The 57,124-nt window shown below is 70.9% G+C and carries 49 protein-coding genes; 17 read left to right on the forward strand and 32 right to left on the reverse strand.

The annotated features are described in order from the left end of the window. Positions 1 to 392: 392 nt before the first annotated feature. Positions 393 to 1,595, forward strand: a complete 1,203-nt coding sequence (locus ACFTXQ_RS28575) for an amino acid deaminase/aldolase (protein ID WP_382645874.1) — start codon at positions 393 to 395, stop codon at positions 1,593 to 1,595. Here the strand turns inward: ACFTXQ_RS28575 and ACFTXQ_RS28580 are convergent. From ACFTXQ_RS28580 to ACFTXQ_RS28595, 4 genes are all read right to left on the reverse strand, one after another. Continuing rightward, a complete protein-coding gene (locus tag ACFTXQ_RS28580) occupies positions 1,592 to 2,899 on the reverse strand; it encodes a haloacid dehalogenase-like hydrolase (RefSeq protein ID WP_382645877.1) in 1,308 nt (435 codons plus the stop codon). The genes ACFTXQ_RS28575 and ACFTXQ_RS28580 overlap by 4 nt on opposite strands. Before the next feature lie 94 nt (positions 2,900 to 2,993). Continuing rightward, on the reverse strand, positions 2,994 to 3,779 hold the full coding sequence (locus ACFTXQ_RS28585) for a 3-oxoacyl-ACP reductase (protein WP_382645880.1): 786 nt from the start codon (positions 3,777 to 3,779) through the stop codon (positions 2,994 to 2,996). Between the two features lie 6 nt (positions 3,780 to 3,785). Then, positions 3,786 to 5,150, reverse strand: a complete 1,365-nt coding sequence (locus tag ACFTXQ_RS28590; RefSeq protein ID WP_382645883.1) for an aldehyde dehydrogenase family protein — start codon at positions 5,148 to 5,150, stop codon at positions 3,786 to 3,788. A gap of 35 nt (positions 5,151 to 5,185) precedes the next feature. Then, the gene (locus ACFTXQ_RS28595) at positions 5,186 to 6,550 is read right to left on the reverse strand and encodes a glutamine synthetase family protein (RefSeq protein ID WP_382645886.1); all 1,365 of its coding nucleotides are present in this window, start codon (positions 6,548 to 6,550) and stop codon (positions 5,186 to 5,188) included. 77 nt (positions 6,551 to 6,627) lie between these two features. Here ACFTXQ_RS28595 and ACFTXQ_RS28600 point away from each other — a divergent pair, with 77 nt between their 5' ends. From ACFTXQ_RS28600 to ACFTXQ_RS28610, 3 genes are all read left to right on the forward strand, one after another. Further along, the gene (locus ACFTXQ_RS28600; protein ID WP_382645889.1) at positions 6,628 to 7,374 is read left to right on the forward strand and encodes a FadR/GntR family transcriptional regulator; all 747 of its coding nucleotides are present in this window, start codon (positions 6,628 to 6,630) and stop codon (positions 7,372 to 7,374) included. Positions 7,375 to 7,495: 121 nt separating this feature from the next. Then, positions 7,496 to 8,971: an ethanolamine permease gene (gene eat, locus ACFTXQ_RS28605; protein ID WP_382645891.1), complete on the forward strand. Its 1,476-nt coding sequence runs from the start codon at positions 7,496 to 7,498 to the stop codon at positions 8,969 to 8,971. Positions 8,972 to 9,015: 44 nt separating this feature from the next. Continuing rightward, on the forward strand, positions 9,016 to 9,717 hold the full coding sequence (locus tag ACFTXQ_RS28610) for a gamma-glutamyl-gamma-aminobutyrate hydrolase family protein (protein ID WP_382645894.1): 702 nt from the start codon (positions 9,016 to 9,018) through the stop codon (positions 9,715 to 9,717). 841 nt (positions 9,718 to 10,558) lie between these two features. Here the strand turns inward: ACFTXQ_RS28610 and ACFTXQ_RS28615 are convergent. After that, positions 10,559 to 11,482: a LysR family transcriptional regulator gene (locus ACFTXQ_RS28615; protein ID WP_382645897.1), complete on the reverse strand. Its 924-nt coding sequence runs from the start codon at positions 11,480 to 11,482 to the stop codon at positions 10,559 to 10,561. 223 nt (positions 11,483 to 11,705) lie between these two features. Here ACFTXQ_RS28615 and ACFTXQ_RS28620 point away from each other — a divergent pair, with 223 nt between their 5' ends. Beyond that, positions 11,706 to 12,719 carry a TDT family transporter gene (locus ACFTXQ_RS28620; protein WP_382646004.1) on the forward strand — a complete coding sequence of 338 codons (1,014 nt, stop codon included), beginning with the start codon at positions 11,706 to 11,708 and terminating at the stop codon, positions 12,717 to 12,719. Positions 12,720 to 12,732: 13 nt separating this feature from the next. Here the strand turns inward: ACFTXQ_RS28620 and ACFTXQ_RS28625 are convergent, their stop codons facing one another. Further along, on the reverse strand, positions 12,733 to 13,455 hold the full coding sequence (locus ACFTXQ_RS28625; protein WP_382645899.1) for a helical backbone metal receptor: 723 nt from the start codon (positions 13,453 to 13,455) through the stop codon (positions 12,733 to 12,735). Positions 13,456 to 13,460: 5 nt separating this feature from the next. Then, a complete protein-coding gene (locus ACFTXQ_RS28630) occupies positions 13,461 to 14,069 on the reverse strand; it encodes a helix-turn-helix domain-containing protein (RefSeq protein WP_382645902.1) in 609 nt (202 codons plus the stop codon). Between the two features lie 169 nt (positions 14,070 to 14,238). Here ACFTXQ_RS28630 and ACFTXQ_RS28635 point away from each other — a divergent pair, with 169 nt between their 5' ends. From ACFTXQ_RS28635 to ACFTXQ_RS28650, 4 genes are all read left to right on the forward strand, one after another. Continuing rightward, entirely contained in the window at positions 14,239 to 15,144 is a 906-nt protein-coding gene (locus ACFTXQ_RS28635; protein ID WP_382646006.1) for a 5'-3' exonuclease H3TH domain-containing protein, read from the forward strand. Positions 15,145 to 15,193: 49 nt separating this feature from the next. Continuing rightward, complete coding sequence (locus tag ACFTXQ_RS28640; RefSeq protein WP_382645905.1) at positions 15,194 to 16,033, forward strand: siderophore-interacting protein; 840 nt, start codon at positions 15,194 to 15,196, stop codon at positions 16,031 to 16,033. Positions 16,034 to 16,220: 187 nt separating this feature from the next. Next, entirely contained in the window at positions 16,221 to 17,756 is a 1,536-nt protein-coding gene (locus tag ACFTXQ_RS28645) for a serine hydrolase (RefSeq protein ID WP_382645908.1), read from the forward strand. Positions 17,757 to 17,774: 18 nt separating this feature from the next. Then, a complete protein-coding gene (locus tag ACFTXQ_RS28650) occupies positions 17,775 to 18,743 on the forward strand; it encodes an RluA family pseudouridine synthase (RefSeq protein ID WP_382645911.1) in 969 nt (322 codons plus the stop codon). 15 nt (positions 18,744 to 18,758) lie between these two features. On the opposite strand, the gene ACFTXQ_RS28655 is transcribed toward ACFTXQ_RS28650, so the two are convergent. The 12 genes from ACFTXQ_RS28655 to ACFTXQ_RS28710 form a co-directional block, all read right to left on the reverse strand. Beyond that, positions 18,759 to 19,412 carry a helix-turn-helix domain-containing protein gene (locus ACFTXQ_RS28655; protein ID WP_382645914.1) on the reverse strand — a complete coding sequence of 218 codons (654 nt, stop codon included), beginning with the start codon at positions 19,410 to 19,412 and terminating at the stop codon, positions 18,759 to 18,761. Between the two features lie 91 nt (positions 19,413 to 19,503). Continuing rightward, on the reverse strand, positions 19,504 to 22,347 hold the full coding sequence (locus tag ACFTXQ_RS28660; RefSeq protein WP_382645916.1) for a DEAD/DEAH box helicase: 2,844 nt from the start codon (positions 22,345 to 22,347) through the stop codon (positions 19,504 to 19,506). Between the two features lie 145 nt (positions 22,348 to 22,492). Beyond that, positions 22,493 to 23,458 (reverse strand): twin-arginine translocase subunit TatC, encoded by a 966-nt coding sequence (gene tatC, locus ACFTXQ_RS28665; protein ID WP_382645919.1) that lies wholly within the window; start codon positions 23,456 to 23,458, stop codon positions 22,493 to 22,495. A gap of 47 nt (positions 23,459 to 23,505) precedes the next feature. After that, a complete protein-coding gene (tatA, locus tag ACFTXQ_RS28670) occupies positions 23,506 to 23,802 on the reverse strand; it encodes a Sec-independent protein translocase subunit TatA (protein ID WP_382645922.1) in 297 nt (98 codons plus the stop codon). A 149-nt stretch (positions 23,803 to 23,951) separates the two neighbouring features. Further along, on the reverse strand, positions 23,952 to 24,152 hold the full coding sequence (locus ACFTXQ_RS28675; protein ID WP_382645925.1) for a hypothetical protein: 201 nt from the start codon (positions 24,150 to 24,152) through the stop codon (positions 23,952 to 23,954). Positions 24,153 to 24,178: 26 nt separating this feature from the next. Beyond that, positions 24,179 to 24,490 carry a hypothetical protein gene (locus ACFTXQ_RS28680; protein WP_382645928.1) on the reverse strand — a complete coding sequence of 104 codons (312 nt, stop codon included), beginning with the start codon at positions 24,488 to 24,490 and terminating at the stop codon, positions 24,179 to 24,181. A 15-nt stretch (positions 24,491 to 24,505) separates the two neighbouring features. After that, positions 24,506 to 25,474, reverse strand: coding sequence for a helix-turn-helix transcriptional regulator (locus ACFTXQ_RS28685; protein WP_382645931.1), 969 nt, complete (start codon positions 25,472 to 25,474; stop codon positions 24,506 to 24,508). Positions 25,475 to 25,583: 109 nt separating this feature from the next. Then, positions 25,584 to 26,540 (reverse strand): helix-turn-helix transcriptional regulator, encoded by a 957-nt coding sequence (locus tag ACFTXQ_RS28690; protein WP_382645934.1) that lies wholly within the window; start codon positions 26,538 to 26,540, stop codon positions 25,584 to 25,586. A gap of 123 nt (positions 26,541 to 26,663) precedes the next feature. Beyond that, on the reverse strand, positions 26,664 to 27,059 hold the full coding sequence (locus ACFTXQ_RS28695) for an FKBP-type peptidyl-prolyl cis-trans isomerase (RefSeq protein WP_382645937.1): 396 nt from the start codon (positions 27,057 to 27,059) through the stop codon (positions 26,664 to 26,666). Positions 27,060 to 27,090: 31 nt separating this feature from the next. Then, a complete protein-coding gene (locus ACFTXQ_RS28700) occupies positions 27,091 to 28,032 on the reverse strand; it encodes an FKBP-type peptidyl-prolyl cis-trans isomerase (protein ID WP_382645940.1) in 942 nt (313 codons plus the stop codon). 129 nt (positions 28,033 to 28,161) lie between these two features. Continuing rightward, positions 28,162 to 29,523 carry a Pup--protein ligase gene (pafA, locus tag ACFTXQ_RS28705; protein ID WP_382645943.1) on the reverse strand — a complete coding sequence of 454 codons (1,362 nt, stop codon included), beginning with the start codon at positions 29,521 to 29,523 and terminating at the stop codon, positions 28,162 to 28,164. Between the two features lie 104 nt (positions 29,524 to 29,627). Then, positions 29,628 to 30,902, reverse strand: coding sequence for an MFS transporter (locus ACFTXQ_RS28710; protein WP_382645945.1), 1,275 nt, complete (start codon positions 30,900 to 30,902; stop codon positions 29,628 to 29,630). Between the two features lie 135 nt (positions 30,903 to 31,037). Here ACFTXQ_RS28710 and ACFTXQ_RS28715 point away from each other — a divergent pair, with 135 nt between their 5' ends. Further along, positions 31,038 to 32,036 (forward strand): LacI family DNA-binding transcriptional regulator, encoded by a 999-nt coding sequence (locus tag ACFTXQ_RS28715; RefSeq protein WP_382645948.1) that lies wholly within the window; start codon positions 31,038 to 31,040, stop codon positions 32,034 to 32,036. Positions 32,037 to 32,100: 64 nt separating this feature from the next. On the opposite strand, the gene prcA is transcribed toward ACFTXQ_RS28715, so the two are convergent. The 6 genes from prcA to arc all read right to left on the reverse strand — a co-directional run bounded on the left by prcA (position 32,101) and on the right by arc (position 38,265). Continuing rightward, complete coding sequence (gene prcA, locus ACFTXQ_RS28720) at positions 32,101 to 32,865, reverse strand: proteasome subunit alpha (RefSeq protein ID WP_382645951.1); 765 nt, start codon at positions 32,863 to 32,865, stop codon at positions 32,101 to 32,103. Between the two features lie 40 nt (positions 32,866 to 32,905). Then, positions 32,906 to 33,745, reverse strand: coding sequence for a proteasome subunit beta (gene prcB / locus ACFTXQ_RS28725; protein WP_382645953.1), 840 nt, complete (start codon positions 33,743 to 33,745; stop codon positions 32,906 to 32,908). Beyond that, positions 33,697 to 34,296 (reverse strand): endonuclease VII domain-containing protein, encoded by a 600-nt coding sequence (locus tag ACFTXQ_RS28730; protein ID WP_382645956.1) that lies wholly within the window; start codon positions 34,294 to 34,296, stop codon positions 33,697 to 33,699. Before ACFTXQ_RS28730 ends, prcB begins: the two co-directional genes overlap by 49 nt. Positions 34,297 to 34,333: 37 nt before the next feature. Then, positions 34,334 to 34,546: a ubiquitin-like protein Pup gene (locus tag ACFTXQ_RS28735; protein WP_030294332.1), complete on the reverse strand. Its 213-nt coding sequence runs from the start codon at positions 34,544 to 34,546 to the stop codon at positions 34,334 to 34,336. Between the two features lie 174 nt (positions 34,547 to 34,720). After that, entirely contained in the window at positions 34,721 to 36,232 is a 1,512-nt protein-coding gene (gene dop / locus ACFTXQ_RS28740; protein ID WP_382645959.1) for a depupylase/deamidase Dop, read from the reverse strand. Between the two features lie 266 nt (positions 36,233 to 36,498). Continuing rightward, positions 36,499 to 38,265: a proteasome ATPase gene (gene arc / locus ACFTXQ_RS28745; protein ID WP_382645962.1), complete on the reverse strand. Its 1,767-nt coding sequence runs from the start codon at positions 38,263 to 38,265 to the stop codon at positions 36,499 to 36,501. 264 nt (positions 38,266 to 38,529) lie between these two features. Between arc and ACFTXQ_RS28750 the strand changes: the two genes are divergently transcribed. Continuing rightward, complete coding sequence (locus ACFTXQ_RS28750) at positions 38,530 to 38,850, forward strand: ferredoxin (RefSeq protein ID WP_382645965.1); 321 nt, start codon at positions 38,530 to 38,532, stop codon at positions 38,848 to 38,850. Between the two features lie 4 nt (positions 38,851 to 38,854). Here the strand turns inward: ACFTXQ_RS28750 and ACFTXQ_RS28755 are convergent, their stop codons facing one another. The 3 genes from ACFTXQ_RS28755 to ACFTXQ_RS28765 form a co-directional block, all read right to left on the reverse strand. After that, a complete protein-coding gene (locus ACFTXQ_RS28755) occupies positions 38,855 to 39,454 on the reverse strand; it encodes a hypothetical protein (protein ID WP_382645968.1) in 600 nt (199 codons plus the stop codon). Positions 39,455 to 39,642: 188 nt separating this feature from the next. Further along, entirely contained in the window at positions 39,643 to 40,539 is an 897-nt protein-coding gene (locus ACFTXQ_RS28760; RefSeq protein ID WP_042814566.1) for a tRNA (adenine-N1)-methyltransferase, read from the reverse strand. A gap of 18 nt (positions 40,540 to 40,557) precedes the next feature. Then, the gene (locus ACFTXQ_RS28765) at positions 40,558 to 42,006 is read right to left on the reverse strand and encodes a site-2 protease family protein (RefSeq protein WP_382645971.1); all 1,449 of its coding nucleotides are present in this window, start codon (positions 42,004 to 42,006) and stop codon (positions 40,558 to 40,560) included. Here ACFTXQ_RS28765 and ACFTXQ_RS28770 point away from each other — a divergent pair. Beyond that, positions 41,915 to 42,799, forward strand: a complete 885-nt coding sequence (locus tag ACFTXQ_RS28770; RefSeq protein ID WP_382645973.1) for a RecB family exonuclease — start codon at positions 41,915 to 41,917, stop codon at positions 42,797 to 42,799. The genes ACFTXQ_RS28765 and ACFTXQ_RS28770 overlap by 92 nt on opposite strands. Positions 42,800 to 42,863: 64 nt before the next feature. Beyond that, positions 42,864 to 43,535 (forward strand): response regulator, encoded by a 672-nt coding sequence (locus ACFTXQ_RS28775; protein WP_382645976.1) that lies wholly within the window; start codon positions 42,864 to 42,866, stop codon positions 43,533 to 43,535. Between the two features lie 72 nt (positions 43,536 to 43,607). On the opposite strand, the gene ACFTXQ_RS28780 is transcribed toward ACFTXQ_RS28775, so the two are convergent. From ACFTXQ_RS28780 to metH, 4 genes are all read right to left on the reverse strand, one after another. After that, the gene (locus ACFTXQ_RS28780) at positions 43,608 to 45,191 is read right to left on the reverse strand and encodes an ABC transporter substrate-binding protein (protein WP_382645979.1); all 1,584 of its coding nucleotides are present in this window, start codon (positions 45,189 to 45,191) and stop codon (positions 43,608 to 43,610) included. A gap of 71 nt (positions 45,192 to 45,262) precedes the next feature. Further along, complete coding sequence (locus tag ACFTXQ_RS28785) at positions 45,263 to 46,867, reverse strand: ABC transporter substrate-binding protein (protein ID WP_382645982.1); 1,605 nt, start codon at positions 46,865 to 46,867, stop codon at positions 45,263 to 45,265. 481 nt (positions 46,868 to 47,348) lie between these two features. Next, entirely contained in the window at positions 47,349 to 48,050 is a 702-nt protein-coding gene (locus tag ACFTXQ_RS28790; protein WP_382645984.1) for an HAD family hydrolase, read from the reverse strand. A gap of 112 nt (positions 48,051 to 48,162) precedes the next feature. Then, complete coding sequence (gene metH / locus ACFTXQ_RS28795; protein WP_382645987.1) at positions 48,163 to 51,675, reverse strand: methionine synthase; 3,513 nt, start codon at positions 51,673 to 51,675, stop codon at positions 48,163 to 48,165. Positions 51,676 to 51,926: 251 nt separating this feature from the next. Here metH and ACFTXQ_RS28800 point away from each other — a divergent pair, with 251 nt between their 5' ends. From ACFTXQ_RS28800 to ACFTXQ_RS28815, 4 genes are all read left to right on the forward strand, one after another. Further along, positions 51,927 to 52,694, forward strand: a complete 768-nt coding sequence (locus ACFTXQ_RS28800) for an IclR family transcriptional regulator (protein WP_382645990.1) — start codon at positions 51,927 to 51,929, stop codon at positions 52,692 to 52,694. 335 nt (positions 52,695 to 53,029) lie between these two features. Beyond that, the gene (locus ACFTXQ_RS28805) at positions 53,030 to 53,812 is read left to right on the forward strand and encodes an MIP/aquaporin family protein (RefSeq protein ID WP_382645993.1); all 783 of its coding nucleotides are present in this window, start codon (positions 53,030 to 53,032) and stop codon (positions 53,810 to 53,812) included. Positions 53,813 to 53,889: 77 nt separating this feature from the next. Continuing rightward, positions 53,890 to 55,416, forward strand: coding sequence for a glycerol kinase GlpK (glpK, locus tag ACFTXQ_RS28810; protein ID WP_382645995.1), 1,527 nt, complete (start codon positions 53,890 to 53,892; stop codon positions 55,414 to 55,416). Between the two features lie 41 nt (positions 55,417 to 55,457). Continuing rightward, the gene (locus ACFTXQ_RS28815) at positions 55,458 to 57,065 is read left to right on the forward strand and encodes an FAD-dependent oxidoreductase (RefSeq protein ID WP_382645998.1); all 1,608 of its coding nucleotides are present in this window, start codon (positions 55,458 to 55,460) and stop codon (positions 57,063 to 57,065) included. Positions 57,066 to 57,124: the final 59 nt, after the last annotated feature.

The raw sequence follows: 57,124 nt of genomic DNA on the forward strand, positions 1-57,124 counted from the left end.
GGCACACATCCAGCCTCGCCCGGCAAACTCCAGCCGCGCCGGGCACGTTCAGCCTCGCCGGCGTTTGAGGCGCGGGGTCCGGGGCAGAGCCCCGATCTTTGACCCGCACGGGTCCAGGCACGCCAGGCACATCCAGCCCCTCCGGCGATTGAGGAGCGGGGCGCGGGGCAGAGCCCCGGATCCTTGAGCCGCACCTGGCCAGGCACGCCAGGCACAATCCAGCCTCGCCGGCGTTTGAGGCGCGGGGCGCGGGGCGGAGCGCCGGTTTTTGGCCCGCACCTGGCCGGGTACGCCAGGCACATTCAGCCTCGCCGGCGATTGGGGCGCGGGGCGGAGCCCCGGTGGGGGGCGGGGGCCTACCCATCGGTAGAGCGGTCTGGCAAGCTCCCGCCATGAACTCCCCCGCCGCCGACCGCGCCCGCTACGACCGGGCGACCGCGCACCTGGACGCGCCGCTGGCCATCGTGGATCTCGACGCCTTCGACGCCAATGCCGATGACCTCGTGCGCCGGGCCGGCGGGAAGCCGGTGCGTGTCGCCAGCAAGTCCGTCCGGTGCCGCGCGCTCCTCGAACGGGTCCTCGCGCGGCCCGGGTTCGCCGGGATCATGTCGTACACCCTCGCCGAGTCGCTGTGGTTGGCCCGCTCCGGGTTCGAGGACGTGCTGCTCGCCTATCCCTCCGCCGACCGCGCCGGATTCGCCGAGCTGGCGGGCGACCCCAAGCTGGCCGCCGCCGTCACCGTCATGGTGGACGACGTGGCGCAGCTGGAGCTCATCGACCGGTCGCGGGACGGCGGGACCCAGGAGATCCGTGTTTGTTTGGAACTGGACACCGCGCTGCAGTTGTTCGGCGGCCGGGTGCGCATAGGGGCGCGGCGCTCGCCCTTGCGGGAGCCCGCGCAGCTGGCCGGGCTGGCTCGGGCGGTCGGGGCCCGGCCGGGGTTCCGGGTGGTGGGGCTGATGGCGTACGAGGGCCATGTCGCCGGGGTCGGGGACGCGCTGGCCGGGCGGCCGCTGCGGTCGCGGACGATCCGGCTGATGCAGGGCGCGGCCCGCAGGGAGCTGGCGGCCCGGCGGGCCGAGGTGGTGCGGGCGGTACGCGCGGTGGTGCCGGACCTGGAGTTCGTCAACGGCGGCGGGACCGGGAGCGTGGCCGAGACGGCCGCCGAGGAGGCGGTCACGGAGATCGCCGCCGGGTCGGGGCTGTACGTGCCGCGGCTGTTCGACAACTACACCTCGTTCCGCGGGCGTCCGGCCGCGCTGTTCGCGCAGCCCGTGGTCCGCCGGCCCGGCGTGGGCGTGGTCACCGTGCTCGGCGGCGGCTATCCGGCCTCGGGCGCGCCGGGCGCCGACCGGCTCCCGGTGCCGTACCTGCCGCAGGGGCTGCGCTACGACCCCCGGGAGGGCGCCGGCGAGGTGCAGACCCCGCTGCTCGGCAGCCCGGCCGACGATCTCCTGATCGGCGACCGGGTGTGGTTCCGCCACGCCAAGGCCGGCGAACTGTGCGAGCGCTTCGATGTCTTGCACCTGATCGAGGGCGACCGGGTGGCGGCCACCGCCCCGACGTACCGGGGCGAGGGCCGTAGTTTCCTTTAGAAGACCGTGTCGGTCTGGTCGGGGATGACGCTGGTGTCGCCCCGGCGGACGGGGGTGGTGGTCCCGTCGTGGTCGACGTAGCCGGTCGTGGAGCACGGGTAGGGGTTGTTCTTTTGTTTCTTGGGCTCGATGAACATCGGGTTCACGATCCACTTGCCGTCGCTGTTGTCGTAGGCGCGGCACATCAGCTCGTTCTTGTTGCGGTTGAGCACCAGGCGCAGGGCGGTGGCGTCGCGCAGGAACGAGATGTCGGTGTCGGAGTCGCCCGCGGCGAACACCTGGCGGCGGGCGGCCGGCTGGACCTTCTCGGCGGCGGGGCCCCGCACGCCGAAGATCTCCTTGTTGATCCAGCAGCGCTTGCCGTCGATGTACGTGATCAACGTGTCGGCGCCGTCCGCGACGGATCCGCAGCCCTGGAGGTGCGGGGTGTACTTCCCGCCCCGGGTCGTGGTGTTGCGGATGCCGATGACGTGGTCCGCCGCGATGCCGACGCCCTGGGCCCAAACCTCGACGACCGGCTGCGGTGAGGCGGAGCTGATCCAGACGTCGAAGCCGGCCTTTCGCAGGGCGTTGATCAGGTCCTGCTGCTGCTCGTAGTAGCGAACCCAGCCGGTGGCGGTGCCGGTGCCCACCTGCTGCTTGGTCCCGATGGGCGCGGCCAGGTTCTCGCTGCGGGCGGCCGCGGCGAAGCCGCGGATCTCGCGGGCGGTCCAGCCCTGCATCAGCTGGGGCAGCCAGGCGTAGGCGGGATCGATCGTGCGGCGGTCCCAGCCGGCGAAGGCCGCGGCGGCGCTGCGGGTCGCGCCGGTGCCGTAGACGGCGGCGAGTTCGTCGGCGCAGGCGGCGCCTTCGGGGGTGCCGGTGGGCAGCGGGTCGCCGGGGCGGGCGAGGGTGCCGCAGGCGTCGGCCAGGGCCTGGGCGGCGGCCGGGGTGAGGTAGCGGCTGGTGGTGGTCCAGTCGCCGCCGGCGGGCCGGCGGATCTTTCCGTTGCGCAGCAGCCAGTACATGGTGGCGTCGCCGACGTCGTTCTTGACGACCGTGTTGTCCCAGTCGAAGACGGCGACCGGCTTGGTGCGGCTGGGCCGGTACGGGTTGCAGCTGCCGTACTGGTCGATGAGCTGCTGGAGCCGGGCCTGGTTGTCCCCGTACCAGCCGGCCTTCAGCTGCGGGGTCGTGCAGGGTGCGCCGGGGCGGGCCGCCTCGGCGGAGGGCGCGGTGGCGAGGAGGGTGCCGGCGGTTATCGCGGCGGCGGCGACGGCCTGGAGGCGTCGTGTGGTGCTGGGGCGGGTCACTGCGGTGGTCACTCCTGACTGGTGAAGATCGTCGGGGACGGTAGAGCACGACAGCCGGGCGTCGTGCGACGCCCGGCTGTCGGGAGGGTGGTGCGGGGGTGAACGTTTAGAGGGGCGTCACGTACGCGCCGGAGATGCCGCCGTCGACGAGGAAGTCGGTGGCGTTGATGAAGGAGGAGTCGTCGCTGGCGAGGAAGGCGACGGCGGCGGCGATCTCGGTCGGCTCGGCGAAGCGCCCCAGCGGGATGTGGACGAGCCGGCGGGCGGCGCGCTCCGGGTCCTTGGCGAACAGTTCCTGGAGCAGCGGGGTGTTGACGGGCCCCGGGCAGAGCGCGTTGACGCGGATGCCCTCGCGGGCGAACTGGACGCCGAGTTCGCGGGACATGGCGAGGACGCCGCCCTTGGAGGCGGTGTAGGAGATCTGCGAGGTGGCGGCGCCCATGATCGCGACGAAGGAGGCGGTGTTGATGATGGAGCCGCGGCCCTGGCGCTGCATGTAGGGCAGGGCGGCCTTGCAGCAGAGGTAGACGGAGGTGAGGTTGACGTCCTGGACCCGCTTCCAGGCCTCCAGGCCGGTGGTCAGGATCGAGTCGTCGTCCGGGGGCGAGATGCCGGCGTTGTTGAAGGCGATGTCGACGGAGCCGTAGGTGTCGAAGGCGGTCTTGAAGAGGGCCTCGACCTCCTCCGGGCTGGTGACGTCGACCTTGACGAAGGTGCCGCCGACCTCTTCGGCGGCGGCCTTGCCGGCCGTCTCGTCGATGTCGCCGCAGACGACGTTGGCGCCTTCGGAGGCGAGGCGCCGGGCGGTGGCGAGGCCGATGCCGCTGCCGGCTCCGGTGATGACGGCGGTACGGCCGACCAGGCGGCGGCAGATGATCTCTTCGTTGGACATGTGGTGTCAGGCCTCCGTGCTGATGAAGACGTTCTTCGTCTCGGTGAATGCGGTGAGGGCGTCGGGTCCGAGCTCGCGGCCGAGGCCGGACTGCTTGTAGCCGCCGAAGGGGGTCCAGTAGCGGACGCTGCTGTGGGAGTTGACGGACAGGTTGCCCGCGGCGACGGCGCGCGAGACGCGCAGGGCGCGGCCGATGTCGCGGGTCCAGAGGGAGCCGGAGAGGCCGTATTCGGTGGCGTTGGCCAGGCGGACGGCGTCCTCCTCGTCCTCGAAGGGCAGGACGACGGCGACGGGCCCGAAGACCTCGTCGGCGGCCACGGGCGCGGTGGGGGCGACGTCCGTGACGAGGGTCGGCGGGTACCAGAAGCCGGGGCCTTCGGGGGCGGTGCCGCGGATCGCGGTGAGGTCGTCGGTGACGTAGGACCGTACGCGTTCCAGCTGTGTGCGGGAGATCAGCGGGCCCATCTGGGTCTTCTCGTCGGTGGGGTCGCCGACGACGACGCCCTCGATGCCGGGGGCGAGGAGGGAGAGGAAGCGGTCGTAGGCGGAGCGCTGGACGAGGATCCGGGTGCGGGCGCAGCAGTCCTGGCCGGTGTTGTCGAGGAAGGACATGGGGGCCGCGGCCGCGGCCGCTTCCAGGTCGGCGTCGGCGAAGACGATGTTGGGGCTCTTGCCGCCGAGTTCGAGGGTGACGCGCTTCACCCGGTCGGCGCACTTGGCCATGATCTGCTTGCCGACGCGGGTGGAGCCGGTGAAGACGATCTTGGCGACGCCGGGGTGCTCGACGAGCGCGTCGCCCGCGACCGCGCCGTGGCCGGGGAGCACCTGGAAGAGGTGCTCGGGGATCCCGGCTTCGAGGGCGAGTTCGGCGAGGCGCAGCGCGGTGAGGGGGGTGGTCTCGGCGGGCTTGAGGAGGACCGCGTTGCCGGCGGCTAGGGCCGGGGCCAGGCCCCAGGCGGCGATCGGCAGGGGGAAGTTCCAGGGGGCGATCACGCCGATGACGCCGAGGGGTTCGAGGAAGGTGACGTCGATGCCGCCGGCGACGGGGATCTGCCGGCCGGAGAGCCGCTCCACTCCTCCGGCGGCGAATTCCAGCAGGTCGCGTACGTTGCCGGCTTCCCAGCGGGCGTTGCCGATGGTGTGGCCGGCCTCGCGGACCTCCAGCTGGGCGAGTTCCTCGATGTGGCCGTCGACGACCGCGGCGAAGCGGCGCAGCAGGCGGGCCCGGTCGGCGGGGGCGGCCGCGGCCCAGCCGCGCTGAGCCGCGGCGGCCCGGGCGACGGCGGCGTCGACATCGTCCCGTGTGGCGGCCGGGACGATGGCGACGAGTTCCTCGGTGGCCGGATTCAGCACTTCCAGCGCATCGGACACGTGGTGCCTCACAGACGTTCGGTCGGATCAGTGGGTTACAGGCGTTCGAAGGAGCGGCGCAGCTCCCAGTCGGTCACCGCGGAGTCGTACGCGTCCAGCTCGACGCGGGCCATGTTGCGGTAGTGGGCGACCACTTCGGGGCCGAAGGCGGCCTTGGCGATCTCGCTGTTCTCCCACAGCTCGGCGGCCTCGCGGAGGGTGGCGGGGACGTGCGCGTAGTCGCCGGTGTAGGCGTTGCCGGCGCAGGCCTCGGGCAGTTCCAGGCGGTTCTCGATGCCGTAGAGACCGGCCGCGACCAGGCCGGCGACGGCGAGGTGGGGGTTGACGTCGCCGCCGGGGAGGCGGTTCTCGAAGCGCATGGAGCGGCCGTGCCCGACCACTCGGAGCGCGCAGGTCCGGTTGTCCACGCCCCAGGCGACGGCGGTCGGCGCGAAGGATCCCGGCCGGAAACGCTTGTACGAGTTGATGTTGGGGGCGTAGAGAAGGGAGAAGTCGCGCAGCGCGGCCAGCTGACCCGCCAGGAAGTGCCGCATCACCGGTGACATTCCGCCCGGCCCGTCACCGGCCATCGCGTTGCGTCCGTCGGCGTCGTTGAGCGAGAGGTGGATGTGGCAGGAGTTGCCCTCGCGCTCGTCGTACTTGGCCATGAAGGTGAGCGAGACGCCCTCCTGGGCGGCGATCTCCTTCGCCCCCGTCTTGTAGACGGCGTGCTGGTCGCAGGTGGTCAGCGCCTCGTCGTAGCGGAAGGCGATCTCGTGCTGGCCGAGGTTGCACTCCCCCTTCGCCGATTCGACGGTCAGGCCCGCGGCCTGCATCTCGTTGCGGATGCGGCGCAGCAGGGGCTCGATGCGGCCGGTCCCGAGGATGGAGTAGTCGATGTTGTACTGGTTGGCGGGGGTCAGACCGCGGTAGCGGGCGTTCCAGGCCTGCTCGTAGGTGTCCTGGAAGACCATGAACTCCAGCTCGGTGCCGACCATCGCGGTGTAGCCGTGCTCCGCGAGGCGTTCCAGCTGGCGGCGCAGGATCTGCCGGGGCGCGGCGACGACGGGCGAGCCGTCGTTCCAGGCCAGGTCGGCGAGGAGGAAGGCGCTGCCGGGGTTCCAGGGGAGCCGGCGCAGGGTGGCGAGGTCGGGGTGCATGGCGAAGTCGCCGTAGCCCCGGTCCCAGGAGGACATCTCGTACCCGTCGACGGTGTTCATGTCGGTGTCGACGGCGAGGAGGTAGTTGCATCCCTCGGTGCCGTGCGCGAGGACCTCGTCCAGGAAGAACTGTGCGGCGAACCGCTTGCCCTGGAGGCGCCCCTGCATGTCGGGGAAGGCCAGGACGACTGTGTCGATCTCACCGCTGGCGACGAGGGCGCGGAGCTCCTCGGGCGCGAGCGGCGGCTTGCGGTCTACCACGGGAATCTCTCCTTCGGTGAGCCGAGGAGGCCTAAGGTATTGAACAGAACCATTGCTTGGGAAGGGGAGGAGCCGAGATGACCGACACGGCGAGCGAGGGCGACGCGATCGCGCGGCTGAATCCCGTGCTGCGGCAGGTGCGGGCGGGCAACGGTTTCGAGGAGGCACTGGAGCAGATCCTCCAGGTGGTCCGGCTGGGTCTGGTGCCGGGCGGTGAACGGCTGCCGCCCGAGCGCGAGTTGGCCGAGCGGATGGGGATCAGCCGGGTCACGCTGCGCGAGGTGCTGAAGGTGCTCCAGGACCAGGGGCTGGTGGAGGCCCGGCGGGGGCGGTACGGCGGAACGTTTGTGCTGCCCCGCCCCGACACCCCGGCGGGCGGCGCCGAGCAGGAGCTGCGCCGGCGGGTGGCGGGGGTGGACATCGAGGACGTCCTGCGGTTCCGCGAGGTCCTGGAGGTGGGGGCGGCCGGGCTGTGCGCCTCCCAGGGGCTCACCGAGGAGGACGCCGAGCGGCTGCTCGGGGCGCTGGCCGCCACCCACGACGCCCCGCTCGCCGACTACCGCCGCCAGGACACCCTCTTCCACCTGACGCTGTGCGAACTGGCCGGCTCCGCCACCCTGACGGCCCAGTACGCGGCCGTCAGGGCCACGGTCAACGACCTGCTCGACTGCATCCCGCTCCTGGTGCGCAACCTGGAGCACTCGCAGCAGCAGCACACCGCGCTGGTGGAGTCCGTCCTGGAGGGGGACGCGGCCGGGGCGCGGGAGACCATGCGCGAGCACTGCTGCGGCACGGCGGCGCTGCTGCGGGGGTTTCTGGCCTGAGCGGAAGGGGGAGGCCTGGGGAGGTTTTCGTAACGCCTGTTTAACGCGCGGGTCTTGCGCACTCCACCGGACTACGGCAAAGGTACGCCCCACAACCATTGCCCCGAGGCAGGAGCGCACGATGGCCGACGACATCGAGGCACGGCTCACCGCCGTGCCCGCACCCACCAAGTCCACCGAGGGCGAGCACGCGGACGACTATCTGGAGCGCCGCACCCTGCGCCGCGGCAGCGCCGGCTGGCTGCTGCTCACCGGTCTGGGCGTCGCGTACGTCGTCTCCGGCGACTTCTCCGGCTGGAACGTCGGCCTCGACAAGGGCGGCTTCGGCGGTCTCGCCATCGCCACCGTCCTGATGGGCGCCATGTACGCCTGCCTGGTCTTCTCCCTGGCCGAGCTGTCCACCATCCTCCCGACCGCGGGCGGCGGTTACGGCTTCGCCCGCCGCGCGCTCGGCCCCTGGGGCGGCTTCCTCACCGGCACCGCCATCCTGATCGAGTACATCCTGGCCCCGGCCGCGATCGTCATCTTCATCGGCGACTACGTCGAGTCCCTCGGGCTCTTCGGCCTCACCTCCAGCTGGCCCGTCTACCTCGGCTGCTTCGTCGTCTTCATCGGAGTCCACCTCTGGGGCGTCGGCGAGGCCCTGCGCTTCAGCCTCGTCGTCACCGCCATCGCCGTGGCCGCGCTGCTCATTTTCTCGATCGGCGCTCTGACCGACTTCGACGCGGGCAGCCTCGACAACATCCCGGTCGACACGGCCGCCTTCGGCTCCAACTCCTGGCTGCCCCTGGGCGTCCTCGGCATCTGGGCCGCGTTCCCCTTCGGCATGTGGTTCTTCCTCGGCGTGGAAGGCGTACCGCTGGCGGCGGAGGAGGCCAAGGACCCGGTCCGCTCCATGCCGAAGGCACTGGCCATCTCCATGGGCATCCTCGCCCTGCTGGCGCTGATCACCTTCTTCGCGGCGACGGGCGCGCAGGGCGCGGACGCGGTCAAGACGGCCGGCAACCCCCTGGTCGTGGCCCTGGAAGGGGACGACGGCCCGACCGCACTGAGCCGCTTCGTGAACTACGCGGGCCTGGCCGGCCTCGTGGCCTCCTTCTTCTCCCTCATCTACGCGGGCTCGCGCCAGCTCTTCGCGCTCTCCCGGGCCGGCTACCTGCCGCGTTTCCTCTCGCTCACCTCGAAGCGCAAGGCCCCGTACCTGGGCCTGGTCATCCCCGGCGCGATCGGCTTCGCCCTCGCGGCGGCCACCGGCAACGGCGCCCGCATGCTGAACATCGCGGTCTTCGGCGCGACCATCTCCTACGCCCTGATGGCCCTCTCCCACATCGTGCTGCGCCGCCGCGAGCCGGGCCTGGAGCGCCCGTACCGCACGCCCGGCGGGGTCCTCACCTCTTCGGTGGCCTTCGTACTCGCCCTGTCGGCCCTGGTCGCCACCTTCCTGGTGGACAAGGACGCGGCATTCATCGCACTGGCCGTGTACGCCGTCGCCCTCGCCTACTTCGCGATCTACAGTCGGCACCACCTCGTGGCCTCGGCGCCCGAGGAGGAGTTCGCCGCTCTGGCGGAAGCCGAGGCGGAACTGACCCGCGACTGAAACCTGTCACCCCCTCACCCTCACCCCTCATCGGAGGTAAGAACGTGCCCAGGCCGCTCATCGGCATCAGCACCTACGTGGAGGAATCCACCCGCTACGGGGTGTGGGACCTGCCCACGTCCCTCGTTCCCGCCGGGTACTACGAACTCGTCCAGGCGGCGGGCGGCGCGGCCGTACTGCTGCCGCCGGACGAACCCGGGGCGGCGGCGGAGGTGTTGAGCCGGGTGGACGGCCTGGTCATCGCGGGCGGCCCGGACGTGGACCCGGTCCACTACGGCGCCGCCCGCGACTCCCGCACGGGCGCCCCGGCGACGGTCCGCGACGCGTGGGAGCTGGCGCTGATCGCGGCGGCCCTCGACTCCTCCCTCCCGCTGCTGGGCATCTGCCGGGGCATGCAGGCGCTGAACGTGGCCCTGGGCGGCACGCTGGTCCAGCACATCGACGGCCACTTCGACACCCCGGGCGCCACGTCCTGGCACCCGGTCCGCCCGGTCCCGGGCACCCGCTACGCGGCGCTCGTCCCGGAGCAGGCGGACGTCCCGACCTATCACCACCAGGCCGTCGACCGCCTGGGCCGGGGCCTGATCGCCTCGGCCCACGCCCTCGACGGCACGGTGGAGGCCATCGAACTCCCGGACCCGGCCCGCTGGGTCCTGGGCGTCCAGTGGCACCCCGAACGCGACAAGGACACCCGCGTCATGTCCTCCCTCATCGAAGCCGCCGCCCTCCCGGTCCCGGTGCCCTGAGGGACTCCTCCGCCCCCGCTCCTCAAACGCCGGAGGGGCTGGATGTGCCCGGCGTACCTGAACACGTGCCGCTCAAAGCCCGGGGCTCCGCCCCGCACCCCGCGCCTCAAACGCCGGCGAGGCTGGAGTTTGCCCGGCCGGGACTGGATGTGCCGGCCGGGGTGAGGTCAGGGACGCCCCCGCTCCTCAAACGCCGGAGGGGCTGGATGTGCCCGGTGTGCCTGGACCCGTGCGGCTCAAAGACCGGGGCTCCGCCCCGCACCCCGCTCCTCAAACGCCGGAGGGGCTGGATGTGCCTGGCGTGCCTGGACCCGTGCGGGTCAAAGATCGGGGCTCTGCCCCGGACCCCGCGCCTCAAACGCCGGCGAGGCTGAACGTGCCCGGCGCGGCTGGAGTTTGCCGGGCGAGGCTGGATGTGTGCCCGGCCGGGGTCGGGGACGGGGTGGGGTGTCGGCCGGGACTAAAACGAGATGAATTCGGCGCTCGCTCCCGCCCGACGAAGCAACCCCGGACAGGGCGCCGAACATCGAAGCCCGTCCCGGACGACACCCCACCCCGTCCCCGGCCCCCCGCTCCGACCCCCAGCTCCGACCCCCGTCTCCCCGGCCCCGTCCCCGGACCCGCCCCCATCCCTGGCCCCGGCCCTGGCCGCGTCCCCGTCCCTGGGCCCCGACCTCGTCCCGGACCCGGCCCCGTCCCTGTCCCTGGCCCCGTCCCCGGACCCGGCCCTGGCCACCGACCTCGTCCCGGACCCGGCCGCGGCCCCGGACCTCGGCCCCGGATCCGGCCCGCGGCCCCCGCGCCCGCGGAGCCCCCCGCCCGGGAGGGGACCGCGGGGCGGCTAGGGCTGGCCCCGTGTCAGGGACAGCAGGTCGCGGGCCGGGCCCGCCGGGCGGGAGCCCGTGGGCCACACGGCCCGCAGGGCCCGCCCCAGCTCCGCACCGGCGACCGGCACCTCCACCAGCCGCCGCCCCGCCAGCTCGTCCCCCACCGCCAGCTCCGACAGGACACACGGCCCCGCCCCGCTCAACGCCGCCGCCTTCACCGCAGTGGTCGACGCCAGTTCAAGCAGCGGCGCCGCCAACCCCCCGCACCCGGCCAGCGCAGCGTCCAGCACCTGACGCGTCCCCGACCCCCGCTCCCGCAGTATCAGCGGCGCCGACGCCAGCTCCGCCGCCTCCACCCCCCGCGACCGCCGCGCCCACGGATGCCCCGGCGCCACCGCCACCACGAGCCGGTCCTGCGCGATCACCACCGAGTCCAGCCCGTCCGGCACGGACAGCCCCTCCACGAAGCCCAGGTCCGCCTCGTGCGCGAGCACCCGTTGCGCGACCACCGAGGAGTTCCCGGCGTGCAGGGACACCGCCGTGTCCGGCCGCTGCCCGCGCAGCGCGATCAGCCACCCGGGCAGCAGGTACTCCGCGATGGTCATGCTGGCGGCCACCCGCAGCCGCGAGTCCCGCCGCCCCCGCAGCGCCTGCGCCCCCGCGTCGAAGGCCTCGGCCGCTTCCACGACCCGCCGCGCCCAGTCCGTGACCAGCGCGCCTTCCGCCGTGAGCGTCGACCCCCGCGGTGAGCGGTCCACCAGGGCCACCCCCAGCCGCGTCTCCATCGCCCGGATCCGGCTGCTCGCCGCCGGCTGGGTGATGCCCAGCCGGCGGGCCGCCCCGCTCAGACTGCCCACGCGCGCGACCGCGAGCAGCAGCTCCAGCGCGCCCAGGTCCGGCACGCGGTGCGCCAGCGGAACCCACTCCTCATTACCCATAACATCAGTTTATGGCCTCATAGCAGGATGACCCCTGCCACCCGCCCCGCCCCCACGGGACCCTGGACCCATGGCCACCACCATCGAACGCCCCCGTCCCACCACCCAGCGGACCCCCCAGGCCCACAAGGCCGCCAAGGCCCCCCAGCCCCACGAGGCCCACAAGGCCCGCAAGCCCCTCCCGGCCCTGCGCCACCTCGGCCCGAACTGGTACGCCTCGATCATGGGCACCGCCATCGTCGCCAACGCCGGCGCCACCCTCCCCCACCAGCTCCCCGGCCAGCGCGTGGCCTGCCAGATCGTCTGGGCGCTGTCCGCCGTCGCCCTCGCGACCCTCCTCGCGGCCCGCGCCGGCCACTGGCTCCATCACCGCGACCAGGCCCGCGCCCACCTCCTCGACCCCGCCGTCGCCCCCTTCTACGGCTGCCTGTCGATGGCCCTGCTGGCCGTCGGCGGTGGCACCCTCATCGTCGGCAAGGACCTCATCGGGACCGGCGCCGCCGTCGCCGCCGACGCCGTGCTCTTCACCGCCGGCACCGCGATAGGCCTGGTCATGGCCGTCGTCGTGCCCTACCTGATGGTGGTCCGGCACAAGGTGGAGCCCGCGCAGGCCACCCCCGTCTGGCTGCTGCCCCTCGTCGCCCCCATGGTCTCCGCCGCGCTGGGCCCCCTGCTGGTCCCCCACCTGCCCGCCGGCCAGCCCCGCGAGGCCATGCTGCTCGCCTGCTACGCCATGTTCGGCATCAGCCTGCTCGCCACCCTGCTGATGCTCCCCCTGGTCTTCGGCCGGCTCATCGTGGGCGGTCCCCTCCCCCTGGCCCTGACCCCCACCCTCTTCCTGGTCCTCGGCCCCCTCGGCCAGTCCACCACCGCCGTGAACCAGCTCGCCGACGTGGCCCCCCTGTCGATCGGCGCCCCCTACGCCGGAGCGCTCGGCGCCTTCGCGGTCGTCTACGGGGTCCCCGTGATGGGCTTCGCCCTGCTGTGGCTGGCCCTCGCCGCGTCGATGCTGGTCCGGGCCGCCCGTAACGGCATGGGCTTCGCGATGACCTGGTGGGCGCTGACCTTCCCCGTCGGCACCTGCGTCACCGGCGCCGCCGGCCTGGCCCGCCACACCGGCCTGGCCGCCTTCGCCTGGCTGGCCTCGGTGCTCTTCGTGGCCCTGCTCACCGCCTGGCTGCTGGCCGCCGCCCACACCCTGCGCGGCCTGTTCACCGGCAGCCTGCTCCCCCGCTGAGCCCGCCGGACCCCTACCGCGCCGCGCGCAGCGCCCCGGCCAGTACGGCCGGGGCTTCCGCGAGCGAGGGTCCGTACCAGGTCAGGTGGCGCCCGCTGACCAGCGCGGCGGGCAGGCCGGGGAAGGCCTCCGGGCCGTCCGCGGCCGTGAAGCGGTACGGCTCGTCCGGGAGCACCACCAGATCGCAGCCGGCGGCGGCCAGCTCCTCCACCGGGATCCTCGGGTAGCGCTCGGCGTGGCCCGCGTACACGTTGCGCACCCCCAGCCGGGCGAGCAGGTCCCCGGCGAAGGTGTCCCGGCCGAGCACCATCCACGGCCGCCGCCACACCGGTACGAAGGCCCGCGGCCCACCGGCCGGCGGCTCCACCCGGGCCCACGCGGCCTCCGCGTCCGCCAGCCACCCGGGCCGCTTCAGCCCCAGGGCCCCCACCAGCACCCGGTCCAGCTCGCGCAGCGCCTGCGGCAGGTCGCGGACCTCGGTGAGCAGTACCTCGATCCCGGCCGCCCGCAGCGCCGCGAGGTCGGGGGCCCGGTTCTCCTCCTCGTTGGCGATCACCAGGTCCGGGCGCAGCTCCGCGATCCTGCGCACATCGGGGTTCTTCGTCCCCCCGATCCGCACCGCGCCCCCGAGGTCCGCCGGGTGCGTGCACCAGTCCGTGACGCCGACCAGCCGGCCGGGAGCGCTCACGGCCACCGCCTCGGTCAGCGACGGCACCAGCGAGACGATCCGCCGCATGCCGATCAGTGGCCGGTCGGGCCCGGCGACGGCGGCTCGGACGTCGCGTGGATGTGGTCGCCCACCGCGACCACCAGGATCCTGGTGTCCTCGGTGACGGCCCGCCAGCGGTGGCGCACGCCGCCCGACAGGAACAGCGCGTCCCCGCTCTCCAGCCGGTACGCCCGCCCCTCCGCCTCCACCTGGCAGGCGCCCGCGACCACGTACATCAGCTCGTCGTTGCGGTGCTGGTACTCGCGCCCGGCGTCCTGGTCCCCGGTGAACTCCAGCGCGTGCAGCTGGTGGTGCCCCCGGACCAGGGGCCGTACGCCGCGAACCGGGGTGAGCCCCGATTCGTCGCCGGCCCGTACGAGGTCCACCGTGCGCGCGGTGTCGGACGCGGCCAGCAGTTCGACGGCCGTGGTCTCCAGCGCGTCGGCGACCCGCTCCAGGGAGCGCATGCTGGGCCGGGCCCGCTCGTTCTCTATCTGGCTGAGGAAGGGGACCGACAGCCCGCTGCGCGCCGAAACGGCGGCAAGGGTCAGGTGGAGCGCGCGGCGCCGCTTGCGCACGGCCACGCCCACCCGCAGCGGTTCCTTGCCGTCCTTGTCCTTGTCCTTGTCCCTGTCGTTCATTTCGGGGCTGCCCTCCCCTTGTCCGTCGCACATCGGTGTGCTGTAAGCACCTTACGCAGCAACCGCCCCAGGTTTCGCGTGCACGGGTGTTCCCGTACGGGAGCGCTCACTGTCCGTGGCCCCCGGGCCCGGTTGCGGCATCATCGTCTGCGTGACGACACGACGCCTGATGCTGCTGGACACCGCCTCCCTCTACTTCCGCGCCTACTTCGGTGTGCCGGACTCCGTGAAGGCCCCCGACGGCACCCCCGTCAACGCCGTGCGCGGACTGCTCGACTTCATCGGCCGGCTGGTCCAGGACCACCGGCCGGACGATCTGGTGGCCTGCATGGACGCCGACTGGCGGCCGCACTGGCGGGTGGAGCTGATCCCCTCGTACAAGGCCCACCGGGTCGCGCTGGAGACGGAGACCGGCCCCGACGAGGAGGAGATCCCCGACACGCTCGCCCCGCAGGTGCCGATCATCGAGGCGGCGCTGGACGCCTTCGGGATCGCCCGCGTCGGCGTCCCCGGCTACGAGGCCGACGACGTGATCGGAACGCTAACGGCCCGCGCTCGAGGCCCGGTGGACATCGTCACGGGCGACCGGGACCTCTACCAGCTGGTCGACGACGCCCGGCAGCGCCGGGTCCTCTACCCCCTCAAGGGCGTGGGCACCCTCCAGGTGACGGACGAGGCCTGGCTGCGGGAGAAGTACGGGGTGGACGGCCCCGGCTACGCGGACCTGGCGCTGCTGCGCGGGGACCCGAGCGACGGCCTGCCGGGCGTTCCCGGCATCGGCGAGAAGACGGCGGCGAAGCTCCTCGACGCCTACGGCAGCCTGGCCGGGATCATCGCGGCGGTCGACGACCCGAAGTCGAAGCTGACCCCCACGCAGCGCAAGCGCCTGGACGAGTCCCGGCCGTATCTCGCCGTTGCCCCGAAGGTGGTCCAGGTGGCTTCGGACGTCCCGCTCCCGGCCTTCGATCCGGCCCTTCCTGCGGCGCCGGCGCAGCCGGAGCTGGTCGACGCGCTAGCCCATCGGTGGGGTCTCACAGGAGCAGTCTCCCGCCTCACCGGTGCACTTCGCCCTTGAGGTGCTAACTTAGGTAAGGCTAAGTTTCAGGGGAGTCAGGGGAGACACCGTGGCAGAAGGACGCGCCCGTACCGTCGGCACAGCCGTCGTGGTCCGCACCGAGCGGCTCACGCCGCACATGGTGCGCATCGTGCTGGGCGGTGACGGGCTGGCCGGATTCGGCGCGGGCGAGTTCACCGACCACTACATCAAGATCCTCTTCCCGCCGATGGGCGTCACCTACCCCTCGCCGTGGGACCTGGAGCGGATCCGAGCCGAGTACCCCCGGGCGCAGTGGCCGCGCCAGCGCGCGTACACCGTACGGGCCTGGGACCCGGCGCACCTGGAGCTGACGCTCGACTTCGTCGTGCACGGCGACGAGGGCCTGGCCGGCCCCTGGGCCGCGCGGGTCCAGCCGGGCGAGCTCGTACGGTTCCTCGGCCCGGGCGGCGCCTACGCCCCGGACCCGGCGGCCGGCTGGCACCTGCTGGTGGGCGACGAGAGCGCACTGCCGGCGATCGCGGCGGCGATGGAGCGGATGCCGGCGGGGGCGCGGGTGCACGCGTTCATCGAGGTCGAGGGCCCGGAGGCGGAGCAGAAGTTCGCCACTCCCGAGGGTGTCGTCCCCGTCTGGCTCCACCGCGGCGACCGCCCGGTCGGCGCGGCCCTGGTGGAGGCGGTCACCTCCCTGGACTTCCCGTCCAAGGACGTCCACGCCTTCGTCCACGGCGAGGCGGGCTTCGTCCGCGACCTGCGGCGCCACCTCCGCCTGGAGCGGGGTGTCGCGCGCGAGCGGCTGTCGATCTCCGGGTACTGGCGGCTGGGTGAGACGGACGAGGGCTGGCGAGCGATCAAGCGGGACTGGAACGCCCAGGTGGAGGCCGAGGTAGAACACCCCGCCGCCGCCTGACCCCTCCGGCGCCACTCCTGGGGCTCCGCCCCAGACCCCGCGCCTCAAACGCCGGCGAGGCTGGATTCGCCCGGCGCACCAAACGCACGGCGGGAGGCACATTCAGCCCCGCCGGCGATTGAGGCGCGGGGCACGGGGCCGGGCCCCGGAACGCGCGGGGTCGGGCGTCCGGCAGGACAATGGCCCCATGCGTACCCTCCGCACCGCCGGAACGGCGGGGGCCGCGTTCCTGCTGGCCACAGGGGTGGCGATGGCCGCCCCCAGCCCACCCCCCGCCCCGGAGCCCGCACTCACCGACGCCCAGGTCGACAAGGCGGTCGCCCGCCTCGACCAGACCATCACCGACCTGATGCGCCGCACCGGCGTCCCCGGCCTCTCCGTGGCCGTCGTCCACGACGACGAGGTCGTCCACCTCAAGGGCTTCGGCGTCCGCCGCACCGGCGAGCCCGCCAAGGTCGGCCCCGACACCGTCTTCCAGATCGCCTCGGTCTCCAAGCCCGTCTCCTCCACCGTCATCGCCGGCGCCTTCACCACCCCCGACGAGTGGGACCGTCACGTCACCCTCCCCGGCTTCGCCCTCAAGGACCCCTGGGTCACCGACCACGTCACGACCGCCGACCTGTTCTCCCACCGCAGCGGCCTGCCCGACCACGCCGGCGACCTCCTCGAAGACCTCGGCTACGACCAGTCGTACATCTTCGACCACCTGCGCCTGGAGCCCCTCACCCCCTTCCGCGCGAGCTACGCCTACACCAACTTCGGCCTCACGGCCGCCGCCGAGGCCGTCGCCCGCGCCAAGGGCACCAGCTGGCAGAAGCTCAGCGAGGACACCCTCTTCAAGCCCGCCGGCATGACGCACACCAGCACCGAGTTCTCCGCCTTCCTGGATTCCCCCGACCACGCCGTCACCCACGTGAAGAACCCGGACGGCACCTGGAGCCCCCGCTTCGTCCGCGACCCCGACGCCCAGGCCCCCGCCGGCGGCGTCAGCTCCACCGCCCGCGACATGTCCCGCTGGCTGCGGCTCCAGCTGGCCGACGGCACCCTCGACGGCAAGCGGATCATCCCCGCCGCCACGCTCGCCCGCACGCACGTTCCCGAGATCGTCTCGCAGCCGCCCACCTCCCCCACCGGCCGCGCCGGCTTCTACGGCCTCGGCTGGAACGTGTCCTACGACGACTCCGGCCGGCTGCGCCTGAGCCACTCCGGCGCCTTCGAACTCGGCACCAACGCCAACGTCACGATGCTCCCCCTCGAAAAGCTCGGCATCGTCGTCCTCACCAACGGCGCCCCCGTCGGCCTGGCCGACGCCGTCGCCCTCGATTTCTTCGACGTCGCCCAGCACGGCAAGGCCACGACCGACTGGCTGCCCCTGCTCGCCTCCGTCTACGCGAAGGAGGTCGACGAGGCCCGGTCCCCCACCGACTACGCCCACCCGCCCGCCTCCGCAAAGCCCGCCAAGGACAGCGCCGCCTACACCGGCACCTACGACAACCCGTACTACGGCAAGGCGACCGTGACGGCCGACGACAAGGGCGCGCTGACCCTCGCCCTCGGCCCCAAGCCGATGCTCTTCCCGCTCACCCACTACGACGGCGACACCTTCAGCCTCGAGACCACAGGCGAGATGGCGGCCGGCCGCACCGGCGTGACCTTCGCCGACGGCACGGTCCGCATCGAGAGCCTCGACAGGGAGCACCTCGGCACCTTCACCGAGCAGTAGCCGCATAGCCTGTCCCCGATGAGACGCAGAGCCCAGCCACCCCCCTCGCCCCTCCCCCAGCGCGCCGGCATCGACCCGGTCCGGCTGCGCCTGCCGCCCGACCCGGAGGGAAGCTGGCCGGATCTGGGCGACTACCTCACCGCGCACTACGCGGGCGGAGCCGGCGCGGAGGCCATCGCCCGCCTGCTGGAGGCCGGCCGGGTGCTCGGCCCGGGCGGGCGGGTGCTGAGCGCGCACGACCCGTACGAGCCGGGCGGCTACGTGTGGTTCCACCGCGATCTCCCGGAGGAGCCGCCGGTGCCGTTCGCGCCCCGCGTCGTCCACCGCGACCCGCATCTGCTGGTCGTGGACAAGCCGCACTTCCTGGCGACCACCCCGCGCGGCAGCCACGTCACCCAGACCGCGCTGGCCCGGCTCCGTGCGGAGCTGGACCTGCCCGCCCTCAGCCCGGCGCACCGCCTGGACCGGCTGACGGCCGGGCTGGTGATGTTCAGCATCCGGCCCGAGGACCGCGGTGCCTACCAGCTCCTCTTCCAGGGCCGCCGGGTGCACAAGGAGTACGAGGCGCTCGCGCCCCACGACCCGGAGCTGGGCTTTCCCCGTACGGTCCGCAGCCGGATCGAGAAGACCCGCGGGGTGATCGCCGCCGTAGAGGTGCCGGGCGGCGAGCCCAATGCCGAGACCCTCGTCGAACTCACCGACGTCCGGGGCGGTCTGGGCCGCTACCGGCTGACCCCGCACACCGGCCGCACCCACCAGCTGCGGGTGCACATGAACGGCCTGGGCCTGCCGATCCTCGGCGACCCGGTGTACCCGCGGGTCACCGACCCCGCCCCGGACGACTACCGGCGGCCTCTGCAACTCCTGGCCCGGGTACTGGAGTTCACCGACCCGGTCACGGGGGCGGCGCACCGCTTCGAGAGCGGGCGCACCCTGCAGGCCTGGGACGACCGTACCGCGTGGGAGGCGGGCACCGGCGGCCGGTAGGCACGGCCGGGCCGCTCAGCAGGGGCCGACGCCCGCCACCCGCAGCGCCGCGTCGGCGGTGGCCTCGGCGAAGGCGGCCACCGGGCGCGCCGGATCGGAGCGGTGGATGAGCATGACCCCCTCGATCAGGCCGAAGAGCAGGTCGTTGCGGAGTTCCAGCCCGGCCTTGTCCCCGGCCAGTTCGGCGCCCACCGCCGTTCCGTCGAGCAACATCCGGTAGGCGTCCTTGAGTTCGCTCCGCATCCGCCGGAACTGCGTGAACCGCGAGCCGGCCACCTCGGGCAGCAGGTAGAGCGCCCCGAGGTTGTACGGGCCTCCGCACAGCAGCAGCACGTCGGAGCGGCACAGTTCCCACAGGCGCCGTGCGGCGGGCTGCCCGGTGTCGGTCAGCAGCTGCCGGGCCAGTCGCAGCGAGGGCGCGACCGTGGACTCCAGCAGTTCGGCGAGGAGTTCTTCCTTGCCGTCGAAATAGTGATACATCGTGGCCTGGCGCATTCCGGCCCGTTCGGCGACCGCGCGCGTGGTCGTCGCCGCATATCCCTTCACGGTGAAGAGCTCGGCCGCCGCGTAGAGGAGTTCCTCCCGCGGCGGCCGCCCGCTCTCCGGTCTCAGCCGGTCGGCGCGCGGCCGACCGACCCGTCTCGGCCCTTCGTCTGGTCCCCCACTCATGGCCCGAATCGTCGCACACAGCACGCGCATTCGATCATGGCAAGAGATGAGATCCGGCCAGCCTCTCTTTCGGAGGAAGCCCCAAAAGCGCCTAGCCGACCGAGCTGTAGGCCACTACACCCCGCAACAGTGCGTCAACGGCCTTGCGGGCGTTGCGGGCCACCGTGCTCCCGCTGTCGCCGGTCGCCGAGGGGGCCGCTGCCGCGATCTGCCCCAGCACGTCGATGACCTGCTTGCACCAGCGCACGAAGTCGCCGGCCGGCATCTCCGCCTCGCGCAGCACCTCGTCGAGGCTCTTGTCCGAGGCCCACTGGTAGGCGGCCCACGCGAAGCCGAGGTCCGGCTCGCGCTGGCCCACGCCCTCCGCCTGGTTGATGCCGTGCTCCTCCTCCAGCGCGTCGAGCCGGCCCCAGATGTGCACCATCTCGCCCAGCGCCGCCTTCGCCGCGCCGCCCGGCACCTTCGGCGCGACCGCGTCGTCGGACTGCCGGGCCTCGAAGACCAGCGCCGAGACGCAGGCGGCCAGTTCGGCCGGGTTCAGGCCTTCCCAGATCCGGGCGCGCAGGCACTCGGAGGCCAGCAGGTCGAGCTCCCCGTACAGCCGGGCGAGCCGCCGGCCGTGCACGGTGACCTCGTCCTCGCGCAGGTAGTCGAGCTCGGTCAGGAGCGCGTGGATCCGGTCGAAGGTCCGGGCGATGGTGTTCGTCCGGCCCTCGATGCGACGCTCCAGCTGCACGGTGTCCCGCTTCAGCCGGTGGTAGCGCTCCGCCCAGCGCGCGTGGTCCTCGCGCTCGTCGCACCCGTGGCAGGGGTGCGCCCGCAGCTCGGCGCGCAGGCGGGCGATCTCGCGGTCGTCGGCCGCCGCGGCCCGGCGGCCGCGCATCCGCCGCTCCGGCGTGATGTGTCCGGCCTTGGTCCGCAGCTGGGAGGCCAGGTCCCGACGCGACTGCGGGGAGCGGGCGTTGAACGTCTTGGGGATCCGCATCCGGTCGAGCGCCTCCACCGGGACCGGGAAGTCGATCGCTGCGAGCCGCTTGACCTGCCGCTCGGCGGTGAGCACCAGCGGACGCGGGCCCTCCGCGTACTCGTACCCGCGGTGCCCGTGGACCCGTCCGGCCGGCACGCCCGGGTCCAGGACCAGCGCGAGCCCGGCGAACTTGCCCGTCGGCACGTGGATGATGTCGCCCGGCTTGAGCTTCTCCAGCGAGTCGGCGGCCTGCGCCCGCCGCTGGGCCGCGCCCTGCTTGGCCAGGTCCGTCTCGCGGTCCTTGAGGTCGCGGCGCAGCTGCGCGTACTCCTCGAAGTTCCCCAAGTGGCAGGTCATGCCCTCCCGGTAGCCCTCCAGGCCCTCCTCGTTGCGCTGTACCTGCCGGGAGATCCCGACGACCGAGCGGTCGGCCTGGAACTGCGCGAAGGAGGTCTCCAGCAGCTCGCGCGAGCGGTGCCGCCCGAACTGGCTGACCAGGTTCACGGCCATGTTGTACGAGGGCTTGAAGCTGGAGCGCAGCGGATACGTACGGGTACCCGCGAGCCCGGCCAGACCCACCGGGTCCATGCCCCGCTGCCACAGCACCACGGCGTGGCCCTCGACGTCGATGCCGCGCCGCCCGGCCCGGCCGGTCAGCTGCGTGTACTCGCCGGGGGTGATGTCGGCGTGCTGCTCGCCGTTCCACTTGACCAGCTTCTCCAGGATCACCGTGCGCGCGGGCATGTTGATGCCCAGCGCCAGGGTCTCGGTGGCGAAGACGGCCTTCACCAGGCCGCGGACGAACAGCTCCTCGACGACCTCCTTGAAGGTGGGCAGCATGCCCGCGTGGTGCGCGGCGATGCCCCGCTCCAGGCCTTCGAGCCATTCGTAGTAGCCCAGGACGTGCAGGTCCTCGGTGGGGATGGAGGCGGTCCGCGCCTCGACGATCTCGCGGACCTGCAGGCGCGCGGACTCGTCGTTGAGCCGCAGGCCCGCGTACAGGCACTGCTGGACGGCGGCTTCGCAGCCGGCCCGGCTGAAGATGAAGTTGATGGCGGGCAGCAGCCCGTCGTTGTCGAGGCGGGCGATGACCTCGGGGCGGGAGGGGGTCCAGATCCGGCCGCGGGAGCGCCGCTCGCGTTCGCGGTCGGCTTCGCGGACCATCTTGCCGCGCCGCCGGTCCTTGGGGCTGTAGGTGCGGCTGTTCTCCTCGCGGGCCATGCGCAGCAGGTCGGGGTTGACCTCGCGGCGCGCCGATCCGCGGCCGCCGTGGTCGGACTCCTCCTCGAAGAGGTCGAAGATCCGCCGCCCGGCCATGACGTGCTGCCACAGCGGTACGGGCCGCTCCTCGGAGACGATCACCTCGGTGTCGCCGCGCACGGTGTCCAGCCAGTCGCCGAACTCCTCGGCGTTGGACACGGTGGCGGACAGTGACACCAGGGTCACCGACTCGGGGAGGTGGATGATCACTTCCTCCCAGACGGCTCCGCGGAACCGGTCGGAGAGGTAGTGCACCTCGTCCATCACGACGTAGCCGAGGCCGCGCAGCGACTGGGAGCCCGCGTACAGCATGTTGCGGAGCACCTCGGTGGTCATCACGACCACCGGCGCCTCGCCGTTGACGCTGTTGTCGCCGGTCAGCAGGCCGACCTTCTCGGCGCCGTAGCGCTTGACGAGGTCGGCGTACTTCTGGTTCGACAGGGCCTTGATCGGCGTCGTGTAGAAGCACTTGCGGCCCTGCTGGAGCGCCAGGTGCACGGCGAACTCGCCGACGATGGTCTTGCCCGAGCCGGTCGGGGCGGCGACCAGCGCGCCCTTGCCGGCCTCCAGTGCCTTGCAGGCCTCGATCTGGTACGGGTCCAGATCGAATTCGTACAGCTCGCGGAAGGGGGCCAGGGCGGAGGCCTCTTCGGCGGCGCGGATCCGGGCAGCGGCGTACCGCTCGGCGGGAGAAAGTTCCTCGGTCATCTTGCTGTCGAGCCTACCCGCCGCCTCTGACAACAGTCGCGATCATTTATACGGACCGCGCGGGCCCGGCCACGGCGGCGGCCGCAACGCGGAAGCGGCCGGTCGCGCGGCGTGCGCGTCCCGGCCGCTTCCCGAGCGGTGTGCGTCAGGTCGCGTCGTCGTAGCCGTTGATCCGGCCTCGGCCGCCGTCGGCCTGCCCGGGCAGCGCGGCGGGAGCGGGGACCGCTTCCATCTCGCCGATCGGCGCCGGGGTGAGGTCCAGCTCGGCGGCTTCGTCGTCGTCGAGGTCCGCGTCGGGGTTGTTGCGCTTGCGCCTGCGGTCGTTGATCAGGCAGATGCCGAGCGCGATGAAGTACAGCGCCACGATCGGGGCGGCCAGCGACAGCATGGTGAGCGGGTCACCGGTGGGCGTCGCGAACGCGGAGAAGATCGTGATGCCGAGGACCATGGCCCGCCACCAGCTCGCCAGCCGCTTCGCGGTGAGCACCCCGGTGAAGTTGAGGAGGATCAGCAGCAGCGGCAGCTCGAAGGCCAGGCCGAAGACGACCACCATGCGCGCGACGAGGTCGAGGTAGTCGTCGACCGGGAGCAGGTTGCGCGCGTTGTCGGGCGTGAAGTCGAGCAGGATCGTCGCGGTCTGCGGGAGGATCTTGTACGCGAGCACCGCGCCGGCGCCGAACAGCGGCGCGCCGACCGCGACGAAGCTCATCGCGTACTTCTTCTCGTGGCTGTGCAGGCCGGGGGCGGCGAACGCCCACAGCTGGTACAGCCACACCGGCGCGGACAGCACGGCGCCGGCCATCAGCGAGACCTTGAGGGAGATCGAGAACGCCGAGATCAGGCCGTTCACGGTCATGTCGGCGCAGGGGTGGCCGTTGCGCTGGGTCACCACGCCGCCCGTACAGCCGACGGAGTCCAGGATCGGCTTCAGCAGGAAGTTGATGATCTCCCGGTAGAAGAACGCCGCGATGATCGTGATCACGATGATCGCCAGGACCGACTTCAGCAGACGGTTTCTCAGCTCACGCAGGTGCTCGACGAGAGGCATCCGCCCTTCGGCGTCCTTTGCCTGTCGTCCTTTTTTCTCCTGCTTGCGGGCAGACTTGAGCAACCCACGTCCCTTGTCTCGTTGCAGATGACTGGCGCGTCGGGCTGGTGTCAGCCCTGGGTGGTGCGGTTCGGCTCGTTGACGGGCCGGGAGCTGGTGACGTCACCGGGCGCGGCCTGGATGGTGCGCGGGGCGACGGGCTGCTGCGGGGCCTGGTCGGCGACGGGGGCCGCGGCGGCCGCGTCCTCGTTCTCGCCGTCCTTCTTCATGGCCTTGGCCTCGCTCTTGAGGATGCGGGCCGACTTGCCGAGCGAACGCGCCATCTCGGGAAGCTTCTTGGCACCGAAGAGCAGCACGATGACAGCGATGATCAGAAGGATCTCGAGGGGCTTCAGATTGCCGATCATGTGTGTCTTCCTTCTCACCGAAGCAGGCTGGTTGTGGTCGCTCTGGGCGGTTCGGACGGAGATCCGGTAACCGCTCAGGCAAGGATCGTAACCCCCGGGGGTAAACGCCCGGCAATCCCCCGGGGTACCTCCGATTGCGCCGGACCCGGCTAGGGCCGCAGGCCACGGCCCGCGCGGGCCAGGTCGGTGGCCGCCCGCTCCAGGTCCACCGACGCGTCCGAGATCCGGCGGCCGGCCTGCGCGACCTGCCGGGAGAGCCGGTGGACCTCCACGTAGACCCGTACGGCCAGCACGGCGAGGACGGCGACCCCCAGGAAGCCCAGGGCAATTGCGAGCATCGGCCACAGCATGGGACGAGCCTAGGCCACCGGCCCGCTCACACGCTGCGCAGGGTGCTCACGCCTCCGCCGGTCAGCAGTTCCACGATGCGTTCACCGGCGGGTTTGCGGACGGCCGCGCCGCACTCGGGACAGGTGAAGGAGTAGAAGGTGGTCCGCCGACTGCCCCCGATCGCCAGTCTCAGGGCTCCCGCGGCCAGTTCGAAGCGGGCGCGGCAGTCGGGGCAGGACGCCTTGAAGCTGACCGGCCCGGCCGCACTGCCCGCCGCACCGGCGGCCCCTGCGGCACCCGCGGCCGGCCCCCGTGAGCCGGAGGCCTGCCCCGGCCCGGGCCCAGATGGTCGAGACATCGCTCCCCGCTCCCTCTAGACCTGTTCCCCGTACCCCGCGAGTGCCTCTCGAGCGGCGCTCCGCGCACTTTCCGCCAATTCTCCGGGGGCCACGATCCGCCCCTCGCGGCCCAGCCGCAGCGCGAGCCGGCGCAGCGAGGCCGGGTCGGGGCTGCGCAGTGTGATCCGCAGGCCGCCCCCGTCGAGCTCCTCGGCGCTGTCGTGCGGGTAGTACTCGGCGACCCAGCGCCCGCCGGGCCCCACCTCGACCACGACCTCCGGGTCCTCGGCGGCCGGCTGGACCAGGCCCTCGGACAGGTCGCGCGGCTCGATGGCGGGCGGTTCGGCCCGCTCGTCGAGCAGTCGGATCTCGGCCACCCGGTCCAGGCGGAAGGTGCGGCGCGCCTCGGAGAGGTGGCACCACCCCTCCATGTACGTGTGCCCCACCGCGAAGAGCCGGATCGGATCGACCTTGCGCTCGGTGAGCTCGTCGCGCGCGGGCGAGTAGTAGCGCAGCCACAGCCGCCGGCGCTCGGCGATGGCCCGGTCGACGTCGGCGAAGACCCCGCCCTCGGACTCGAAGGTCACCGACAGCCGGGAGCTGGCCCCGGCGGCCTCGCCCGCCGCGGCCTCCAGCTTGGCGGTGGCCCGCAGCAGCGCGTCGCGGTCGCCCTCGCGCAGCCCGGGCAGGGTGGCCACCGCGCGGGCGGCGACCAGCAGCGCGGTCGCCTCGTCGGCGGCCAGCCGCAGCGGCTCGGCGGTGGACTCCCCCGAGGCGTCGGGGTTGCGCCACCAGATCCGCTCCCCGTCGGTGTCGATGTCGAGCAGGTCCCCGCCGCGGAAGCTGGTCCCGCACATGGGGAGCACGTCGAGGTCCGAGATCAGCTCGTCCTCGGTGATCCCGAAGGCCCGCGCGACGTCGGCGACGTGCGCGCCCGGGCGCTCGCGCAGGTACGTCACCAGGGACAGCATCCGGCGCGTCTGATCGATGGCGTTGGCGGCCATGCTCGTACGTCTCCCCCTCAGGGCGTGCTTTTCGGATGGTGCGGTCGCGGAATCCGTCCGATCCCGCCGGGGCTCCCGCGGAGCCCCCGTGGCGCCCTCGCGGGCCCCGTCAGCCCGCGGCGACGGCGCGCAGCCGGTCGATCACGTCGGCCCGCAGGTCGGCGGGCTCCACCACCACGACGTCCGGGCCGAACTCCACCAGCCAGGCGTCCAGGCCGTGCCCGTACGGGATCTCCAGCTCGTCCCAGCCGTCCCCGCCCTCGCGCACCGCGGTGGCCTTGGCCCGCAGCGGGTAGCCCGACCCGGCCCGCAGCCGGATCCGCGCCGAACGCTCCGCGCTCTCCCCGGCCCAGCTCGCCACGGTCTCCCGTACGGTCACCACGTCGGGCACCTCTGCGGTGTACTTCGCGGCACGGGAGCGGACCTTCCCGGTGATCCGGGAGAGCCGGAACACCCGCTCCGCCCCGCGGTCGCGGTCGAAGCCGGCCAGGTACCAGTGGCCGCGCCAGCACTCCAGCGCCCAGGGCTCCACCTGCCGGGTCTCGGGCCGGGCGGCCGTGGACTTGCGGTAGTCGAACACCACCGGCCGCCGGTCCCGGCAGGCCAGCATCAGCGGCTCGAAGGCCGCCTCGTGGACCGGGATGCGCGGCTCGATGGCACTGTGCTGGCCCTCGTACGGGTCCTCCGCCTCGGGCATCCCGCCCGCCCGCAGCTTCTGCAGGGCGCCGCTGGCCGCGCCCGCGAGGCGCGCCTGCTGCCAGACCTTGGCCGCCAGCCCCAGGGCGGCGGCCTCCTCGGCGTCCAGGGAGACGGGCGGCAGCCGGTTGCTGTCCCGGCGGGCCAGGTAGCCGGTCTCGCCCTCCAGGTTCTCCACCGTCTCGATCACCAGGCCGAGTTCCCGCAGGTCGTCCTTGTCCCGCTCGAACATCCGGTTGAAGGACTCGTCGTTGCCGGCTTCCAGGTACGCCTCGATGGAACCGCGCAACTCCCGCTTGCTGAGCGGCCGGCGGGTCCCCAGCAGACACAGCGCCAAATTCATCAGCCGCTCGGCCTTGGCAATCGCCATCGACGCCGTTCCCCCGCTCTCGACACAGACTCGTGACCGTTGACCGTACCGCCCCGGCGCGCCCTGACAAAAGCGAGGGCCCCCGCCTCACGGCGGGGGCCCACTGCTCACGCGTCCGGGTGATCAGACCGCGATCAGGTCGCAGACGAAGATCAGCGTCTCGCCCGGGGCGATCAGACCGCCGCCCGCGCCACGGTCACCGTAGGCGAGGTGCGCGGGGATCGTCAGCTTGCGACGGCCACCCACCTTCATGCCCTGGATGCCCTGGTCCCAGCCGGAAATGACCTGGCCGGCACCGAGCTGGAACTCCAGCGGGTTGCCGCGGTTCCAGGAGGCGTCGAACTCCTCGCCGGTGGAGAAGGCCACACCCACGTAGTGGACCTTGACGTAGTCACCGGCCTTGGCCTCGGCGCCGTCGCCCAGCCAGAGGTCCTCCTTGACCAGGTCGGTGGGGACCGGGCCCTCGGGGAAGTCGATCTCGGGCTTCTCGAGCTTGTCGCTCACGGAACTGCTCCTCATACGTACGAACTGGGGGACAACCGGGACAGTCTTACACCACGGCGAGGATGTCGAGGCTGAACACCAGCGTCGACTTGGCCGGGATGGTCCCCTGCTCCTTGTCACCGAAGCCCTGGTCCGGCGGGATGACCAGCAGAATGCGGCTGCCGACCTTCTTGCCGATCAGGCCCTCCTTCAGGCCCTTGACCGAGAGCTGCTCCATCGGCCACGTGACCGTGGTGTCGGTGGTGTAGGTGCTCTCGAAGGTCTTGTCGTCCTTCCAGGTCTTGCCGTTGAACTTGACCACGACGTTGTCGGTGTCCTTCACCGGCGCGCCGTCGCCCTCCAGGACGTAGTTCGAGACCAGCTTGGTGGGCTCGGCGGTGTCCTTCGGGACGGTCACGGAGACTTCCTTGCCGTCCGTGTTCGTGCCGACCTTGGGCAGGTCCTTGTTGTCCTGCGCGACCTCCTTGCCCGTGGCCGAGGCCGGGACGGAGGTGGCCTTGACGATGTCCACGACGAAGACCAGCGTGGCGTTCGGCTTGATCTTGTCGCCCGAGCCCTGCTCGCCGTAGCCGAGGGCCGGCGGGATCACGAGCTCGACCCGACTGCCCTCCTTCTGACCCTCCAGGCCCTGGTCCCAGCCCTTGATGACCGCGCCCGCACCGATGGTGACGTCGAACGGCTTGCCCTTGCCGAAGCTCTGGTCGAACGGCGCCTTGCCGTCCCACACCTGGCCGAGGTAGTTGACCTGGGCGATGTCGCCCTTCTTCAGCGCCGGGCCGGAGCCCTCGCTGATGGTCTCCACCTTCAGTTCCTTGGGCGGCGTGCCCTTCCCCTTCGACAGGGTGGGCGTCTCCCCGAACTTGGCGCCCTTGGTGATCGCGGGCACCCCGTTCTTCATCTGGGCGGAGTCGGAGCCGCTGTCGTCGCCACACGCTGCTGTCGTCAGCAGCAGAAGGGGTACGACAAGCAGGCCTGCAAGTCGGCGCACGTGTTCCTCAGATCTCAGACGGCAAGGCGGTCGTCGCCACTCTAAGCCGTGCGCAGGGCCCCGTACGAGATACGTACGGGGCCCTGGCCGAAGAACGGTGCGATGTCACACCCGGCACTGATGTGCGGGCTACATACCGGCGATCAGCTTCTCCACCCGGTCGTCCACCGACCGGAACGGGTCCTTGCACAGCACCGTCCGCTGCGCCTGGTCATTGAGCTTCAGGTGCACCCAGTCCACCGTGAAGTCCCGCCGCTGCTCCTGGGCCCGCCGGATGAAGTCGCCGCGCAGCCGCGCCCTCGTCGTCTGCGGGGGCACCGACTTGCCCTCGAAGATCTTGAGGTCGTTGCAGATCCGCGCCGCCTGCCCCTTGCGCTCCAGCAGGTAGTACAGCCCGCGCCGGCGGTGGATGTCGTGGTAGGCGAGGTCTATCTGAGCCACCCGCGGATTCGACATGGTCATGTTGTGCTTGCCCCGGTACCGCTCGATCAGCTGGTACTTGATGACCCAGTCGATCTCCGTCGCGATCCGGTCCAGGTCCTCCTCCTCGATCGCGTCGAGGGTCCGGCCCCACAGCTCCAGCACCTGGTCCACGACACCGGTACGGATGCCCCGGCGCTCGGCGAAGTCCACCGCCTTGTCGTAGTACTCCCGCTGGATCTCCAGCGCCGAGGCCTCCCGCCCGCTCGCCAGGCGCACCTTGCGCTGACCCGTGATGTCGTGGCTGACCTCGCGGATCGCCCGGATCGGGTTCTCCAGCGTCAGGTCCCGCATCACCGTGCCCGCCTCGATCATGCGCAGCACCAGGTCGGTGGCCCCGACCTTGAGCAGCATGGTCGTCTCGGACATGTTCGAGTCGCCGACGATCACGTGCAGGCGCCGGTAGCGCTCCGCGTCCGCGTGCGGCTCGTCCCGCGTGTTGATGATCGGGCGCGAGCGCGTCGTGGCGGAGCTGACGCCCTCCCAGATGTGCTCGGCCCGCTGGCTCACGCAGTAGACCGCGCCCCGGGGGGTCTGGAGCACCTTGCCCGCCCCGCAGATCAGCTGCCGCGTGACGAGGAACGGAATGAGAATGTCCGCCAGGCGGGAGAATTCCCCGTGCCGGGCCACCAGGTAGTTCTCGTGGCAGCCGTACGAGTTGCCCGCCGAGTCGGTGTTGTTCTTGAAGAGGTAGACGTCGCCCGCGATTCCCTCCTCGTGCAGGCGGCGTTCGGCGTCGACGAGCAGTCCTTCGAGAATGCGCTCGCCTGCTTTGTCGTGCGTGACCAGTTCGGTCACGTTGTCGCATTCGGGAGTTGCATATTCCGGATGCGAACCCACGTCGAGGTACAGGCGGGCGCCGTTCCGCAGGAAGACATTGCTGCTGCGGCCCCATGACACAACACGGCGGAAGAGGTAGCGCGCCACTTCGTCAGGAGACAGTCGGCGCTGTCCCCTGAACGTGCACGTGACGCCGTACTCGTTCTCCAGCCCGAAAATGCGGCGGTCCATGACTGAACATTACGCCTTCTGCCCCCTTCTGAAACCGGGTTCGAGACGACGTTTCGATCAGTTTGGCGAACCGCACCGGACCGGCCCCCGTACGGACCCGCCGATCAGCCCGCCGAGGGCACCTCGGACCCCACCTCGGACGACCCCTCCGGCACGGCCCCTGACACCCCGTCCGCCGAACCCGCCACCGCCCGGCTCCGGCCCGGAGTTGCCAGCACCCGCTGAGTCGCCGTCAGCACCAGCAGGGCCGCCGCCCCGGCAGCGCCCGCCACCCCGAAGCCCACCGCCGTACCGCCCAGCTCCACCGCCGGACCCGCCACCGCCGTACCGATCGCGGCACCCACCCCGAAGAAGGTCACCAGCCACGAGAACGCCTCCGTCACCGTCCCCGCCGGCGCGTGCCGGTCCACGACGATGAACGCGCACGCGATGGCCGGCGCCAGGAACACGCCCGCGAGCGCCGTCAGCGCCACCATCGCCACCGGGTCCGGCGTCAGCATCAGCGGCAGGTAGCACACCGCCAGCAGCGCCACCAGCACCCGCAGCCGCCGCTCCGCGGCACCGGTCCACTGCCGCGCCCCGTACGCCACCCCGCCGATCAGCGCCCCGAGCCCCAGAGCCGCCATCAGCCAGCCGTACACCGCCTGGCCACCGTGGTCATCGGCGTACGCCACACCCGCCACGGTGATCGACCCCAGAGCCGTCCCCACGAAGAAGAACGCCCCGAGCAGCGCCAGCAGCCCCCGCGAGCGCAGCGCGCCCAGCCAGTGCGCCTCCCGCGGCTCCGAACGCCACCGCCGCGACGGCTCGCAGACCACGACCGACAGCGCCCCCAGCACCCCGATCGCATTGAGCGCCAGCAGCGCACCGGCCGGGGACCACAGCGCCACGAACAGCGTCACCAGCAGCGGGCCGACGGTGAACATGACCTCCTGGGCCACCGCGTCCATCGCGTACGCGGCGTGCACCCGCTCCTCCTTGCCGCCCAGCACGCTCGGCCACAGCGCCCGCAGCCCGCCCTCCAGCGGCGGCGTGAACAGCCCCGCGACGACCACCGCGGCGTACGCGGCCGCCGCCGACCCGGTACCCGCCAGGGCCAGCCACACCATCCCGAGCGCCGAGACCACCGCGGCCGGCAGCTGGACCCGGAACTGCCCGTACAGGTCCACGGCGCGGCCCAGCAGCGGCTGCCCCACCGCGTTGGCCACCCCGTACGCGGCGGCCAGGGCCCCCGCGAGGCTGTAGCTGCCGCCCTCGGCCCGCGTGAACAGCACGATCGCGATCGGCGCCGTGCCGTTGGGCAGCCGGCCTATGAGCGTGCCCACCAGCAGCCTCGCGGCATGCCGGGTCCTGAGCAGCTCCGCGTAACCCGCGGCCATGTCCGCCCCCTCCTGCCCGGATCGCACCGGGGTAATACGTATAACGTGACGGGTCATACGTACCATGGCCGCAGGTCGGGGGTCCACCCCACCGACCGCACCCACCCCGACGACCTCGCACTTCAGGAGCCCCGTGTGACGAGACCCACCAGCCGGGACGTGGCCACGGCCGCCGGGGTCTCCCAGGCCACCGTCTCCCTCGTCCTCGGCGACAAGTGGCGCGGCCGCGTCTCCGAACGCACCGCCGGCCTCGTCCGCGAAGCGGCCGCCCGGCTCGGCTACCGGCCCAACCTCGCCGCCCGGAACCTCCGCCTCGGCTCCACCCGCACCGCCCTCCTCGTCGTCCCCGCCCTCACCAACGAGTTCTTCGCCCGCGTCTACACCGGCGCCGCCCGCATCGCCGCCGAACACGGCTTCGGCGTCGTCCTCTACCCCTCCCCCGACGGCACCGGACCCGCCCGCGACCCCTTCGCCTCCGCCCGCGCCGCCCTCGACGGAGTCATCGCCTCCTCCATGGCCGCCGACGCCCTGCACGCCATCGGCGGCGCCGACCTCCCCCTCGTCATGCTCGACAGCGACCCCACCGCCGGCACCGCCGCCGCCCACGTCAACCTCGCCATGGCCGACGGCATGCGCCAGGTCACCGAACACCTCCTGGGCCTCGGCCACCGGCGCTTCCTCCACCTCGCCTCCGCCGTCGACTCCTGGACCTTCGAGGTCCGAGCCCGGGCCCTGGCCGCCCTCCTGGGACCCGAAACCGAGCTCCGCACCGTACGGGCCCCCCTCAGCGTGGACGGCGCCCGAACTGCCATGGAAACCGCCCTCGCGGCCCCCGGAGCCCACCCCACCGCCATCGTCTGCGACGACGACATCCTCGCCGCCGGCGCCTGCAAGGCCGCCCGCCGCCTCGGCCTGCGCGTCCCCGACGACCTCTCCGTCACCGGCTTCGACGACCTCGCCCTCGCCACCGCCGTCGAACCCGAGCTCACCACCGTCCGGCTCCCCGCCGAACGCGTCGGCGAGCAGGGCATGACCGCCCTCCTCGCCGTGCTCGACGGCGCCACCTGGACCGCCCCGGACATCCCCGTCCGCCTCGTCGTCCGCGACTCCACGGGCCCCGCCCCGGCCGCCTGAGCACACGAAAGCCCCGGCCCGCCGCGCTTCAGCGGCGAACCGGGGCTCCGGCACCTGCGAGGTCCTACTCGGCGTCGTCCTCCGGCGCCTCGTCGTTCGACACGGCATCCGCCTGGGCCGCAGCCGGAACCTCCGCCTCCAGCAGCCGCGCCAGCTGCCGGCCGCGGATCCGCTTGAACTTCCGCTGCTGCGACCGCGTCCGGTCCAGCACCGCCACCTCCAGCCGCTCGGCCGGGATCGCCTTGTCCGCACCGTTCGCCTGGCTCGACAGCGCCTGCACCGCCAGCTTCAGCGCGTCCGGCAGGGTCATCCCGTCCTGATGACGCTGATCCAGGAAGGTGCTGATCTGCTCGGCATTACCGCCGACCGCGACCGAGCCGTGCTCGTCCACGATCGACCCGTCGTGCGGAAGCCGGTAGATCTGGTCCCCGGCAGCCGTCGCCCCGACCTCGGCGACGACCAGCTCCACCTCGTACGGCTTCTCGCCCGCACTCGAAAAGATGGTGCCGAGGGTCTGCGCGTACACGTTCGCCAGCCCACGGGCCGTCACATCGTCACGGTCGTAGGTGTATCCGCGCAGATCGGCATACCGCACGCCACCGATCCGCAGGTTCTCGTACTCGTTGTACTTGCCGGCGGCCGCGAAGCCGATCCGGTCGTAGATCTCGCTGAACTTGTGCAGCGCGCGGGACGGGTTCTCGCCGACGAACACGATGCCGTCGGCGTACTGCAGCACGACAAGGCTGCGACCGCGGGCGATGCCCTTCCGGGCGTATTCCGCCCGGTCGGCCATGGCCTGCTGGGGTGACACATAGAACGGAGTCGACACCGGTTGTCCGTCCCTTTCTTCTGGGCGACGAGAGGACTGGTCAGAGCAGGGCGGCGCGCGGCCCGTCGGGCTCCTGGAGCCGGCGGTCCGTCACCGTGCGGGCGAGCGCCTGCGACTCGTCCTCGGTCAGCCTGCGGAAGCCCTCGTCGGTGATGACGGTGACGATGGGGTAGATGTGGCGGTACAGGTCCGGACCGCCGGTCGCCGAGTCGTCGTCGGCGGCGTCGTACAGCGCCTGCACGACCAGCGTGGTGGCCTGCTCCTCCGTCAGGTCGGGCCGGAACAGCTTCTTCATCGAACCGCGGGCAAAGATCGAGCCGGACCCGGTGGCGGCGTAACCGTGCTCCTCGGAGCGGCCGCCGGTCACGTCGTACGAGAAGATCCGGCCCTTCTCCTTGGCCTCGTCGTACCCGGCGAAGAGCGGTACGACGGCCAGCCCCTGCATCGCCATGCCCAGATTGCTGCGGATCATGGTGGAGAGCCGGTTGGCCTTGCCCTCCAGGCTGAGGGTGGTCCCCTCCACCTTCTCGAAGTGTTCCAGCTCCAGCTGGAACAGCTTCACCATCTCCACGGCCAGGCCGGCCGTACCGGCGATGCCGACCGCGGAGTACTCGTCGGCCGGGAACACCTTCTCGATGTCCCGCTGCGCGATCATGTTCCCCATGGTCGCCCGCCGGTCACCGGCGAGCACGACCCCTCCGGGGAAGGTGGCGGCGACGATGGTCGTCCCGTGCGGCGCCTCGACGATCCCCTCGGGCAGCTTCCGGTTCCCCGGCAGCATCTCGGGCGCGTGCGCGCCCAGGAAGTCCACGAAGGACGACGACCCCGGCGTCAGGAAGGCTGCCGGTAGACGCCCTGTGCTACGAGTGTTGGGTTCCACAGGTTTCCTTCCACGTAAGCGGCTGCACGCCGTATGACGTCCGGCCGATCCTTGAACTGCCCCAAGGCTGCATTGCAGCTGAAGCACAGTACGCCTCGGACCCTACCCGTCTGATGATCGTGATCAACATGCTCCGCCGGAGCCTGTAGGCAGATCACGCAGACTCCACCTTGGGAAGCGATCATCTCGTCGCGCTGAGCCTCGGTGATGCCGTACGAACGCTTCAAGTGTCCCGCCCGGCCTTGGATCGCCCGACATGCCTTGCACCGAGTGGACAGGCCGTCAGATGCTGTCGCGTTCTTGTGCCACTCACTGTGGGGCTTGACCTCGCCACACTGTCGACACAGCTTGTGGCCGGACGGCACATCCACTTTCTCCTTGACGACCTTGCCTCTGGCAGCCTGGCGGCGCCGGTAGTGCTCGGCGCCGTAAGCCGCCACGCACTCCCGGCACCTCGGCTGAAGGCCGTCGCCACGATTCCGATCCGAAGCAAAGCCGCTCAGAGGCACGTCGCGGCTGCAGCCGCGACACCACTTGGTTCCATTGGACATGGAGCCAACACTGGCGGATTTACCTTAGATTCGAAGGCTATTCGCCGCCTTTTTGTACGAAACTCCGAACGAAATCCTCGGCATTTTCCTCGAGTACATCGTCAATCTCGTCAAGTACCGAGTCGACGTCGTCAGAGAGCTTCTCCTGGCGCTCCTTGAGGTCGGTCGATTCCTCGACCGCCGCCTCCTCGACCTCCTCGGTCGAGCGCTGCGCCTTCTGCTGTCCGCCGCCGGTGTCCTTGGTCGCCATGTCTACCTCACCCCGCTCGGTTCGCACGCTCATGTCGAGAGACCCCGGGATTCGGGATCTCTCAAGATCAGACCCTACGTCGGACCCTACAAGGAGGGTCCGACATTCGTCCCCGCACTTTCGTAACGTCCGGCTGATTTCATGATTCCCGGACCGGAGGACTTTCAGGCCCCCTCACTGGCCCGAAAGCACCCGCACCAGGTCCTCCGCCGTGCGGCAGCGGTCCAGGAGCTCCTTGACGTGGTTCCGGGTCCCCCGGAGGGGTTCCAGCGTCGGGACCCGCTGGAGGGAGTCGCGGCCCGGGAGGTCGAAGATCACCGAGTCCCAGGAGGCCGCGGCGACGTCGTCCGCGTACTGCTCCAGGCACCGGCCCCGGAAGTACGCCCGGGTGTCCTCCGGCGGCTTGCTCGCCGCCCGTTCCACCGCCGGCTCCTCCACCAGCCGCTTCATCTTGCCGCGGGCCACCAGGCGGTTGTAGAGGCCCTTCTCGGGCCGTACGTCCGAGTACTGGAGGTCCACCAGGTGCAGCCGCGCCGCGTCCCAGCCCAGCCCGTCGCGGCGCCGGTAGCCCTCCAGGATCTCCCGCTTGGCGATCCAGTCCAGCTCCCCCGACAGGCTCATGGGGTCGCTCTCCAGCCGGCCCAGCACGTCCTCCCAGCGGGCCAGCACGTCCTTGGTCTGCTCGTCCGCGTCGGAACCGAAACGCTCCTCCACGTACTTCCTGGCCAGCTCGAAGTACTCCATCTGGAGTTGTACGGCGGTCAGCGTGCGCCCGCTCCGCAGCGTGATCAGGTGTTGCAGGTCGGGGTCGTGGGAGACCTGGTGGAGGGTGCGCACCGGCTGGTCGACGGCCAGGTCGACGGTGATGAACCCGTCCTCGATCATGCCGAGGACCAGCGACGTGGTGCCGAGCTTGAGGTAGGTGGAGATCTCGGACAGGTTCGCGTCGCCGATGATCACGTGCAGGCGGCGGTACTTCTCGGCGTCCGAGTGCGGCTCGTCCCGGGTGTTGATGATGGGCCGCTTCAGGGTGGTCTCCAGGCCGACCTCGACCTCGAAGTAGTCCGCGCGCTGGCTGATCTGGAAGCCGTGCTCGCGGCCGTCCTGGCCGATGCCCACGCGCCCCGCGCCGGTGACGACCTGGCGGGAGACGAAGAAGGGGGTCAGGTGGCGCACGATCTCCGAGAAGGGGGTCTCCCGCTTCATCAGGTAGTTCTCGTGCGTGCCGTAGGAGGCGCCCTTGTTGTCGGTGTTGTTCTTGTAGAGGTGGATCGGCTGGGCGCCGGGGAGCTGGGCCGCCCTGACGGCCGCCTCGGCCATGATCCGCTCGCCGGCCTTGTCCCAGAGCACGGCGTCGAGCGGATTGGTGATCTCCGGCGAGCTGTACTCGGGGTGTGCGTGGTCGACGTAGAGCCGTGCGCCGTTCGTGAGGATGACGTTGGCGAGGCCGATGTCCTCGTCGGTGAGCTGGCTGTTGTCGGCGGCCTCGCGGGCGAGGTCGAAGCCGCGGGCGTCCCGCAGCGGATTCTCCTCCTCGAAGTCCCAGCGGGCGCGTCGCGCCCGGTGCATCGCCGCCGCGTAGGCGTTGACGATCTGGGACGAGGTGAGCATGGCATTGGCGTTCGGGTGCCCCGGAACGGAGATCCCGTACTCCGTTTCGATCCCCATTACTCGCCGTACGGTCATGCGGCCCTCCTTGCCCGGCGGCGCTCCCTTCGGGAGCGGCGCTCAAGTACCGCTGGTGCTCCGGTGCGCGTGCCTGTGCCTGTTCCTGTGCGGTGCCCGTCCCCGCACTGCGCGTCCGGCGGCGGTACGGAAGAGCCTAGAACCACTTCGCGCTCGTGGGGAGATCATTTCCGTCATTGAATTTGCCTCGTCATCGGCCGAAAAGCGGCCGGTAAAGCAGTCGGCTGCGGATGCCCTTGGAGGGCATCCGCAGCCGCTCCGCTTGGTCAGAGGTACTGACCGGTGTTTGCCACCGTGTCGATGGAGCGTCCGGTGTCCGCGCCTTGCTTTCCGGTGACGAGGGTGCGGATGAATACGATCCGCTCGCCCTTCTTTCCGGAGATCCGGGCCCAGTCGTCCGGGTTGGTGGTGTTGGGCAGGTCCTCGTTCTCCTTGAACTCGTCCACGCACGCCTGGAGGAGGTGGGAGACCCGAAGGCCCTTCTGGTTGTGCTCGAGGAAGGCCTTGATGGCCATCTTCTTCGCACGGTCCACGATGTTCTGGATCATCGCGCCCGAGTTGAAGTCCTTGAAGTAGAGGACTTCCTTGTCGCCGTTGGCGTACGTGACCTCGAGGAAGCGGTTCTCCTCGGTTTCGGCGTACATCTGCTCGACGACGGTCTGGATCATGCTGTGGACGGTGCCGGCCGTGGAGCCCTGGTGTTCGGACAGGTCGTCCGTGTGCAGGGGCAGCGAGGCCTTGAGGTACTTGGCGAAGATGTCCTTCGCCGCCTCGGCGTCCGGGCGCTCGATCTTGATCTTCACGTCGAGTCGGCCGGGGCGCAGGATGGCCGGGTCGATCATGTCCTCGCGGTTGGAGGCGCCGATGACGATGACGTTCTCCAGGCCTTCCACACCGTCGATCTCGGCGAGCAGCTGGGGGACGATGGTGTTCTCCACGTCCGAGCTGACGCCGGATCCGCGGGTGCGGAAGAGGGATTCCATCTCGTCGAAGAAGACGATGACGGGGGTGCCCTCGCTCGCCTTCTCGCGGGCACGCTGGAAGACGAGGCGGATGTGCCGCTCGGTCTCGCCGACGTACTTGTTGAGGAGCTCGGGTCCCTTGATGTTCAGGAAGTACGACTTCCCGGCTGCCTGTCCGGTCACCTCGGCGACCTTCTTGGCAAGGGAGTTGGCGACGGCCTTGGCGATGAGCGTCTTGCCGCAGCCGGGCGGGCCGTAGAGCAGGATGCCCTTCGGGGGCCGCAGTTCGTGTTCCTTGAACAGGTCGGGGTAGAGGTACGGGAGCTCGACCGCGTCGCGGATCAGCTCGATCTGGTCGCCCAGGCCGCCGATCTTGTCGTAGTCGATGTCGGGGACCTCTTCGAGGACGAGGTCTTCGACTTCGCTCTTGGGGACGACCTCGTAGACGTAGCCGGAGCGGGGTTCGAGCAGCAGGGCGTCGCCGGGGCGGATGGTGATGTCCAGGAGCGGCTCGGCGAGCCTCACCACCCTTTCCTCGTCGGTGTGCCCGACCACCAGGGCGCGCTCGCCGTCCTCGAGGATCTCCTTGAGGGTGACGATGTCCCCGGCCCGCTCGAATTCCATGGCCTCGACCACGTTGAGGGCCTCGTTGAGCATGACCTCCTGGCCGCGCCGGAGGTCTTCCGGGTCGACGCTGGGGCTGACGTTCACGCGGAGCTTTCGGCCTCCGGTGAAGATGTCGACGGTGCCGTCCTCGTTCGCCTGAAGGAAGACACCGAAGCCGGCCGGCGGCTGTGCGAGCCGGTCGACTTCTTCCTTGAGGGCCACGATCTGGTCGCGGGCCTCACGGAGGGTATTCGCCAGTCGTTCGTTCTGCGCGGAGACGCCTGCCAGATTTGTCTGGAGCTCGACGATCCGCTCTTCGAGAATCCTCGTGTGACGCGGAGAGTCGGCGAGCTTGCGTCGCAGGACGGCGATTTCCTGCTCGAGATAGGCAACCTGGCCGGCGGGGTCCTCAGACCCTCGCCCGGGCCGGATGCCGCGGTTGATGTCGTCGTCGTGGGCTGCCACGGTCCTCACCTCCTCCAAGGGGAGCTGGACGCTTCCTGACCCTACCTGGGCTGGTGGTGATTGAAACCCCTAGATCACAAAGACGGTAGAGGTGTGTCCGATCTTCACCCTTGCGTACTCCCTCGTGCCAAGGAAATACCCACCCATCAACATCGGAAAGCGGCCGGTTGTAAGGTCGAACTGTTCAACACCCGCCAGGGCTCGTGCGACTTGCTTCGAGTTGTGACCGGGATGGATCACTCAGAGCAGGGAACGGCAGGAGATATGACCGTGCAGCAGGAGGCTCCCACAGCCGGCACGAGCGACGCTGGAGAGCCGCTCGAGGTCTGGATCGATCAGGACCTCTGCACCGGGGACGGCATCTGCGCGCAGTACGCGCCGGAGGTGTTCGAGCTGGACATCGACGGTTTGGCGTACGTGAAGAGCGCCGACGACGAGCTTCTCCAGGCGGCGGGGGCAACCACTCCGGTTCCTCTGCCGCTGCTTCAGGACGTGGTCGATTCGGCGAAGGAGTGCCCGGGCGACTGCATCCACGTAAGGCGCGTTTCGGACGGGGTCGAGGTGTACGGGCCGGACGCGGAGTGACGGTTCAAACACTCGCGGCGGTCGAGTCCGTCAGCTCCTGGCGGAATTTTCCGCCGCTCCAGCGCCACTTGGCGAGCTGTTTCACGTCGGGTTCGTAGCGCGGGACCGCGGGTGAGGAGTAGCCGAGGAGGCGTGCGGTGACGATTCCGTCGCGCACGGTGAGATCGGTGGCGGTCTGTCGCCGGGCGGCTTCGAGCAGGGTGGCGACGACGCGGGGGCGGGAGCCCTCCGCGCGGTCTTGGGTGAGTACGTAGATCGCGTGGGGCGGGGTGCCGGAGCCGGCGTCGCAGCGGACGGCTGCCACGGTCTCGGGGCGGCCGTCGCCGTCGAGGTCGCCCTGGGCGGTGGCGGTGACGGCCTGCGGGGCGCCCTTGCAGTCGAGGGGGTAGGTGACCGCGGCGGCGTCGGGAGCGGCGGCCCGGGGGCCGTTCGCGCCGGAGGGGTCCGCCGGGGTCGCCGGGGTGCCGGTGGCCGGCTGGACGAATCCCGCGGCCGCTATGACGGCGGCCATGGCGGTGGCCGTGGCGAGCCAGTGCACGGTCCTGGTGCGGTTGTGCGCCAGGGTTTCCAGTGACGGCGTCAGCTCGGCGGGGCTGTGCAGCACGCGGGGTGTCTCCTGTGCGAAGGGTGACGGGGAGCCAGCATCGTGCCACACCTCACACCGAGGTGGAACGGCCGGGTCCGGGGCCGGTGGTCCGGTTTGCAGTGACAACGAAAAGGCGCTGTGGCGCAGTTCCCGTGTCGGTCGGGGAACTGCGCCACAGCGCCTTCGTGTTGGGCTGCCGGGAGGTGCTAGGCGGACCGGTCGCTGCCGGGGCCCTCGTAGTCCTCGCCGTATGCGCCCTTGGCGGGGCGGCGGCGGCGCATGGGGGGCTCGACGCCGTCGGCGAGGCGGCGGGCGGTGACGAGGAAGCCGGTGTGTCCGATCATCCGGTGGTCCGGGCGGACGGCGAGGCCTTCGACGTGCCAGTTGCGGATCATCGATTCCCACGGCTGCGGCTCGGCGAAGCAGCCGATCTCGCGGATGGACTCGACGGTCTTGGACAGCTGGGTGGTGGTGGCCACGTAGCAGCAGAGGATGCCGCCGGGGACGAGGGCCTTCTTGACCGCTTCGAGGCACTCCCAGGGGGCGAGCATGTCGAGGATGACGCGGTCGACGTCGGTCTCGTCCAGGTTGTCCTGGAGGTCGCCCACGGTCAGCTTCCACGCGGGGTGGGGGCCGCCGAAGTAGCGCTCGACGTTGGCGGTGGCGATCTCGGCGAAGTCCGCGCGGCGCTCGTAGCTGTGGAGCATGCCCTGGTCGCCGATGGCGCGCAGCAGGAAGCTGCTCAGGGAGCCGGAGCCCACGCCCGCCTCCACGACGCGGGCGCCGGGGAAGATGTCGGCGAAGGCCAGGATCTGGCCCGCGTCCTTGGGGTAGACCACGGCGGCGCCGCGGGGCATGGACAGGACATAGTCGGGGAGCAGGGGGCGCAGCGCGAGGTACGCGACGTTGCCCGTGGTGCGGACAACACTGCCTTCGGGAGCACCGATCAGCTCGTCGTGCGGGAAGGAACCCTTGTGGGTGTGGAAATTCTTCCCTGCTTCGAGCGTGAACGTGTAGTGGCGGCCCTTGGGGTCGGTGAGCTGAACCTGGTCCCCGACCTCGAAGGGCCCGCGTCGGCGGGCGGCACCGGTCGGTTCGGACATGTGACCAGTGTATTGGCTTCAGGACTGGGGCCGTGCCATGGCCTTCACGAAGGCCCTTTCGACGTCTTGGGTGGAGAGGACGCCGTAGATCTCGCCGGTGGGTTCGAGGACGAGGTATTCGGTGGCGGGGGTGGTGCGGAGGTGGTCGAGGAGTTCTTCGCCGGTGAGGTCGGCGGAAACCTTCATGCCGTCGGTGAGGTCCTGGGCGACGGTGCTGACGGCGACCCAGGGGCGGCGGTGTTCGGGGACGGCGACGATGGCGGTTTCGCGGGCGATGGCGGTGGGGTCGCCGTGGCCGTCGACGACGATGAGGGCGCGGGCTCCGGCTTCGGTGGCGCGGCGCAGGGCCTCGGAGAGGGGGGTGGCGTTCTCGACGGGGATGGCGCGGCGGGTGAGGGTGCGGGCCCGGAGTTCGGGGAGGTGTTCGCGCAGGCGGGCCATGCGCAGGCTGTTGCCGGCGCCGGTCCAGATGATCGCGGCGAGGATGGCGGCGAGGAGGGCGTCCATGACGGTGTCCATGCCGCCGATGTCGCCGGTGCGGTTGCCGAGGACTCCGGTGTGGGTGAGCAGGGGGAGGCCCAGGAGTACGGCGATGGCGAGGGCGCGGCCGATCCAGGCGGCTGCGACGGTGCCGGTCATGGGTTTGCCGGTGATGCCCCAGATGACGGCGCGGAGCATGCGGCCGCCGTCGAGGGGGAGGCCGGGGAGCAGGTTGAAGGCGGCGACGAGCAGGTTGGAGATCATCAGGCCGGCGAGGAGGACGCCGGGGACGGTGGCGGGGTCGACGGCCTTCATGCCGAGGTAGAAGGCGGCGGCGAGGAGGAGGGAGAGCAGGGGGCCGACGAAGGCGAGGACGAATTCGCGGCCGGGGGTCTCGGACTCCTTCTCGATCTCGGAGACTCCGCCGAAGAACTGGAGCTGGATGCGGCGCACGGGGAGTTTGAAGCGGAGGGCGGCGACGGTGTGCGCGAGTTCGTGGACGAGGACGGAGGCGTAGAAGGCGACGGCGAAGAAGAGGGAGACGAGGTAGCGGACCGGGCCGAGGTCGGGCAGGACGCGGTCGAGCTGGTCGCCGAAGACCCAGGTGATGAGTGCGGCGACGAGGAACCAGCTGGGCGATACGTAGACGGGTACGCCGAAGGGGCGGCCCATGAGGAGTCCGCCGCCCGGTCCTGAGCGCCGGCTCGGGCGCTCGCCGGTTTCGTCGGTGTCTGCCACGGCTGTCCTTCGTTCGGTGCTGGGGGGTTTCCGGTGGGGTTCCGGTGTGGTTCGGGGGGTGCTGTCGCGGGTTGTGATGCTTCGATCATGCAGTGCGAGGGGGCTCGGCGTCGATGGTATGCGCGTGCTGTCGGTGGCGGGCCGTAGGGTTTTGTGCATGACGACTAGCTCCGGTGACGCTCCGGCCGGTGCGGCGCCCGATGCCGTACAGCCTTCCTCGCTCTCCCCTTCGCGGGCGAGCGATTTCATGCAGTGCCCGCTGCTGTACCGGTTCCGGGTGATCGACAGGCTTCCGGAGAAGCCCAGTGCGGCTGCTACCCGCGGGACGCTGGTGCATGCGGTGCTGGAGCGGCTCTTCGACCATCCGGCGCACGAACGGACGGCGCCGCGGGCGAAGTCGCTGGTGCCGGGGCAGTGGGACCGGCTGCTGGAGGCGCGGCCGGAGCTGACGGAGCTGTTCCCGGAGGGGGACGAGGGGGCGGGGCTGGCTCGGTGGCTGACGGAGGCCGAGGCGCTGGTGGAGCGCTGGTTCACGCTGGAGGACCCGACGCGGCTGGAGCCGGTGGAGCGGGAGTTCTTCGTGGAGACGGAGCTGGAGTCGGGGCTGCGGCTGCGCGGGATCATCGACCGGGTGGATGTCGCGCCGACGGGTGAGGTGCGGATCGTCGACTACAAGACGGGCAAGGCGCCGCGGCCGGAGTATGCCGAGGGCGCGCTGTTCCAGATGAAGTTCTACGCGCTGGTGGTGTGGCGGCTGAAGCAGGTGGTGCCGCGGCGGCTCCAGCTGGTGTACCTGGGCAGTGGGGACGTGTTGACGTACGACCCGGTGGTCGCGGATCTGGAGCGGGTGGAGCGCAAGCTGCTCGCGCTGTGGGAGGCGATCCGGGAGGCGACGGAGTCGGGCGAGTGGCGGCCGCGGCCGACGAAGCTGTGCGGCTGGTGTGACCATCAGGCGGTGTGCCCGGAGTTCGGGGGGACTCCCCCGCCCTATCCGCTGGCCGTCGTGCCGCGTCCGGGGGCGGTGAGCCCGGCGGATTCCTGATCGTCGGGCCAGGGCAGAATGGGCGGCGTCCGCCGAAGCCGTCCGACGAATAGAGGTAGACCCCGTGGCGATCCGCGTCCTGCTGGTCGACGACCAGCCACTGCTGCGCACGGGCTTCCGGATGATCCTGGAGGCCGAACAGGACCTGGCGGTGGTCGGGGAGGCCGGGGACGGGCTTCAGGCGCTGGACCAGGTGCGGGCGCTGCAGCCCGACGTGGTGCTGATGGACATCCGGATGCCGCGGATGGACGGGGTGGAGGCCACCCGGCAGATCACGGGTCCGGGGCGGGACGGGCCGGCGAAGGTGCTGGTGCTGACCACGTTCGATCTGGACGAGTACGTGGTGGAGGCGCTGCGGGCGGGGGCGAGCGGGTTCCTGCTGAAGGACGCGCCGGCCAATGAGCTGGTGCAGGCGATCCGGGTGGTGGCGGCGGGTGAGGCGATGCTCGCGCCGAGCATCACGCGGCGGCTGCTGGACAAGTACGCGGGGCACCTGCCGTCGGGCGAGGACACGGTTCCGGACACGCTGGGGACGCTGACGGAGCGTGAGGTCGAGGTGCTGAAGCTGGTGGCCCGGGGCCTGTCGAACACGGAGATCGCGGCGGACCTGTTCGTGAGCGAGACGACGGTGAAGACGCACGTGGGGCACGTACTGACGAAGCTGGGCCTGCGCGACCGGGTGCAGGCGGCGGTGTACGCGTACGAGAGCGGGCTGGTGCGCCCGGGCGCCCAGTAGTCGGGTACGGGAAGGGGGCCGGGCGGCCGCGTGGTGCGGCTGCCCGGCCCCCTGTGCGTGGTGCGGGGCGGCTCAGCCCTTGCTGATCTCCCAGAAGCGGAAGACGGTCGAGGCGTCCAGGGACCACTGGAGGCCGGTGACGTTCTGGCGGGTGACGGCGTACTGCTTGCCCTGCCAGAGCGGGAGGATCGGGAGCTCGTCGGCGACGATGTCCTGGAGCCGGTTGTAGTCCACGTTGGCCGAGGTGCGGTCGGACTTCGCGGAGGTCGACGGGATGATGCTCCCGGTGATCTCCTTGTTGTCGTAGTTGTTGTGGAGCACGTTGTCCGGGCCGAAGAACGGCTGGGTGAAGTTGTCGGCGTCCGGGTAGTCCGGCACCCAGCCCTTCACGTAGACGCCGTACTTGCCGTCCTGGATGTCCTTCTCGTACTGGTCGAACTCGACGGACTTCATGTCGGCTTCGAAGAGGCCGCTGTCGTTGAGCTGCTTGGCGATGACCTGGAACTGCTGGTCGGTGGAGGGGCCGTAGCGGGACGGCGTCGAGTACAGGGTGATCTTGATCTTGCCGTTGATGCCGGCGGCCTTGAGGACGGCCTTGGCCTTCTCGACGTTCGGGCTGCCGCCGTAGCGGTCGAAGAACGGGGTGGTGTGTCCGGCGATGCCGGCCGGGACGATCGAGTAGAGCGGGGCGGCGGTGCCCGCGTACACGTCCTTGACGAGCGCTTCGCGGTCGACGAGGTAGGCGATGGCCTTGCGGACGGGGAGCTTGCCGACGACCGGGTCGCTCATGTTGAAGACCATGTGCTCGACCTCGGCGCCGGTGCCCTGGACGACGTCGACCTTGTTGTCGCCGGTCTTGGCGGCGGCGAGGCCGGCGATGTCCTTGGCGGCCAGGCCCCGGAAGGCGAAGTCGACGTCGCCGCTCTCCAGGACCGTCTTGAGGGCGGCCTGGTCACCGTTGAAGAACTTCAGCGTCACGCCGTTGTTCTTGGCCTTGGCCTTGCCGGTGTAGGAGTCGTTGACCGAGAAGCTGGCGCTCTTCTCGCTGAAGGAGTCCAGCTTGTAGACGCCGGAGCCGACGGCCTTGTTGTCCGTACGGAGCTTGTCCGCCGGGTACTCGGTGTGGTCGACGATGGCGCCGGCGCCCGAGGCGATCTTGCTGGGGAAGGTCGCGTCGGAGGTCTTGAGGCGGAAGACGACGGTCTTGTCGTCGGGGGCGTCGATGCCCTGGATCGACGAGAGCATGACGGCGGGGCCGTTGTCGTCGTTGATCTTCAGGGTGCGCTCGAAGGAGTACTTGACGTCCTTGGCGGTGAGGGCGTGGCCGTTGCTGAACTTCAGGCCGGAGCGCAGGGTGCACCTGAACACCTTGCTGTCGGTGCCCTCGAACCCGCAGGCCTGCGCGGCGTCGGGCTCGGGGGTGGTGCCGCCCTTGGGGAAGCTCAGCAGCGACTGGAAGACGTTGTTGAAGAGCAGCCAGGAGCCCGGGTCGTAGCCCGAGGCCGGGTCGGTGGACTTCACCTTGTCGGAGATCCCCATGACCACGCCCTTGCCGCTGCCGGCGTTGGAGCCATCGGTCGAGCCGCAACCGCTGAGCAGCGCGGCGGCGGTGGCTGCGCCGAGCGGGGCCGCCAGCCACTGGTTACGTCGTATCACGCGAACGTCCTTCACAGTCGAACTGTTTCGTTGCTCCGGCCTGCGGCTCCCGCTGCCGGTTGTTGCCGGTCTCAGCCGCTGACACCCCGGCCGAGCTCCCACAGCTGGAGGTCGGAGATGGCGTTGACCGACCACTCCACTCCGGTGATCCCGTCGCGTGCGGCGACGTACTGCTTGCCCTGCCACAGGGGCAGGACGGGCACGTCCTCGGCGACGATGTCCTGCATCTCCGCGATCGCGGGGGCGGCGACGTTGCGGTCGACGGCGCGCCGGGATTCGGGGATGAGCCGGGTGCGCACCGCGCTGTTCGCGTAGGGCGTGCCCAGGAAGTTGTCCTGCTCCAGGAACGGGGCGAGGAAGTTGTCGGCGTCCGGGTAGTCGGGGAACCAGCCGAGCCCGTAGGCGGCGTGGTCGCCCTTCTTCTGTGCGGGGCGGAAGTCGGCCCATTCGCTGCCCTGGACGGTGATGTCGAACAGCTGGGTGGAGTTCAGCTGCGTCTTGAGGGCTTCGAACTCGGCGGCCGTGCCGTCGCCGTAGTGGTCGGACGTGTAGTTGAGGGTGAGCTTGACCGGGGTCTTGATCCCGGCGTCCTTCAGCAGGGAGGCGGCCTTGGCGGTGTTGGCCTCGCCGTACTTGTTGAAGAAGGAGTTCACGTGGCCGGTCACGGTGGTGGGGACCAGGGAGTAGAGCGGCTGCGCGGACTTGCCGTAGACCTTGGAGATGAGCGCGTTGCGGTCGACGGCGGCGGCGAGGGCCTGGCGTACGGCCTTGTCCTTGACGACCGGGGCGTCGGTGTTGAAGCCGAGGTAGCGGATTTCCAGGCCGGGCATGGGGACGAGCTTGACGCCCTTGGGCGGCCGGGCGGAGAGCTCGGTGATCTGGGCGGGCGAGAGGGTGCGGGAGACCATGTGGATGGACCCCTCGGCCAGTGCCCGGCCCATGGCCGCGGAGTCGGCGTAGGTGCGCAGTTCGACCTTGTCGTTGCGGAGCTTGAGGTCGCCCTTGTAGTTCGGGTTCTTGCTGAAGACGGCGCGGACGAGCCGGTTGTCCTTGACCTCGGCCTTCATCGTGTACGGGCCGGAGCCGTCCACGGCGAAGCCCTCGCGGAGCTTGCGGGCGTCGTAGTTCTTCTCGCTGACGATGCCGGCGGCGGGGGTGGAGAGTTTGAAGGGGAAGGTCGCGTCGGGGGTCTTCAGGTGGAAGACGACGGTGTCGGCGCCCTTGACCTCGACGTTGTCGAGGGTGGAGAGCAGCGAGGACGGGCCGTTCTCGTCCTTGATGGCGAGGACCCGGTCGATGGAGAACTTGACGTCCTTGGCGGTGAGGGGGTCGCCGCTGGCGAACTTCAGTCCGGGGCGCAGGGTGCAGCGGTAGCTCTCGTTGCCGATGTCGGTGAAGCGGCAGTCGGAGGCCGCTTCGGGGACGGGCTGGCCGCCGCCGCGCGGGGTGTGCATCAGGGTCTGGACGGTCTGGCGCAGTACGTTCCAGGCGCCCGCGTCGTAGGCGTAGGCCGGGTCGAACGGGGCGGGGGCGAAATCGGCGGCCTCGAACCGGTCGGTGGTCCCGACGACGATCGCTCCGGATCCTGCTCCTCCGCCGCTCGCGCTGCCGCATGCGGCCAGCGCGGGGGTGAGCAGTCCGGCCGCGGCCGTCAGCACCATGGTCTTGCGGTTCATGCTGGAAGTACTCCCTGTAACCGGCACTTGCTCAAAGCGGTGTGAAGGGCACTTCGCGGCGGTCGCCCGTTCAGGGCGGAACGATCGGGCCGGTGGTGTGACGATCGGTCCACGCGATCCCGGCGCAAGGGTGTGCGTCCGGGACGGCAGAGGTGCGGCGATGTGCCCGCGATGACACTAGTGGCCCGGGACGGGATGGCTGGAACTGGCCCGACTTGGGGCGTAATCGCACCGTGATGGGAGCGGACTGGCTGTCCATGTGGGGCTCTGCACAGATTCGGTCAGGAGCTGATCAATCCGGACACAAGGGAAGCCGTCCGAGTGCTGGGACGGGCCTGCCGGGGGTGTCGCGGGTGACGAACGTCACCTGGGGCAACTGCCCCGGAGGGGATGGAATTTCAGCCTCCGGGGCCTGCGGCGGAAGATCCTTCCGCGGGACCTTGGTCCTGCGGGTATTCCGTTCGGTACGCAGCGTGTGCGGTCAGTTCATCGGAGTGATGAGGGAGCGCAGGAAGGGCAGGTCGACGTCCTCCAGCGAGCGGACGACCGTACGGCCGGGTGCGGGCGGGATCACGCCGACGGAGGGGACGGCCACGACCCGGCATCCGGCGGCCTCGGCGGCGGCGACCCCGGTCGCGGTGTCCTCGATGACGGCGCAGCGCGAGGGGTGCGCGCCGAGGGTCCGGGCGGCGAACAGGTAGGGGTCGGGGTGCGGCTTGGTGCGCGCCACCTCGTCGCCGGCGACGGTCATGGTGAAGCGGTCGCGGCCGAGGGTGAGCAGGATCTGGTCGATGACCCGGCGGTGGGAGGCGGAGACGAGGGCGGTGGGCACGTTGTGCCGGGCCAGCTCGCTCAGCAGCCGCTCGGCGCCGGGCATGAGGGGCACCCGGTCGGCGATGCGCGCCTCGAAGCGCTCGTTCAGCAGGACGCTGAGCTCGGCGAGGGTGATGGCGGCGCCGGTGGACTCGATCAGGAAGGCCGCGCTGCGGCTCATCGGGCCGCCGACGACGATGTCGCGCCAGGACTCGTCGAGCCGGTGGCCGAGCTCGCGGAAGATCTCCGCCTCGATCTCCCACCAGAAGCCCTCCGTGTCGACGAGGGTGCCGTCCATGTCGAGCAGCACCGCCTGGAGGGCCGAGCCGTCGGCCGTACGGGCGACGGGGGCGGGAACGGTACTCGTCATGCGCGCGCCTCTCGGAAGGGACGAGAAGGCCGGTCACCTCTTCCCGCGGGGCATCACCCCGGGGAACAGGCGACCGGCCTGTATGGGACCGACAAGTGTACGTCGATCTGCCTCAGCGTGCGTTGAAATACTTCGCTTCGGGGTGGTGAATCACGATCGCGTCGGTGGACTGCTCCGGGTGGAGCTGGAACTCCTCGGAGAGGTGGACGCCGATCCGCTCCGGCTGGAGGAGGTCGGCGATCTTGGCGCGGTCCTCCAGGTCGGGGCAGGCGCCGTAGCCGAGGGAGAAGCGGGCGCCGCGGTACTTGAGGTCGAACATGTCCTCGACCTTGGCCGGGTCCTCGCCGCCGAAACCGAGCTCGGCGCGGACACGGGCGTGCCAGTACTCGGCCATGGCCTCGGCGAGCTGGACGGACAGGCCGTGCAGCTCCAGGTACTCGCGGTAGGAGTCGGACTCGAAGAGCTTGGCCGTGGCCTCGCCGATCCTGGATCCGACGGTGACCACCTGGAGGCCGACGACGTCGGTCTCGCCGGACTCCTCCGGGCGGAAGAAGTCCGCGAGGCACAGGCGGCGGCCGCGGCGCTGGCGGGGGAAGGTGAAGCGGGTCCGCTCGTTGCCCTCCTCGTCCAGGATGATCAGGTCGTCGCCCTTGGACACGCAGGGGAAGTAGCCGTAGACGACGGCCGCCTCCAGGAGGTTCTCCGTGTGCAGCTTGTCGAGGAGGCCGCGCAGGCGCGGACGGCCCTCGCTCTCGACGAGCTCCTCGTACGTGGCCCCGCCGGCGCGGGCCTGCTTGAGGCCCCACTGGCCCTTGAAGAGGGCGCCCTCGTCGAGCCAGGAGGCGTAGTCCTTGAGCGGGATGCCCTTGACCACGCGGGTGCCCCAGAACGGCGGGGTGGGGACGGGGTTGTCGACGGCGACGTCGGAGCGGCCGCCCGGCTCCTGCGGCTCCTCCACCTGGACGAGCGGAGTGTCGCGCTTGGCGACGCGGCGCTGCTTGAGCTCGGGCAGGGTGGCGCCGGGGACGCCGCGCTTGACGGCGATGAGGGCGTCCATGAGGCGCAGGCCCTCGAAGGCGTCGCGGGCGTAGCGGACTTCGCCCTCGTAGATCTCGTGGAGGTCCTGTTCCACGTAGGCGCGGGTGAGGGCGGCGCCGCCGAGGATCACCGGGTAGTCGGCCGCCAGCTTGCGCTGGTTGAGCTCCTCCAGGTTCTCCTTCATGATCACCGTCGACTTGACGAGCAGGCCGGACATGCCGATGACGTCGGCCTTGTGCTCCTGCGCGGCTTCCAGGATCGCGGAGACCGGCTGCTTGATGCCGATGTTCACGACGTTGTAGCCGTTGTTGGAGAGGATGATGTCGACGAGGTTCTTGCCGATGTCGTGGACGTCGCCGCGCACGGTGGCGAGCACGATGGTGCCCTTGCCCTCGTCGTCGGACTTCTCCATGTGCGGTTCGAGGTAGGCGACCGCCGTCTTCATGACCTCGGCCGACTGGAGGACGAACGGCAGCTGCATCTGGCCCGAGCCGAAGAGCTCGCCGACGACCTTCATGCCCTCCAGCAGGGTGTCGTTGACGATGTCCAGCGCGGGCCGGGTCTCCAGGGCCTCGTCGAGGTCCGCCTCCAGGCCGTTCTTCTCGCCGTCGATGATCCGGCGCTGCAACCGCTTCTCCAGCGGCAGCGCGAGGAGCTCCTCGGCGCGGCCCGCCTTCAGGGACTTGGTGTTGACGCCCTCGAAGAGCGCCATGAGCTTCTGGAGGGGGTCGTAGCCCTCGGCGCGCCGGTCGTAGATGAGGTCGAGGGCGGTGGAGACCTGCTCCTCGTCGAAGCGGGCGATGGGGAGGATCTTGGAGGCGTGGACGATCGCCGAGTCCAGGCCGGCCTTGACGCACTCGTCGAGGAAGACCGAGTTCAGCAGGACACGCGCGGCCGGGTTCAGACCGAAGGAGATGTTCGACAGGCCGAGCGTGGTCTGGACGTCGGGGTGGCGGCGCTTGAGCTCGCGGATCGCCCCGATCGTCGCGATGCCGTCACCCCTCGACTCCTCCTGACCGGTGCAGATGGTGAACGTCAGGGTGTCGATGAGGATGTCCGACTCGCGGATCCCCCAGTTCCCCGTGAGATCGGTGATCAGTCGCTCGGCGATGGCGACCTTGTGCTCGACGGTGCGGGCCTGGCCCTCCTCGTCGATGGTCAGCGCGATCAGCGCGGCACCGTGCTCCTGAGCCAGCTGCGTGACCTTCGCGAAGCGGGACTCCGGGCCGTCGCCGTCCTCGTAGTTCACCGAGTTGATGACCGCGCGCCCGCCGAGCTTCTCCAGGCCCGCCTTGATGACGGGGACCTCGGTCGAGTCCAGGACGATCGGCAGCGTGGAGGCGGTCGCGAAGCGGCCCGCCAGCTCTTCCATGTCCGCGACGCCGTCACGGCCCACGTAGTCCACGCACAGGTCCAGCATGTGCGCGCCCTCGCGGATCTGGTCCCGGGCCATCTCCACGCAGTCGTCCCAGCGGGCCTCCAGCATCGCCTCGCGGAACTTCTTCGACCCGTTCGCGTTCGTCCGCTCACCGATCGCCATGTACGAGGTGTCCTGCCGGAACGGCACCGTCTGGTACAGCGAGGCAGCGCCCGGCTCGGGCTGGGGGGTGCGCTGGGTGACGGCCGTGCCGCGTACGCGCTCGACGACCTGGCGCAGGTGCTCGGGGGTGGTGCCGCAGCAGCCGCCGACCAGGGAGAGCCCGTACTCGCGCACGAAGGTCTCCTGGGCGTCGGCGAGCTCCGGCGCGGTCAGCGGGTAGTGGGCGCCGTCCTTGGTCAGGACGGGCAGGCCGGCGTTGGGCATGCAGGACAGCGGGATGCGGGCGTTGCGGGCGAGGTAGCGCAGGTGCTCGCTCATCTCCGCCGGACCGGTGGCGCAGTTCAGCCCGATCATGTCGATGCCCAGGGGCTCCAGCGCGGTCAGCGCCGCGCCGATCTCCGAGCCCAGCAGCATCGTGCCCGTGGTCTCGACGGTCACCGAGCAGATCAGCGGGACGCTGACGCCCAGCGCTTCCATCGCCCGCCGGGCACCGATGATGGAGGACTTGGTCTGGAGGAGGTCCTGGGTGGTCTCCACCAGCAGCGCGTCGGCGCCGCCGGTGATCAGGCCCTCCGCGTTGATCTGGTAGGCGTCGCGGATCTGCCCGTAGGTGATGTGGCCCAGCGTCGGCAGCTTCGTGCCCGGCCCCATCGAGCCCAGGACCCAGCGCTGCTGCCCCGTCGAGGCCGTGAACTCGTCCGCGACCTCACGGGCGATCCGCGCACCGGACTCCGACAGCTCGAAATTCCGCTCCGCGATGTCGTACTCCGCCAGCGCCGCATAGTTCGCGCCGAACGTGTTGGTCTCCACACAGTCCACGCCCACCGAGAAATACGCCTCGTGGACGGAACGCACGATGTCGGGGCGGGTAACGTTCAGGACCTCGTTGCAGCCCTCCAGCTGCTGGAAGTCCTCCAACGTCGGGTCCTGCGCCTGGAGCATCGTTCCCATCGCCCCGTCGGCCACGACGACCCGCGTGGCGAGCGCCTCTCGGAGGGCATCGGCCCGGGTCTGTGTGTCAGCGGGCAGGTTCGGCAACGAGGCCATGGAGAGCTCCCTGGGATGCGACGGCTGTCGGCTTTGCACCCCTTCTGTGTCAAGGGTGCACGCGGCCAGGGTAACCGGCGGCAACCGCCCCGGTGGGGTTGTCCCACGTGGCGGACTGCATTCTGTGCGCGGGGCTCTGCGCGGGAGGGTGCATCGGTGTGCGCCGCTCCGGAACCGCCCAACCATGCAAAAGGTCGGCATCGACCGATAGTGTTCAGCATTGTCGAACTACGTCAGCAGGAGGCTGCGCGATGGCACGGAACATCCAGTCGCTCGAACGAGCCGCTGCGATGCTGCGACTCCTGGCGGGCGGGGAGCGCCGACTGGGCCTGTCGGACGTGGCGTCCGCACTGGGCCTGGCCAAGGGCACGGCGCACGGGATCCTTCGCACCCTGCAGGCCGAGGGCTTCGTGGAGCAGGACCCCGCCTCCGGCCGCTACCAGCTGGGCGCGGAGCTGCTGCGCCTGGGCAACAGCTACCTGGACGTGCACGAGCTGCGCGCCCGGGCGCTGGTGTGGACGGACGATCTGGCGCGGGCCAGCGGAGAGAGCGTCTACGTCGGGGTGCTGCACCAGAGCGGGGTGCTGATCATGCACCACGTGTTCCGGCCCGACGACAGCCGCCAGGTGCTGGAGGTGGGGGCCATGCAGCCGCTGCACTCGACGGCGCTGGGCAAGGTGCTGTCCGCCTACGACCCGGTGGCGCACACGGAGGCCCTGGAGGTGGAGCGCGAGGCGTTCACCCCGCGGACGGTCACGGACGCCGGCGGCTTCGAGGAGATCCTCGGGCTGACCCGCGCGCGCGGCTGGGCCGCCGACGTCGAGGAGACGTGGGAGGGCATCGCCTCGGTCGCGGCGCCCATTCACGACCGGCGCAGGATGCCGGTGGGCGCGGTCGCCGTGGCCGGGGCCGTGGAGCGGGTCTGCGGGGAGTCCGGGGAGCCTCGGGCGGCCCTGGTGGCCTCCGTACGGGACTGCGCGCGGTCGGTTTCACGCGATCTGGGAGCGGGCCGGTTCTGAGCTTGACCTGACCCGTTTGCCCCATCAGAGACCCACCCAATGCGGCTTCGAGCTGCATTTGGGTGGGTTTTGTCATTTACTGATCATGGATTGGCCGGATTTGGGCGATCGTACCTACTGGTAACGATCCGGTTCTTTGACCTGGCCAGGCCTTGACGCGTTCTTCACACAGGCGGAAAACTGCCGTTCATCGGTCGGCAATGTCGAACACCTACCGGCAATACGCGCTAGGATGCGGCAAGGCCAAGGACCGGTGAAGCACTCACCGAGTGCGCGGAACCCCCGGGGTGACCCGGATTCCGCCCACCCCTGGACGTAAGGCAAAGGAGTCGCGGGTGTCCAGCTCCGACATCTTCATCGGCGAGACCATCGGTACCGCCCTGCTCACACTGCTCGGTGGTGGCGTCTGCGCCGCCCTCACGCTCAAGAGCTCCAAGGCCCGCGGCGCGGGCTGGCTCGCGATCACCTTCGGCTGGGGCTTCGCGGTCCTGATCGCCGCCTACGTCTCCGCGCCCCTCTCCGGCGCGCACCTCAACCCGGCGGTCACCGTCGGCATCGCCGTCAAGACCGGCGAGTGGGGTGACGTCCCCGTCTACTTCGCGGGCCAGCTGCTCGGCGCCATGCTCGGCGCGGTCCTGATGTGGATCACGTACTACGGCCAGTTCCGCGCGCACCTGTCGGACCCCGAGAACATCAAGGACGCCCGGCTCGGTCCCGAGGACCCGCACCCGCACGACGTCGCCGGCCCGGTGCTCGGCATCTTCTCGACGGGCCCCGAGATCCGCAACGTGGTCCAGAACCTCGCCACGGAGATCATCGGCACCTTCGTCCTCGTCATCGCGATCCTGACCCAGGGCCTCCAGGACGGCGGCAAGGGCCTCGGCGTCATCGGCGTCCTGATCACCTCGTTCGTGGTCGTCGGCATCGGCCTCTCGCTGGGCGGTCCGACCGGCTACGCGATCAACCCTGTCCGCGACCTCGGGCCGCGCATCGTCCACGCCCTGCTCCCGCTGCGCAACAAGGGCGGTTCCGACTGGGGCTACTCCTGGATCCCGGTCGTCGGCCCGCTCGTCGGTGCCGCCATCGCCGGCGGTCTGTACAACATCGCGTTCGCCTGATCAGCATCGGCCCGCGTTCGTAAGATCCGCACCGCATCCTGATTCCGCCTACTCATAGACCTGCCAGGAGCAGCCACATGACCAGCAGCACCGGCCCCTTCATCGCCGCGATCGACCAGGGCACCACCTCCTCCCGCTGCATCGTCTTCGACCGCGACGGCCGCATCGTCGCCGTCGACCAGAAGGAACACGAGCAGATCTTCCCGAAGCCGGGCTGGGTCGAGCACGACGCCAAGGAGATCTGGGCCAACGTCCAGGAGGTCGTCGCCGGCGCCATCGCCAAGGCGGAGATCACCGCGGCCGACGTCAAGGCGATCGGCATCACCAACCAGCGCGAGACCACCCTGCTGTGGGACAAGAACACCGGCGAGCCGGTGCACAACGCCCTGGTCTGGCAGGACACCCGCACCGACGCCCTGTGCAAGGAGCTCGGCCGCAACGTCGGCCAGGACCGCTTCCGCCGCGAGACCGGCCTGCCGCTGGCGAGCTACTTCGCCGGCCCGAAGGTCCGCTGGCTGCTCGACAACGTCGAGGGCCTGCGCGAGCGCGCCGAGGCGGGCGACATCCTCTTCGGCACCATGGACTCGTGGGTCATCTGGAACCTCACGGGCGGCGCCCAGGGCGGTGCGCACGTCACCGACGTCACCAACGCCTCGCGCACCATGCTGATGAACCTGCACACCCTGGCCTGGGACGAGAAGATCGCCGAGTCCATGGACGTGCCGCTGAACGTCCTCCCGGAGATCAAGTCCTCCGCCGAGGTCTACGGCCACGTCAAGGACGGCGTCCTCGCCGGCGTCCCGGTCGCCTCGGCGCTCGGTGACCAGCAGGCCGCGCTGTTCGGCCAGACCTGCTTCGCCGAGGGCGAGGCGAAGTCCACGTACGGCACCGGCACGTTCATGCTGATGAACACCGGCGACAAGATCATCAACTCCTACAGCGGCCTGCTGACCACGGTCGGCTACCAGATCGGCGACAAGAAGCCGGTCTACGCGCTGGAGGGCTCCATCGCCGTCACCGGCTCGCTCGTCCAGTGGATGCGCGACCAGATGGGCCTGATCAAGTCCGCGGCCGAGATCGAGACCCTGGCCTCCTCGGTCGAGGACAACGGCGGCGCCTACTTCGTGCCCGCCTTCTCCGGCCTGTTCGCCCCGTACTGGCGCTCCGACGCCCGCGGTGTGATCGCCGGCCTCACCCGGTACGTCACCAAGGCGCACATCGCCCGTGCCGTCCTGGAGGCCACCGCCTGGCAGACCCGTGAGATCACCGACGCCATGACCAAGGACTCGGGCGTCGAGCTCACGGCCCTCAAGGTCGACGGCGGCATGACCTCCAACAACCTGCTGATGCAGACGCTCTCGGACTTCCTGGACGCCCCCGTGGTGCGCCCGATGGTCGCCGAGACCACCTGCCTCGGTGCCGCCTACGCCGCCGGCCTGGCCGTCGGCTTCTGGCCCGACACCGACGCCCTGCGCGCCAACTGGCGCCGCGCGGCGGAGTGGACCCCGCGGATGCCTGCCGAGCAGCGCGACCGCGAGTACAAGAGCTGGCTCAAGGCCGTCGAGCGGTCCATGGGCTGGGTCGACGACGAAGACGCCAGCTGACCTCACTCAGCTGACGCTATCGACGAGGAGCTAAGAGAGATATGAGCAGCCTGCAGAGCGTGACCGCACTGGGCACGCACCCGACCGCCGGTTCGAACGCGAGCCGCGCCGAGACCCGCGAGCAGTTGGCGAAGGCCACGTACGACCTCCTGGTCATCGGCGGTGGCATCCTGGGCACCTCGGTGGCCTGGCACGCCGCGCAGTCGGGTCTGCGGGTCGCCATGGTGGACGCCGGTGACTTCGCCGGCGCCACCTCCTCCGCCTCCTCCAAGCTCGTCCACGGCGGCCTGCGCTACCTGCAGACCGGCGCGGTCAAGCTGGTGGCCGAGAACCACCACGAGCGGCGGGTGCTGGCCAAGGACGTGGCCCCGCACCTGGTCAACCCGCTCACGTTCTACCTGCCGGTCTACAAGGGCGGTCCGGTGGGTGCGGCCAAGCTGGGCGCGGGCGTCTTCGCCTACTCCGCCCTCTCGGCCTTCGGCGACGGCATGGGCAAGGTCATATCCCCGGCCCGTGCCGTCGCCGACAACCCCGGTCTGAAGACGGACAACCTCAAGGCCGTCGCGGTCTACTACGACCACCAGATGAACGACTCCCGCGTCGCCGTCATGACGGTCCGCGCGGCCGTCGAGTCCGGCGCGGTCGTCCTCAACCACGCCGAGGTCACCGGGCTGCGCATGACGCGCGGCCGGGTCTCCGGCGCCGAGCTCAAGGACCGCCTCGACGGCACCGAGTTCGGGGTGGACGCACGCGTCGTGCTCAACGCCACCGGCCCGTGGGTGGACCACCTGCGGCGCATGGAGGACAAGCACGCGATGCCGTCGATCCGCCTCTCCAAGGGCGCGCACATCGTGATGAAGCGCAAGTCGCCGTGGAAGGCCGCCATGGCCACCCCGATCGACAAGTACCGCATCACCTTCGCCCTGCCCTGGGAGGACCAGCTGCTCCTCGGCACCACCGACGAGGTGTACGAGGGCGACCCGGCGGACGTGCGCGCCACCGAGGCCGACATCCAGCAGATCCTGGACGAGGCGGCCTTCTCCGTGAAGGACGCGGACCTCGACCGCTCGCTGATGACCTACGCCTTCGCGGGCCTTCGGGTGCTGCCCGGCGGCCCCGGCGGCGTCGAGAAGGCCAAGCGCGAGACGGTCGTCTCCGAGGGCGCGGGCGGCATGCTGTCGGTGGCCGGCGGCAAGTGGACGACGTACCGGCACATCGGCCGCGTGGTCATGGACAAGCTGGCCAAGCTCCCCGGCAGCCCGCTCACCGAGGACATGGAGCCGGTGAAGTCCCTGGTGCGCCGGATCGCGCTGCCCGGTGTCGCCAACCCGAACGCGGTCGCGCACCGGCTGCTGGTCGACCGCGAGCCCGGCACGCGGATGGACCCGCTCACCGCCCGCCACCTGGCCTCGCACTACGGCTCGCTGGCCTTCGACATCGCGCGCATCGCGAACGAGGACCCGGCGCTGGCCGAGCGCATCCACCCGGACGGTCCGGAGATCTGGGCGCAGGTCGCCTACGCCCGGGACCACGAGTGGGCCGAGACCGTCGACGACGTGCTGCGCCGCCGCACGACGGTGACGATCCGCGGCCTGGACGACGAGGCCGTACGGGCCCGCGTCGAGGAGATGCTGAGCCACAAGGCATAGCTCTCGCGCAGGTGGGGAAGAGGGGCGGTTCCGAGGGGAACCGCCCCTCTGTCGTGGGC

The organism is Streptomyces sp. NPDC057010, assembly GCF_042673805.1.
Taxonomy (GTDB): Bacteria; Actinomycetota; Actinomycetes; order Streptomycetales; family Streptomycetaceae; genus Streptomyces.

Coding starts and splice junctions, on each gene's coding strand:
- ACFTXQ_RS28575 (WP_382645874.1), top strand. CDS start 393: ATGAACTCCCCCGCCGCCGACCGCGCCCGCTACGACCGGGCGACCGCG.
- ACFTXQ_RS28585 (WP_382645880.1), bottom strand. CDS start 3,779: ATGTCCAACGAAGAGATCATCTGCCGCCGCCTGGTCGGCCGTACCGCC.
- ACFTXQ_RS28600 (WP_382645889.1), top strand. CDS start 6,628: ATGACCGACACGGCGAGCGAGGGCGACGCGATCGCGCGGCTGAATCCC.
- eat (WP_382645891.1), top strand. CDS start 7,496: ATGGCCGACGACATCGAGGCACGGCTCACCGCCGTGCCCGCACCCACC.
- ACFTXQ_RS28615 (WP_382645897.1), bottom strand. CDS start 11,482: ATGGGTAATGAGGAGTGGGTTCCGCTGGCGCACCGCGTGCCGGACCTG.
- ACFTXQ_RS28620 (WP_382646004.1), top strand. CDS start 11,706: ATGGGCACCGCCATCGTCGCCAACGCCGGCGCCACCCTCCCCCACCAG.
- ACFTXQ_RS28625 (WP_382645899.1), bottom strand. CDS start 13,455: ATGCGGCGGATCGTCTCGCTGGTGCCGTCGCTGACCGAGGCGGTGGCC.
- ACFTXQ_RS28630 (WP_382645902.1), bottom strand. CDS start 14,069: ATGAACGACAGGGACAAGGACAAGGACAAGGACGGCAAGGAACCGCTG.
- ACFTXQ_RS28635 (WP_382646006.1), top strand. CDS start 14,239: ATGCTGCTGGACACCGCCTCCCTCTACTTCCGCGCCTACTTCGGTGTG.
- ACFTXQ_RS28645 (WP_382645908.1), top strand. CDS start 16,221: ATGCGTACCCTCCGCACCGCCGGAACGGCGGGGGCCGCGTTCCTGCTG.
- ACFTXQ_RS28650 (WP_382645911.1), top strand. CDS start 17,775: ATGAGACGCAGAGCCCAGCCACCCCCCTCGCCCCTCCCCCAGCGCGCC.
- ACFTXQ_RS28655 (WP_382645914.1), bottom strand. CDS start 19,412: ATGAGTGGGGGACCAGACGAAGGGCCGAGACGGGTCGGTCGGCCGCGC.
- ACFTXQ_RS28660 (WP_382645916.1), bottom strand. CDS start 22,347: ATGACCGAGGAACTTTCTCCCGCCGAGCGGTACGCCGCTGCCCGGATC.
- tatA (WP_382645922.1), bottom strand. CDS start 23,802: ATGATCGGCAATCTGAAGCCCCTCGAGATCCTTCTGATCATCGCTGTC.
- ACFTXQ_RS28675 (WP_382645925.1), bottom strand. CDS start 24,152: ATGCTGTGGCCGATGCTCGCAATTGCCCTGGGCTTCCTGGGGGTCGCC.
- ACFTXQ_RS28680 (WP_382645928.1), bottom strand. CDS start 24,490: ATGTCTCGACCATCTGGGCCCGGGCCGGGGCAGGCCTCCGGCTCACGG.
- ACFTXQ_RS28685 (WP_382645931.1), bottom strand. CDS start 25,474: ATGGCCGCCAACGCCATCGATCAGACGCGCCGGATGCTGTCCCTGGTG.
- ACFTXQ_RS28690 (WP_382645934.1), bottom strand. CDS start 26,540: ATGGCGATTGCCAAGGCCGAGCGGCTGATGAATTTGGCGCTGTGTCTG.
- ACFTXQ_RS28695 (WP_382645937.1), bottom strand. CDS start 27,059: ATGAGGAGCAGTTCCGTGAGCGACAAGCTCGAGAAGCCCGAGATCGAC.
- pafA (WP_382645943.1), bottom strand. CDS start 29,523: ATGGACCGCCGCATTTTCGGGCTGGAGAACGAGTACGGCGTCACGTGC.
- ACFTXQ_RS28710 (WP_382645945.1), bottom strand. CDS start 30,902: ATGGCCGCGGGTTACGCGGAGCTGCTCAGGACCCGGCATGCCGCGAGG.
- ACFTXQ_RS28730 (WP_382645956.1), bottom strand. CDS start 34,296: ATGTCCAATGGAACCAAGTGGTGTCGCGGCTGCAGCCGCGACGTGCCT.
- ACFTXQ_RS28735 (WP_030294332.1), bottom strand. CDS start 34,546: ATGGCGACCAAGGACACCGGCGGCGGACAGCAGAAGGCGCAGCGCTCG.
- dop (WP_382645959.1), bottom strand. CDS start 36,232: ATGACCGTACGGCGAGTAATGGGGATCGAAACGGAGTACGGGATCTCC.
- ACFTXQ_RS28750 (WP_382645965.1), top strand. CDS start 38,530: ATGACCGTGCAGCAGGAGGCTCCCACAGCCGGCACGAGCGACGCTGGA.
- ACFTXQ_RS28760 (WP_042814566.1), bottom strand. CDS start 40,539: ATGTCCGAACCGACCGGTGCCGCCCGCCGACGCGGGCCCTTCGAGGTC.
- ACFTXQ_RS28770 (WP_382645973.1), top strand. CDS start 41,915: ATGACGACTAGCTCCGGTGACGCTCCGGCCGGTGCGGCGCCCGATGCC.
- ACFTXQ_RS28765 (WP_382645971.1), bottom strand. CDS start 42,006: ATGAAATCGCTCGCCCGCGAAGGGGAGAGCGAGGAAGGCTGTACGGCA.
- ACFTXQ_RS28785 (WP_382645982.1), bottom strand. CDS start 46,867: ATGAACCGCAAGACCATGGTGCTGACGGCCGCGGCCGGACTGCTCACC.
- ACFTXQ_RS28790 (WP_382645984.1), bottom strand. CDS start 48,050: ATGACGAGTACCGTTCCCGCCCCCGTCGCCCGTACGGCCGACGGCTCG.
- metH (WP_382645987.1), bottom strand. CDS start 51,675: ATGGCCTCGTTGCCGAACCTGCCCGCTGACACACAGACCCGGGCCGAT.
- ACFTXQ_RS28800 (WP_382645990.1), top strand. CDS start 51,927: ATGGCACGGAACATCCAGTCGCTCGAACGAGCCGCTGCGATGCTGCGA.
- glpK (WP_382645995.1), top strand. CDS start 53,890: ATGACCAGCAGCACCGGCCCCTTCATCGCCGCGATCGACCAGGGCACC.
- ACFTXQ_RS28815 (WP_382645998.1), top strand. CDS start 55,458: ATGAGCAGCCTGCAGAGCGTGACCGCACTGGGCACGCACCCGACCGCC.